The sequence below is a fragment of the Bifidobacterium catenulatum subsp. kashiwanohense JCM 15439 = DSM 21854 genome, assembly GCF_001042615.1.
Lineage (GTDB): Bacteria > Actinomycetota > Actinomycetes > Actinomycetales > Bifidobacteriaceae > Bifidobacterium > Bifidobacterium catenulatum.
This window is the reverse complement of record NZ_AP012327.1, coordinates 2,191,512-2,249,182: the sequence shown is the minus strand read 5'-3', so window position 1 is coordinate 2,249,182 and position 57,671 is coordinate 2,191,512. Positions and strand designations below refer to the sequence as shown.

General features: G+C 56.2%; 35 protein-coding genes, 3 rRNA genes and 5 pseudogenes (2 of these 43 cut by a window edge). 32 read left to right on the top strand and 11 right to left on the bottom strand.

The annotated features are described in order from the left end of the window. The 6 genes from BBKW_RS09485 to BBKW_RS09460 form a co-directional block, all read left to right on the top strand. Window positions 1–450, top strand: partial view of a glycosyltransferase family 2 protein gene (locus BBKW_RS09485; protein ID WP_231858490.1) — the 3' end only. Its footprint begins 1,638 nt before the window's first position; only the last 450 of its 2,088 coding nucleotides appear in the window; its start codon lies off the left edge, out of view; it ends in the stop codon at window positions 448–450. 712 nt (window positions 451–1,162) lie between these two features. After that, window positions 1,163–2,185 carry a LacI family DNA-binding transcriptional regulator gene (locus BBKW_RS09480; protein ID WP_033501788.1) on the top strand — a complete coding sequence of 341 codons (1,023 nt, stop codon included), beginning with the start codon at window positions 1,163–1,165 and terminating at the stop codon, window positions 2,183–2,185. Window positions 2,186–2,433: 248 nt separating this feature from the next. Beyond that, entirely contained in the window at window positions 2,434–3,741 is a 1,308-nt protein-coding gene (locus BBKW_RS09475; protein ID WP_033501789.1) for an ABC transporter substrate-binding protein, read from the top strand. A gap of 165 nt (window positions 3,742–3,906) precedes the next feature. Beyond that, a complete protein-coding gene (locus BBKW_RS09470; RefSeq protein WP_033501790.1) occupies window positions 3,907–4,845 on the top strand; it encodes a carbohydrate ABC transporter permease in 939 nt (312 codons plus the stop codon). A 68-nt stretch (window positions 4,846–4,913) separates the two neighbouring features. Beyond that, on the top strand, window positions 4,914–5,792 hold the full coding sequence (locus tag BBKW_RS09465; RefSeq protein ID WP_033501791.1) for a carbohydrate ABC transporter permease: 879 nt from the start codon (window positions 4,914–4,916) through the stop codon (window positions 5,790–5,792). Window positions 5,793–5,860: 68 nt separating this feature from the next. After that, window positions 5,861–6,991: a glycoside hydrolase family 172 protein gene (locus BBKW_RS09460; RefSeq protein WP_048349590.1), complete on the top strand. Its 1,131-nt coding sequence runs from the start codon at window positions 5,861–5,863 to the stop codon at window positions 6,989–6,991. On the opposite strand, the gene BBKW_RS09455 is transcribed toward BBKW_RS09460, so the two are convergent. Continuing rightward, window positions 6,992–7,813 (bottom strand): alpha/beta hydrolase, encoded by an 822-nt coding sequence (locus BBKW_RS09455; protein WP_033501792.1) that lies wholly within the window; start codon window positions 7,811–7,813, stop codon window positions 6,992–6,994. It lies immediately after the preceding gene. Between the two features lie 804 nt (window positions 7,814–8,617). Then, window positions 8,618–9,715, bottom strand: a complete 1,098-nt coding sequence (locus BBKW_RS09450) for an alpha/beta hydrolase (RefSeq protein WP_081962298.1) — start codon at window positions 9,713–9,715, stop codon at window positions 8,618–8,620. Window positions 9,716–10,115: 400 nt separating this feature from the next. On the opposite strand from BBKW_RS09450, the pseudogene BBKW_RS11305 reads away from it, so the two are divergent. The 3 pseudogenes from BBKW_RS11305 to BBKW_RS09440 all read left to right on the top strand — a co-directional run. Next, window positions 10,116–11,118 (top strand): annotated as a pseudogene (locus tag BBKW_RS11305) (ABC transporter transmembrane domain-containing protein); the annotation flags it as partial. Between the two features lie 149 nt (window positions 11,119–11,267). Then, window positions 11,268–12,047, top strand: a pseudogene (locus BBKW_RS11300) (ABC transporter ATP-binding protein); the annotation flags it as partial. A 30-nt stretch (window positions 12,048–12,077) separates the two neighbouring features. Continuing rightward, window positions 12,078–13,866 (top strand): annotated as a pseudogene (locus BBKW_RS09440) (ABC transporter ATP-binding protein). Window positions 13,867–13,895: 29 nt separating this feature from the next. Here the strand turns inward: BBKW_RS09440 and BBKW_RS09435 are convergent. Continuing rightward, the gene (locus BBKW_RS09435) at window positions 13,896–14,213 is read right to left on the bottom strand and encodes a glycoside hydrolase family 2 TIM barrel-domain containing protein (protein ID WP_033501794.1); all 318 of its coding nucleotides are present in this window, start codon (window positions 14,211–14,213) and stop codon (window positions 13,896–13,898) included. A 272-nt stretch (window positions 14,214–14,485) separates the two neighbouring features. On the opposite strand from BBKW_RS09435, the gene BBKW_RS09430 reads away from it, so the two are divergent. From BBKW_RS09430 to BBKW_RS09385, 9 genes and pseudogenes are all read left to right on the top strand, one after another. Further along, window positions 14,486–14,752: a hypothetical protein gene (locus BBKW_RS09430; protein WP_051920325.1), complete on the top strand. Its 267-nt coding sequence runs from the start codon at window positions 14,486–14,488 to the stop codon at window positions 14,750–14,752. A 5-nt stretch (window positions 14,753–14,757) separates the two neighbouring features. Beyond that, window positions 14,758–16,914: a glycoside hydrolase family 127 protein gene (locus BBKW_RS09425; protein ID WP_414835672.1), complete on the top strand. Its 2,157-nt coding sequence runs from the start codon at window positions 14,758–14,760 to the stop codon at window positions 16,912–16,914. Window positions 16,915–17,021: 107 nt separating this feature from the next. Continuing rightward, window positions 17,022–17,786: a hypothetical protein gene (locus BBKW_RS09420; RefSeq protein WP_033501796.1), complete on the top strand. Its 765-nt coding sequence runs from the start codon at window positions 17,022–17,024 to the stop codon at window positions 17,784–17,786. 231 nt (window positions 17,787–18,017) lie between these two features. After that, window positions 18,018–20,471: pseudogene (locus BBKW_RS09415) on the top strand (glycoside hydrolase family 36 protein). Between the two features lie 509 nt (window positions 20,472–20,980). After that, on the top strand, window positions 20,981–22,024 hold the full coding sequence (locus BBKW_RS09405; RefSeq protein ID WP_033501797.1) for a LacI family DNA-binding transcriptional regulator: 1,044 nt from the start codon (window positions 20,981–20,983) through the stop codon (window positions 22,022–22,024). A gap of 225 nt (window positions 22,025–22,249) precedes the next feature. Continuing rightward, entirely contained in the window at window positions 22,250–23,464 is a 1,215-nt protein-coding gene (locus tag BBKW_RS09400; protein ID WP_033501798.1) for an anhydro-N-acetylmuramic acid kinase, read from the top strand. 80 nt (window positions 23,465–23,544) lie between these two features. After that, window positions 23,545–25,065 (top strand): sugar ABC transporter ATP-binding protein, encoded by a 1,521-nt coding sequence (locus tag BBKW_RS09395; protein ID WP_033501799.1) that lies wholly within the window; start codon window positions 23,545–23,547, stop codon window positions 25,063–25,065. Window positions 25,066–25,079: 14 nt separating this feature from the next. Beyond that, entirely contained in the window at window positions 25,080–26,084 is a 1,005-nt protein-coding gene (locus tag BBKW_RS09390; protein ID WP_033501800.1) for an ABC transporter permease, read from the top strand. A gap of 103 nt (window positions 26,085–26,187) precedes the next feature. Next, a complete protein-coding gene (locus BBKW_RS09385) occupies window positions 26,188–27,171 on the top strand; it encodes an ABC transporter substrate-binding protein (RefSeq protein ID WP_003838378.1) in 984 nt (327 codons plus the stop codon). Between the two features lie 257 nt (window positions 27,172–27,428). Here the strand turns inward: BBKW_RS09385 and BBKW_RS09380 are convergent, their stop codons facing one another. Together BBKW_RS09380 and BBKW_RS09375 are read right to left on the bottom strand one after the other, a co-directional pair. After that, window positions 27,429–28,466 carry an alpha-arabinofuranosidase gene (locus tag BBKW_RS09380; RefSeq protein WP_033501802.1) on the bottom strand — a complete coding sequence of 346 codons (1,038 nt, stop codon included), beginning with the start codon at window positions 28,464–28,466 and terminating at the stop codon, window positions 27,429–27,431. Window positions 28,467–28,531: 65 nt separating this feature from the next. After that, window positions 28,532–29,635 (bottom strand): LacI family DNA-binding transcriptional regulator, encoded by a 1,104-nt coding sequence (locus tag BBKW_RS09375; protein WP_033501803.1) that lies wholly within the window; start codon window positions 29,633–29,635, stop codon window positions 28,532–28,534. A 312-nt stretch (window positions 29,636–29,947) separates the two neighbouring features. Between BBKW_RS09375 and BBKW_RS09370 the strand changes: the two genes are divergently transcribed. The 6 genes and pseudogenes from BBKW_RS09370 (at window position 29,948) to BBKW_RS09345 (ending at window position 39,149) form a co-directional block, all read left to right on the top strand. Continuing rightward, window positions 29,948–31,312, top strand: coding sequence for a glycoside hydrolase family 27 protein (locus tag BBKW_RS09370; protein WP_003838386.1), 1,365 nt, complete (start codon window positions 29,948–29,950; stop codon window positions 31,310–31,312). A 16-nt stretch (window positions 31,313–31,328) separates the two neighbouring features. Then, window positions 31,329–33,686, top strand: coding sequence for an alpha-L-arabinofuranosidase C-terminal domain-containing protein (locus tag BBKW_RS09365; RefSeq protein ID WP_033501804.1), 2,358 nt, complete (start codon window positions 31,329–31,331; stop codon window positions 33,684–33,686). Between the two features lie 121 nt (window positions 33,687–33,807). Beyond that, complete coding sequence (locus BBKW_RS09360) at window positions 33,808–34,764, top strand: TatD family hydrolase (RefSeq protein ID WP_033501805.1); 957 nt, start codon at window positions 33,808–33,810, stop codon at window positions 34,762–34,764. Between the two features lie 224 nt (window positions 34,765–34,988). After that, a pseudogene (locus tag BBKW_RS09355) lies at window positions 34,989–37,162 on the top strand (KUP/HAK/KT family potassium transporter). 200 nt (window positions 37,163–37,362) lie between these two features. Further along, the gene (locus BBKW_RS09350) at window positions 37,363–38,247 is read left to right on the top strand and encodes a class II glutamine amidotransferase (RefSeq protein ID WP_033501806.1); all 885 of its coding nucleotides are present in this window, start codon (window positions 37,363–37,365) and stop codon (window positions 38,245–38,247) included. Between the two features lie 110 nt (window positions 38,248–38,357). After that, on the top strand, window positions 38,358–39,149 hold the full coding sequence (locus tag BBKW_RS09345) for an HD domain-containing protein (protein WP_033501807.1): 792 nt from the start codon (window positions 38,358–38,360) through the stop codon (window positions 39,147–39,149). Window positions 39,150–39,267: 118 nt separating this feature from the next. Here BBKW_RS09345 and BBKW_RS09340 read toward each other — a convergent pair whose 3' ends face one another. Both BBKW_RS09340 and BBKW_RS09335 read right to left on the bottom strand, forming a co-directional pair. Beyond that, complete coding sequence (locus BBKW_RS09340; RefSeq protein ID WP_033501808.1) at window positions 39,268–40,386, bottom strand: ATP-binding cassette domain-containing protein; 1,119 nt, start codon at window positions 40,384–40,386, stop codon at window positions 39,268–39,270. Further along, the gene (locus tag BBKW_RS09335; protein WP_033501809.1) at window positions 40,383–41,708 is read right to left on the bottom strand and encodes an ABC transporter permease; all 1,326 of its coding nucleotides are present in this window, start codon (window positions 41,706–41,708) and stop codon (window positions 40,383–40,385) included. The genes BBKW_RS09340 and BBKW_RS09335 overlap by 4 nt, the downstream gene beginning before the upstream one ends. Window positions 41,709–41,889: 181 nt before the next feature. Here BBKW_RS09335 and BBKW_RS09330 point away from each other — a divergent pair, with 181 nt between their 5' ends. The 6 genes from BBKW_RS09330 (at window position 41,890) to BBKW_RS09300 (ending at window position 53,103) form a co-directional block, all read left to right on the top strand. After that, entirely contained in the window at window positions 41,890–44,283 is a 2,394-nt protein-coding gene (locus BBKW_RS09330; RefSeq protein ID WP_231858489.1) for a DUF6541 family protein, read from the top strand. A 676-nt stretch (window positions 44,284–44,959) separates the two neighbouring features. Beyond that, window positions 44,960–46,486, top strand: a 16S ribosomal RNA gene (locus BBKW_RS09325). A 460-nt stretch (window positions 46,487–46,946) separates the two neighbouring features. Further along, window positions 46,947–50,024 (top strand): 23S ribosomal RNA (locus BBKW_RS09320). A gap of 213 nt (window positions 50,025–50,237) precedes the next feature. Continuing rightward, window positions 50,238–50,355, top strand: a 5S ribosomal RNA gene (rrf, locus tag BBKW_RS09315). Together the 16S, 23S and 5S rRNA genes form the textbook arrangement of a ribosomal RNA operon. A gap of 314 nt (window positions 50,356–50,669) precedes the next feature. Then, complete coding sequence (gene ahpC, locus BBKW_RS09305; RefSeq protein ID WP_033501889.1) at window positions 50,670–51,233, top strand: alkyl hydroperoxide reductase subunit C; 564 nt, start codon at window positions 50,670–50,672, stop codon at window positions 51,231–51,233. A gap of 103 nt (window positions 51,234–51,336) precedes the next feature. Beyond that, window positions 51,337–53,103 carry an FAD-dependent oxidoreductase gene (locus tag BBKW_RS09300; protein WP_033501888.1) on the top strand — a complete coding sequence of 589 codons (1,767 nt, stop codon included), beginning with the start codon at window positions 51,337–51,339 and terminating at the stop codon, window positions 53,101–53,103. A gap of 306 nt (window positions 53,104–53,409) precedes the next feature. Here the strand turns inward: BBKW_RS09300 and BBKW_RS09290 are convergent, their stop codons facing one another. The 4 genes from BBKW_RS09290 to BBKW_RS09280 all read right to left on the bottom strand — a co-directional run bounded on the left by BBKW_RS09290 (window position 53,410) and on the right by BBKW_RS09280 (window position 55,547). After that, window positions 53,410–53,703, bottom strand: a complete 294-nt coding sequence (locus tag BBKW_RS09290; protein ID WP_033501886.1) for an addiction module antidote protein — start codon at window positions 53,701–53,703, stop codon at window positions 53,410–53,412. After that, the gene (locus tag BBKW_RS09285) at window positions 53,697–54,008 is read right to left on the bottom strand and encodes a type II toxin-antitoxin system RelE/ParE family toxin (protein WP_033501891.1); all 312 of its coding nucleotides are present in this window, start codon (window positions 54,006–54,008) and stop codon (window positions 53,697–53,699) included. The genes BBKW_RS09290 and BBKW_RS09285 overlap by 7 nt, the downstream gene beginning before the upstream one ends. Before the next feature lie 143 nt (window positions 54,009–54,151). Next, on the bottom strand, window positions 54,152–54,274 hold the full coding sequence (locus BBKW_RS11170; protein WP_022244567.1) for a hypothetical protein: 123 nt from the start codon (window positions 54,272–54,274) through the stop codon (window positions 54,152–54,154). Between the two features lie 229 nt (window positions 54,275–54,503). Next, a complete protein-coding gene (locus tag BBKW_RS09280) occupies window positions 54,504–55,547 on the bottom strand; it encodes a LacI family DNA-binding transcriptional regulator (protein WP_033501885.1) in 1,044 nt (347 codons plus the stop codon). A 359-nt stretch (window positions 55,548–55,906) separates the two neighbouring features. On the opposite strand from BBKW_RS09280, the gene BBKW_RS09275 reads away from it, so the two are divergent. Together BBKW_RS09275 and BBKW_RS09270 are read left to right on the top strand one after the other, a co-directional pair. After that, window positions 55,907–56,818: a carbohydrate ABC transporter permease gene (locus tag BBKW_RS09275; protein WP_033501884.1), complete on the top strand. Its 912-nt coding sequence runs from the start codon at window positions 55,907–55,909 to the stop codon at window positions 56,816–56,818. Next, window positions 56,818–57,671 carry the 5' portion of a carbohydrate ABC transporter permease gene (locus tag BBKW_RS09270; RefSeq protein WP_033501883.1) on the top strand. It continues 124 nt past the right edge of the window, so the window shows 854 of its 978 coding nt (coding positions 1–854); the start codon lies at window positions 56,818–56,820; the stop codon falls past the right edge of the window. The genes BBKW_RS09275 and BBKW_RS09270 overlap by 1 nt, the downstream gene beginning before the upstream one ends.

The window sequence follows — 57,671 nt, the reverse complement described above, 5'->3', positions numbered from 1 at the left end:
GATATTTTCCGTATTTACGGTTTCAATATCGTGCTGTTGACGGTGAATCTTTCCGGTACGCTCAAGTCGATTCAGCAGGGCATGACGAACACGAAGATTCCGTTCGCGCGTACGCCGAAGGTCAATAATCGTACCGCTTCTCCGGCATTGTATGTGACGATGCCGTGGGTGATCATTATTTATTCGTGCATGGTGTTCTATGCCGATACGTTTTCGCATAATTGGGGTAACGCGGTGTTCGCCGGATTCAATGCGATCGTGACGTTCTGGGCGCTGACCGCATATATCGGCATCTGGCATTCCGTGCAAGACATGGTGGTCGGTCTGATTCGTTGGTTCTTCGTGCCGATTAAGGAGCCACAGCAGGAGGCTGCCCGCAAAAAGTCTTCCTGGCGTGACGTTCTCTATTTCGGCGACCGCCAAATGATCTACGAGTCCCGCCCGCTCTGATCGATATGCGCGTGCCGGGTCGTTTGCGCGTATTCCGAAAGCATAAAAGAGTTGTTATCTTCGTGTGAAGGTATCATTGAGATACAAACTTTTGAAAACCTTGTCCGTATCGGCTTGCCGGTCGGTTGGAACGGGCTAAGAAGGTTTGCAAATCCGCAAAGAAGGTTTCCGCCGTGCTACTTGTCCTACGTTAGAAGTGGCTAGGCTAGGGGCGGGTCGAAGCGACCTTGTGTCGAGCGCCTCCTAGGGTCCGATGGGAATGGGATCGTCCGTGCGGAGGGACAGTAAACAAAGCCTTCGATGGCGCGGTAATTCCGGGAGCAAGACCCATCGTGCTCCCGGTTTTTATACATATGGCAAGGGGTTGCGTTGGCGGATGACGGCAGACTTTGGTGCCTGTCCCATCGCCGGTTGATACAAAACCTGTCTGCTACAGAAAGCGAAAGAAGTAGCGGCAAAATCTGCGGTAGTTTGTTTGGTTCTCTTATTGTCGGGGAATGATGGGCAGGCGGGTCAGAACGTTTGACAAATCGGAATTACTGTTTTACGATTAGTGAAACGTTTCGACGAAACGATTCGATAAATTTGTCGAACGGGGTCTGTGAGAGAGATTCCGGGAGACTTGGCGGATGGTTTCGTTGAATGATAAGTGAGGATTGCGGCATCTGCAATGTGTGGCGCGAGTGACTTGGAGAGCCGAAGGAGGCGGAAGATGGCGGGCATCAAAGACGTGGCCCAGGAGGCTGGAGTGTCGGTTAGCACCGTTTCGTACGCGCTTTCCGGCAAGCGTTCCATTTCCGCCAAAACCACCGACAAGGTGATGGCCGCCGTTGAACGGCTCGGCTATACGCCGGATGCCAGCGCCCGCAAAATGCGTGGCATGCGTAATCATATTTTTGCGCTCAGTGCGCCGATCCGCGGCGATATTAATCAGGCCAAATACAACGCTTACTTTCTGCAGACCGCATGGCAGGCGAAGAACCGCGGCTACGATGTACTGTTGCTTACCGGCGAGGATGCGGTGGCCGACATCCGCCGAGTGACGCAAAGCAATTTGGTTGATGGCGTGGTGTTGCTTGATATTGAGGAGCGTGACGAGCGTACCGCTCAGGCTGGTTCGTATTCCAAACCCTGTGTGGCCATCGGTTACCCTGCGGAGCATGAAGGTTGCGCCTGCGTCGATATCGATTTTGCTGAGGCTGGTCGTATGGCTGCGGATTGCCTGTATTCCAAGGGGCATCGCAACGCCATGTTTTTGCGTGACAATGAGACCGATTACGATCGCGGTTCGGGCTATGTGTTGCTGTTTCGCGAGGCTTTGCTGGAACGCGCCAAAGAGTTGGGCATGACGATTCATGAATCCTCCAAGCATCGGGATGATCGTTTTGATGCGGCGGAATTCGTGCGCGAGCTTCGTTCTTCGGGCGAGCGCCCCACGGCGATTGTCAACCAGGCGAACGCCAACGTGCTGAAGTTGGTATTGCAGCAGTTGCAGGCTTCGGAATTGCGTGTGCCGGATGATATTTCGGTATTGTCGTGCGGTACGTATTTCGAGGGGGAGCTGATGCCCCAGCCGATTACCGAAATGCCGGTCATGCCGCAGGAACTATGTTCCAAGGCTGTGGATCTGTTGGTCGAGGCCATCGACGAGCATCGCGACATCAAGGGATTGGTGGAGCTGTCCACTCCGGTCATGCATAGTCGAGGTTCCGTTACCAAAGTCGGTGACGCATGATAGGAAAACCGTAGGTGCGTGCCCGTGAAAGGCGGGTGGTTTTTACGCTCATAATCGAAACGATTCGAAAGTAAGCGAAGACGCTGAAAACGAAGCGAAGATGGTGATTTCTGAAGTGAAAACCACTGAACTTTACCCATCGTTGAAACGTTTCGAAAAAAGGGAAAAACATATACCAATCTTCATAACTGAAAAACAATTCAAGACATAACTCAACAACACAATCACCGCCAATAAAAGGAGAAACCATGAAGATCACACAAGGTATCGCACTCGCGGCCGCGGCGGCAATGTCGCTGGCCACGCTCGCTGCATGCGGCAGCGACACCGCGCAAGACGCGGAAACGCCAGATAGCCTGTCGTTCTGGTACTACGAGGAAGACGACGCCGGTCAGACCCAGGCATGGCGTCGCGCCGCGGAAGCCTTTGAAAAGGAAACCGGAGTCGAAATCAAGTTCGAACGCAAATCCTTCACGCAGATCGCCCAGAACGGTAGCCAGTTCCTGAACTCCGACGAAGCGCCGGATCTTATGGAATCCAATCGTGGCAATGGCTCCGCAGGTGTACTCTCCACCATGGGACTGCTTACTGATCTCGGCGATTATGTCTCCCAGTACGGTTGGGACAAGAAGGTGACCGGCGCGAACGCGGCCGTCGCCAAGTATGACGAAAACGGCATCATGGACGGCGACACCTGGTATGGCATGACCAGTTACGCGGAATTCCAGCGCGTCTACTACAACAAGGACCTGTTCGCCAAGTACGGGCTGGAGATTCCGACCACCTACGACGAATTCGTGGAAGTTTGCCAGAAGTTCGTGGATGCCGGTGTGACGCCGATCGCCGCCGATGCGCAGGAATACGGCGTGATGTGGCTGTGGTGGCAGCTGGTCTCCAAGAACGCCGATGCTAAGTTCATCGACAACTGGCAACTCTATAAGGGCGATGTTGATTGGAATTCCAAGATTCTCACCAATTCAGTGAATACCATCAACGATTGGCTCGATAAGGGCTTCATCTCCCGTAACGTCACCGGCATGAAGGCAGAAGATACTACGCAGGCGTTCATCAAGGGTGAGTATCCGATTTATCAGACCGGCACTTGGAACCAGGGGCGTTTCGTCAAGCAGATTACCACTTTCGATTGGGACGCTGCGGTAATGCCGGAGTCGAATTTTGCGATTGGCTGCGCCGGTAATCTATTGGTGATTCCGGAACGTTCGCACCACAAGGATCTTGCTGCGAAGTTCATTGATTACGTGCTTTCCGACGATGTGCAGAACTACCTCGGCAACGCCGGCGGTATTCCTGTGGCGGGTGACGTCAGCAAGATCACTGATGAGAAGAGCAAGGACATGATTGAGGAATACACTTCCTATGCCAATGATGGCAAGCTCAGCTACTATCCGGATTATGCGGCTTCCAACCTCACCGACGCGGTTCCGGCGGAGTTCCAGGAACTGGTGAACGGCACCAAGAAGCCGGCCGACGTGCTCAAGGGCATCCACGAGAAGTATGATGTCGGTGTGGAAGACATGGGCGTCAAGACCAACTGATCTCGCTTCCAACATCGTGTTCAACGTCGCACGGGATTATTTCGATTTTTCAAAAACCAATTTGTGAATAATCCCGTGTGGCATTGGAAATTACAACTCGCAAATCGTGCATCTCAATCGTAGATAATTTACCAGCAACGCAGCACAACCAAAGGAAAAGCCAAAATGTCAAAGAAGACCAAAACAGGGGGAGTCTCAATGTCAAGGCTTCCCGGAAACCGTTCCGCAAAATTCGTACCATATCTTATTCCCGGACTGGTGGGACTGCTCGTTATCGTCGTTATTCCATTCGTATGGAACATTTACTTGAGCTTCACTCGCTGGCGTGGAGTCGGACCGGTTAAATTCGTTGGATTGCAGAATTGGAAACGTCTGTTTGCTGATTCCACATTCTGGATTTCATTTGCTAATTCATTCTGGATTATTGTGGCTATCGTAGTTATTCCTACGATTCTCGGACTTTTTATTTCGTCACTGTTGACTGACGTTATTCAGAAAAAATTCGGTGGAAAGACGGCTTCTTTCCTGCGGGCCATGTTCTACCTGCCACAGCTGCTGCCAGTTGCGGTTGCGGCCATCATCATGGGCTGGATTTTCCGTCCGGAAGATGGTGCGGTGAACGCGCTGCTTGTTAAGCTCGGCTTGGGATCGCTACAACATAATTGGCTCGGTAGTCCTGATAGCGCGCTTCCGGTACTGATGTTCATCCTGGTGTGGATTCAGTTGGGCTATCCGATTGTGATTTTCATGTCCGGTCTGCAGCGCGTGGATCCTGAACTTTACGAGGCGGCTGGTCTTGACGGAGCCAACTGGTGGCAGAAATTCCGTGTGGTCACGCTGCCATCCATTATTCCCGAACTGTTGGTGGTCATCCTCACTGCCACCATCGGTGCGCTGAAAACCTTCGCACCGGTCTATCTGCTCACCAAAGGCGGGCCGGGAACGGCAACTACCGTGCCATCGTACTATTCCTATAATCAATTCTTCCAAGTGCAACAAGTCGGCTACGGCGCGGCCATCTCCACAGCGCTCACCGTGGTCATCATCGTGTTCTCCATCGTGTTCACCATGGTGCAGAAGCACGTCGAAAAGGAACTGGTCTGAACGGTCCAAACCGTAACAGACCCGCCAAATGTAAGACTCGCAAGACTTCGAAAGCCGAGGAAACAACCATGACGCAAACCATGACCGCATCGGCAGCGCGGAAAGCATCCAAGAAAACCCAACATGTGCGCTCGACCGGCGATTGGATCACCCTCATTGTGCTCATCGCAGCCGCACTGCTCGTGCTTTTCCCGCTGCTCGTACTCACCATCAACGCATTCAAAACGCCTGTCGATTACAATGCCACCGGTCCGCTTTCTCTGCCGAAACACTTCACCATGGATGGCATTATCTCCTTCTGGACCACCACCAAATTCCCTCTGAAATTCTGGAACAGCCTGATTATTTCACTGGTGGTGGCAGCGGCCGCCGTCGTGCTTTCCGTGCTGAACTCCTTCGCACTCGGCATTGGTAGAGTCAAAGGCAACACATGGATCGTGCTCGCCATCATGCTTGCCAACATGATGCCGCAGGAGGCGCTGCTCTACCCGCTATACACCATGTTCAAGCAACTCGGATTGTATAACACCAAATTGGCGATCATCATCGTCTTCACCATTATTCAAAGCGCATATGGCACATATCTGCTGTCATCCGTATACGGCACATTCCCACAGGCCATTCTCGAAGCGGCAGCCATCGACGGCGCCTCGCGCTGGCAGATCCTACGCAAGGTGGTGCTGCCGATTTCCTGGCCGACCATCAGCGTGCTATTCGTGTTCTTCTTCGTGTGGACATGGAACGAATACATGATTCCAATGGCATTCCTGATGGGCGATGACGTGCAGACCATTCCGCTGGCGCTCGCCACATTGCAGGGTCAGCGCACGATGGATGCGACCACACTTGCTTCGGCTTCGCTGCTGAGCATTGTGCCGACCATTATTTTCTTCATTATTTTCCAGCGTAAGTTGTCGCAGGGCATCACTGCCGGTGCCGTAAAGTAGTAGAAAAGGGGTTTCTTATGACTCGAGACAACGATTGGAGCACCATGCAAAATAGCTCACGTCACGATATGCAGGTCGATTCGTTGGGTGCGTTCTCCGCGCGCAATCCGCTGGACTCGCTTGCGGTTGCGGCGCCGGGGCGCACGCGGTGTGTGAACGCCGAGAATCCCACGGGCGGCAAGGGCACTGCGGCCACTGCGGCCAGTGCGCTTGGACCGTCGCGCAAGGGCAGCCCCTGCATTCAGACCGTGAAAGCGGGGGAGAACGTCACTTTGATGGATGTGGACGGTCCGGGCGTGATCCGTCATATTTGGATGACCGTCACCGACCGAACCTCCCCGACCGGCCCGAACGTGCTTCGCAATCTGATTCTGGAATTCTATTGGGATGGCGAGGAAACCCCGTCCGTGCAATGCCCGATCGGCGACTTCTTCTGCTGCGGTCACGCGCAGGCTTGCCGAGTCAATTCGATGCCGGTGGTGGTCGTGCCTAATCGCGGCTTCAACTGCTATTTCTCCATGCCGTTTGAACATGCGCGCATCGTGCTCCGCAACGATCATAATGAAGACGTTCCCGCGTTCTTCTACCAGATCGATTACACCGAATATGACGCGCTTCCGGCAGACACCATGCGTTTCCATGCGCAGTGGCGTCGCGAGCGCGTCACCGAACTGGCCCGCGACTATGTGGTGCTCGACGGCGTGCACGGTCGTGGCGCATATATCGGCACGTATCTGGCGCTCACCGCGTTGGAAAGCCGTTGGTGGGGCGAGGGTGAAGTCAAAATGTACATCGATGGGGACGACCAGTATCCCACGTGGTGCAGCACCGGTGCCGAGGATTATTTCGGTGGTGCGTGGAGTTTCGCCGATTTCGACGAGCATGGGCGTATGCATGAGCAGACGTTCTGTGCGCCGTACGTCGGTTTCCCATTCTATTCGCAGCGTCTCGCCTCGCATCGCGAGAGCGCGTATTGGGATGTGAATACGCCGGTGACCCGCGGACTATATCGCTGGCACATTCCCGATCCGATTTATTTCGAACATGATTTGCGTGTGGAATGGCAGCAGATCGGCACTGAAGAGGGCGGCAATTTCGAGCGTCAGGACGACGTTGCCTCCGTCGCGTACTGGTATCAGCTCGAGCCGCACACACCGTTCACGCCGATTGGCGATCGCCACTTCCGTCAGCCCCGCTGATTATCGTACGAACGTTCTGCGCATCCACGCGACAGCCAGTTGCGTCCAGATCTGCATGCTCGGTTCAATGCCGTCGACGCCCTGCCATGCGGTTTCCACAGTGCCCAACGACAGTCCGTGACCGCCCTGCGGGAACAGGTGTGCCTCCACACTGACGCCTGCCTTCTTGCAGGCGTCGATCAGCATCAGCGTGTTCTCACATGGCACGATTTCGTCGGGAACGGTGTGCCATACGAATACCGGCGGTGTTTTGGTGTCGATATGGTGTTCGATCGATACGGATTCGAGCGCTTCCGGATCGTTGCGTCGCTCGCCAAGTAGCGAGTCGAAACTGCCGCGATGCGCGAGCGGGCCGGATGTGATCACCGGATAGGCAAGCATCAAACCGTTCGGGCGCACCGCATCTGGATCGTAACCATGGGCGGTGAGCACGTCGTCGCTGGCGGACGTGGCGAGATTCGCAGCCAGATGACCACCTGCGGAAAAACCGATCACGGCAATCGCTTCCGGATCAACATGCCATTCGGCTGCATGCTCGCGAATCATGTTCATCGCATCGGCGGCTTCCAAAAGCGCAACTGGAAAAACGGAAGGCTTCACCGAATATCGCAGCACAAAAGCGTTGAAACCGGCCGCAAGAAACTGCATTGCAATCGGCTCGGCCTCGCGATCCGACGTCATTTCATAACCGCCGCCCGGAATCACGAGCACAGACGGACGCACACGATCAGGAACGATTTCTTCACTGTTATCAAGGCAATATCCGACGAATTTTGCTGCGCTGCCGTCGATGCCGGTAATTTCATATTCGAAATATTTCATGTGTCCATCATAGGTGGAATACGGCGCACGTTATGCAGGAACTATTTGGTCCCGCTATTTTTCGTACCTTGTGATCCGTGGGCGCAAATTGTGCAGTCGGGAGAATGTGTCCTACTCGAGCAGCCAGTCGAGGATGTTGCGGTGTCGAATCTTGGTAGTCGCCGAGCCCGATGGTATCCAAGGTGAGCTGCGTGACGTAGGGGAGTCCTCCATATGTGAGATACCGGTCGAACAGCGCATTGTCATTTGCTGTTGATTGCAATGCATTTCGGTATTCCGAGAAAGACAGTGGCAGCATCTTAAGTTCGACATATCGTCCAGTGAAATGGATGATTTTGCGATTATTACAGAATCATCCATTTCACTGGATGATTCTGCAGAGTGGGTGAGTGATATGGACGTGCGATTGGACAAATCGGAAGTAATGTTGCGATCATTCGACGGAATTCACGAATGTGTATGTTCCGCTTACATGTCCGATACATTTTTCCCAGCGAATTGACAGGAACACGCATCATTCTTCCAAGACTTGGGCGGTTATATAGAACATGTCAGCGGTTACAGCAGCTGGCGAGGTTCCTGAAGAACCCCATAATTGAACCCTTCTTCTCTCTTCTCTCTCAGCCGGCGGCCTTTCTCTCCGCCGGCTTTCTTCTTTTCTGAACAGGATGCATGCGATTGCGATTGGTGTTTTCGGTTGCGTAAAAGGCGCATGAAAAGAAACGGTCGGCCACGTGCCTGTTTGCGTATGGCCGACCATTGGCGGTCTGTGATTATGTGTGGTTGCGTGTTAGCGTTTGTGATTCAGCATCGGTCGTATGAGAAATCACGGATGCGCTCGAGACAATCCACGCTGGCCGTCAGCCATGGCATGCCGATCACGAATACGTGCCCCAATGCTTCGTGACGGCCCGCTTTCGGATCGAACAGTTCAAAATCGGCACCCTTGCGCGATAGGGCCGTGGCAAGCGCCAGATTGTCTGCCTCCAGAAAATCGTCGCTGCAGGTGGTGAGGAACAGCGGCGGCAGATCAACGTTGTTGACGAGCCCCTCCGCGGTGAGGAATCGTGGATCGGCCGCTTCGAGGCCGGCGAAGAATTCCGTGCCAAGAGCTTCGTCGAGCGCGATTCGCGTGTCTGGGGAGAATGCGGTAGAGCCCAAGCCGGCTTCGTCGGCGGCCTGTTTGGAAGCCAAGCTGTACACGCCGCACACCGGAGCCGCGCCGGCGAAACCGATGCCCGAGGGCTCGTCAATGCCAAACGCGGCCGCAGCTTCGGTGCTGTTTTCAATGGCCAATGTCAGCATGGTCAATGCGCCGCCGGCCGAATCGCCGGTGAGGAACACGGCGTTTGGATTGACCGGATAATCGGTCAGATGTGCCTTGATCCAACGCAATGCCGCTTGCACATCCGCCAGCTGACCCCTCAAGTCGGTCTGCGGGGCCGGGCGATAATTCAGTGAGAACACGGCGAATCCCATATCGGCCAGATGCACGTTGAAATTACGGTTCAGTTCCTTATATCCGTAGGTGAAACCGCCGCCATGTATATCGATGTACACCGGTGTCGTGTGCCCGGCGCGCAGTACAGCATCATGTGGCAGATACAGATCAAGCAAGTGTCCGCGGCACTGCCCGGCTTCCGTATCATAACCGCCGTCAGGCAGGTATGGAAGGTCTTCGATCACATCGATCGTGTCCGGAGTATGCCACAGTTCGGAACGTGGGGTGTCAACTGCGATCGCGCTGAAACGCAGGTCAAGAATTCCGCGGACTCGCTTTTCGGAAAGTCCCGCAAGATCGCCGTCGGTTTCCGTCCAACGTTCCGCATGCTTGATCATCTCGTCGGTAAGACCATATTTTTCCGCATATTGTGCGATGAGTGCCTGTTCGTCCGCCATCATTGCCGTCCTTTCGTGTTTTTCCATACGATTGCGGTCGTTGCCGTCATCGGAATGCCGCGCCTCGATATATCGTATCGGTTCGATACGGAAAGCGCTACTGCAATCATCCATATTTTCGTTGCGCTCACAGCGAGTTTTATGTAACGGTGCATGCGTTGCTTTTATTGCGATTGCGACACGCCGGAATCACCTACGTTGCATCGAAAAACGGTTCGCATAGAATAAGTCGCGTTTACGAGTCCGAACAGGGGTTTCGACCGAGAGAGACGGCAACGGGACGCTCGACAAACGACGGACATGAATCGTAACGGCAACGAATAGCCGAAAAGCAACGAATCAACGTAACAACAGCCCACGAAACCCCAAATACCCAAGCAAACAATCTGAAGGAACGCTACGTATGTACGTCGATCCGAATCGAAATACAGAAGCAGGCAATCTCAAATGGATCCTGCCATACTGCAAACCCGACCTGCCACGGGTGGCCGGCGCGATAGTGCTGTTCTGTGTCAACAACACCATGGCTCTCATCATTCCGCTATTGTCGGGCCTCATCGTGGACCGTGTGATCGTGCAAGGGCACGTCAGCGAACTGACGCGACTGTGCATCATGATGATCGTGTTCACCATCGTGCGCGTCACCTCACGCTACGGCTACCAAATGTGGATGGAACGTTTCGGGCAGAATTCCGTATTTCGTCTCGTCAGCGACGAATACGAGAAACTGCACGAACTTGACTTCACGTATTTCAACCACACACGCACCGGCGACATTATGAGCCGCATGACCTCCGACACCGACGCCATCCGTCACGCGTTGAGCTGGGTGAGCTACCAGGTGCTCGACTGCGTGGTCATGTTCATCGGCGCGCTCGTCATGATGTTCACCATCGACTGGCGTCTCGCGCTCGCGCTCGCATGCGTCACGCCGTTCATTTTCATTCTTACGCGCGGACTCTCTACGCACGCGAGGCCGCTGTTCTTCGCCATCCGCAATTCGCTCGCCGAAATGAATTCGATGGTTGAAGAAAACATCGAAGGCAACCGTGTGGTCAAAGCGTTCGTACGCGAACCGTACGAAACCGAAAAATTCGACGAACGCAACGACGATTACATGCAGCGCAACATGGCTCAGGCCTACAACAGCCGCAAATACATGCCGTGGCTTGACGGCCTCGGCTTCTCACTGCAGCTGATCACGCTCGGCCTCGGCGGATTCCTGGTGATCACCGGGCGCATGACGCTCGGCAATCTCGTGGCGTTCAACTCCTACCTGTGGATGATCGACGGACCGGTGCGCCAATCCGGATGGCTGATCAACGACTGGCAGCGATTCAACGCATCCTGCATCAAAATCCGAAAACTGCTCACCTCTCAGTCGCACATCACGGAAAAGCCGGGAGTCGGCGCAAACGCGAATCCCGCAACTCCGAATGCGAACAATGCCAACGGTGTAAACGATGCAACTGGCAACGCTTCGCAATCGCAGGCAACGTTTATAACATCGGCAACGCAAGCTGCACAGGCAACACAGGTAACGACTAACACGACCCGCATCGCCGGCAGTATCGACTTCCAGCATGTCAGCTTTGCCTTCCCCGACGAACCGAACACTCCCGTGCTTGAAGATGTGGATTTCCATGTTCCGGCAGGCGCCAAACTCGGCATTCTCGGCGAAACGGGCGCAGGCAAATCCACCCTCGTCAACCTCATCTCCCGCTTCTACGACCCCACCGAAGGCAGCGTACTCATCGACGGCGTCGACGCGCGAGACTGGCCGCTCGCCACACTGCGCTCGCAAGTCTGCGTTGTCGCGCAAGACACGTTCCTGTTTTCCGACACCATCGGTGGCAACATCAGCTTTGGCGTGGGTGAACAGCGCGAATACGATGAACAGTACATTCGCCGCATGGCCACCATCGCCGGTGCGGACGGCTTCATCCGCAGCATGCCGGAAGGCTACGATACCGTGGTTGGAGAGCGTGGTGTCGGCCTTTCCGGCGGTCAAAAACAGCGCCTGAGCCTCGCCCGCGCGCTTGCCGACGATCCATCGATCCTCATCATGGACGACACGACCAGCGCCGTCGATATGGAAACGGAAGCGGAAATCCAACGTCACCTGCGCGAGCTGGACGAGCAGAAAACCATCGTCACCATCGCACACCGTATTTCATCAGTGAAAGATTCCGATCTGATTCTCGTGCTCGAACACGGCCGCATTGTGGAGCGCGGCACGCATGACGAACTCGTGGCCGCACATGGCCGCTACTGGGAGATTTACTACAAGCAGCTCGGCCTGCAGGCTGGTCGTTCCCATGGTTTCGAAGCGTAACGCAACCAAGGCAAGAAAGGAGGAAAACCCATGGCAAAACGTAATACATTCCGTGAAGACGAGGAACTGGAAGAGCAGATTAATCTGCACGATATTCTGCGTATCGGCGTCTATTTAAAACCATATATGTCGCGTATCGTACGCATTCTTGCCGTCGTCGTAATGATGAGCTGCATCGCGGTGGTCGTGCCATATTTGACGAAAATCATGATCGATAGTGCGATTCCGTCGAAAAACCTCACCTTACTTGGTGAATTAACGGGATTGATGGCAGTGCTTATCGTGATGTACGAGTTCGGATTGCGCTATCGTACCGTTGAAATTACTCGAGTCGGTCAGCTCATATTGAAAGATATGCGTCGCGATATTTTCACGCATATTCAGACGCTGCCGTTCAGCTATTTCGATTCGCGGCCGCACGGCAAAATTCCTGATTCGCGTGGTCAATTATGTGAACACCCTTTCCGACACGTTGAGCTCCGGTCTGATCAATGTGATTTCCGACGTGTTCACGTTCCTGATCACTCTGGTGGTCATGTTTGTGGTCGATTGGCGGCTCGCGCTGTTCAGCCTTGCGCTTTTCCCGTTCCTGATCGCATGGGTGCTGATATTGCAACATTTCCAGCGTCGTGCATACCAGGTGCTGTCGAACAAGCAGAGCAATCTCAACGCATTCATCCACGAGTCGATCGCCGGCGTGAAAACCACGCAGACCTTCGCTCAGGAGACTGCGCAGTTCAAAACCTTCCAGGAGCAGCAGAACGACGTGCGCACTTCGTGGATGAAGGCCGTGCACATCCAGTTCCTCATGTGGCCGGGCATCCAGACCATTTCCGTCATGACGATTGCGTTCATCTACTATGTGGGCGTTACGGGCTTCGGCGCGGTAAACGTTTCCACCGGCGTGCTGATCGCGTTCGTCGGGTATGCGAATAATTTCTGGAATCCGGTGATCAGCATCGGTAATTTCTACAATCAGCTGATTACCTGTTCCGCGTATCTTGAGCGTATTTTCGAAACGCTTGATGTGCAGCCGGAGATCCGCAATGCGTCTGACGCGACCGAACTGCCGCCAATCGAAGGTCGCGTCGATTTCAACGATGTCATCTTCCGTTACGAGCCTGACGGTCGCAATATTCTCAATCTGGTTGATCTGCATGTTAAGCCAGGCAGTACTGTCGCGTTGGTCGGTCCGACTGGCGCCGGCAAAACCACGATCATCAACCTGCTGTCGCGTTTTTACGACGTTGCAGAAGGGTCGGTGACGATTGACGGGCATGATGTGCGTTCGGTCACGTTGGAATCGTTGCGTCGGCAGATGGGCGTCATGCTGCAAGATACGTTCATTTTCTCCGGCAATGTGCGCGAGAACATTCGCTACGGCAAGTTGGATGCGACCGATGCCGAGATCGAAGCGGCCGCGAAGGCGGTGCATGCGCACGAGTTCATCATGGATTTGCCGAACGGATACGACACGGTGGTGGAGGAGCGTGGTTCCACGCTTTCCGCAGGTCAGCGCCAGTTGATCGCGTTTGCCCGCGTGCTTCTGGCCGATCCGCGTATTCTGATTCTCGATGAAGCCACGTCGAACATCGATACGCGTACCGAAGAGGCGCTTCAGGCCGGATTGAACCACCTGCTGAAGGGACGTACGAGCTTCATCATCGCGCACCGACTGTCCACCATCGAGAACGCTGACATGATTTGCTACATCGACCATGGGCAGATCGTAGAGCAAGGCAACCATGCCGAGCTGCTTGCCAAGCGCGGCGCCTACTACCGCCTCTACGACTCCCAATACGCCATGATCAAGGTCTGAGCGGGGAAATCCGCCAGGGATTGGAGGAATCACCCCGCTGAAGGCCTCTCTGGCGGGGTGATTCCTCCGGCTACTGGGTGAATTCGACCGCTCAGGTTGTACCAGCCGTAGTAGCGGTTGATGCACACCACATCCATGGTTCGTTCGGTGATGTCGGTCGTGTAGTCGTTTTGGCAGCATACCAGTGTGACCGGCCTGTTCTGCGGGTCGCTGGCGTGCGCCAGCTCATACAGCGGACGAAAGTAGTCATACGCCTGCTGTGGACGTTCCCCGTCACCATCCAATCCTGGCTCATTGGCGATCGACCACATCACTACGCACGGGTAGTTCTTGTCGCGCGCAATCATGCCTCGAATCGCCTCGTATGGAGTCTACTACTGGTTCGGCTCGCAACTGACCGGCTGGGACTGCAACGCAACATGGTCGTCACAGCCACCAACCTGCACGGCCCCTGGAGCGATTTCAGGCCATTCACGCCGGAGGGATCGCATACCTTATCAGTCCCAGTGCCGGAATGAATTCTCCATCTTTATGCACGTCGTGCAGTTGGGATGGTATATGATTATGACGATAGAAATATTGGGATTTCAACGAAACTGCGATACAACGAGGTAGTGCCATGAAACGATTCGTCGTTGGCTACGAATCCCTCTGCCGCATCATCATGATGATCGTCGTCGTCAACGTCGCCTTCGTGGCGCATACGCTGCTCGGCCTGATGATGGTATTCGGTGTGGCCGTGCCCATCTTCGCCACCATGACGGCCGTCTACTTGTGGGGCCGACTGCCCGGCATGGACGTACATGTGCTCGAACCCATCGGACAAGACCAGAACGCCGGCCCTGCCGGTACGACAACCCCCGCACGGAAGGACAATCTCTCGTGACCGACATCCATAACCGCTACAGCCATCCAATCGCGCTGCGCGACGCCACCGTCACCGACCCGTTCTGGGCCGCCGAGCAGGAGCTCGTACGCACCGCGGTGATTCCATATCAGTGGAATGCGTTGAACGACAACGTTCCCGGTGCCACCCCCAGCTACTGCATGCACAACTTCAAGGCCGCGGCCGCGCAGAATGCCGAGCGTCACGAGCAGGGCAAGGCCTTCGTGCCGCCGAAATACACCTTCCGCGGCTTCGAGGCGCTGCCGGAAGACCCGGTCAATCCCGACCCGGACAAATTCTATGGATTCGTGTTCCAAGACACCGACTTCTCCAAGTGGATCGAAGCGGTCGGCTACTCGCTGACCCATCATCCCGACGCCGAACTCGAGGCCACAGCCGACGCGGCCATCGACATCGTGTGCGCGGCGCAGCTGGACAACGGCTACCTTGACACCTACTACATTCTCAACGGCATGGACCGCCACTTCACCAATCTGAAGGACCATCACGAACTGTACTGCTTCGGGCATCTGGTCGAAGGCGCGGTCGCCTACTACGAGGCCACGGGCAAACGCAAGCTACTTGATGCGGCCTGCCGTTTCGCCGATTACATCGATTCCCGATTCGGTACGGAAGAAGGCAGGCTGCACGGCTATCCGGGCCATGAGATCGCCGAGATGGCGCTGGTGAAGCTGGCTGCGGTAACCGGCGAGACCCGTTACGCCGGCCTGGCCGAATACTTCGTACGGCAGCGTGGCCAGCAACCACTGTACTTTGCACTCGAAGATCGCCGCCGTGCCGAAGAGGACGGTCGCAACTACGAGCCACGTGAACAGAACTACGCCTACTATCAAGCCGACAAGCCGGTCACGGAACAAACGGAGGCGTTCGGTCATGCCGTGCGCGCCGCCTACTTCTACTCAGGCGTGGCCGACGTGGCGAGAATCACCGAGGAAGCAACACTGCTGGAATCCTGCGAGACGCTCTGGCGCAACATCGTCGACAGGAAACTGTATATCACCGGCGGCATCGGTGCCACGCATATGGGCGAGGCGTTCTCCTTCGACTATGATCTGCCGAACGACACCGCCTACTCGGAAAGCTGCGCGGCCATCGCACTCGCGTTCTTTGCGCGCCGTATGCTTGAGATTCAGCCGAAATCCGAATATGCGGACGTCATGGAATCGGCCTTGTACAACACCACGCTGGCCGGCATGGCGCTCGATGGCAAAAGCTTCTTCTATGTGAATCCGTTGGAGGTCGTGCCCGAAGCCTGCCATCGCGACGAACGCAAGTTCCACGTTAAGCCGGTACGTCAGAAGTGGTTCGGCTGCGCGTGCTGCCCACCGAACATCGCCCGCATGGTCGAAAGCGTGCAACAGTACGCCTACACGGTGGCCGACGATGCCTCCACGCTGTATGTGCACCTGTATATGGGTGGCGTGGTGTCCGCGAAACTCGGCGGTTCCGATGTCTCCCTTGAAGTGCGGGCCGATATGCCGTGGAATGGCGCCGGTGCCATCACCGTGACCCTTCCTTCCTCCGATGAGGGGCAGGTTCCGGAGTCCTTTGCCTTGGCCCTTCGCCTGCCTGCCTGGGCCGGTGGCGAGTCGGCCGCCGACTCCATCCATGCCGCGGGTGAGAAGGATTCTCGCATCACACGCACCATCCGTGACGGCTACCTCTACCTCACCGGTACTTGGCGTGACGGTGACGTCATCGATTTCGACTTCCCCATGCCGGTCAGGATGATTGCGGCCAATCCTCTCGTACGCGAAGACGCAGGCAAGGTCGCCTTCATCCGCGGCCCGCTGGCCTACTGCGCGGAAGGCACCGACAATGGTGACAATCTGCATCTGCTACATGCTGATGCCGAGACGATCGCCGCCGATCCGGACGCCGTCAAAGTCAACGAAATCACCTTCCATGCGCAGGCCGCCGCACAGGACGAACGAGGCTTGGGCGAAGTGGAACCGGTCGATCTGCCGATGGTCACGCTGACCATTCCCGCTTGGCGGGAGTCCTCGCAGGGCGCCGCCGACAAGTCGCTGTACGCACTGTGGCAGCCGGCACAACGTCAACCGACGGAAGTCACGCTGATCCCGTATTTCGCATGGGCCAATCGTGGCGAAACCGAGATGACGGTGTTCCTGCGCAGCTGACGTTTGACGGCCAACATCCCGTTGGACGGCATACGGAATTCTGCGGGCAGTCCATACCCCCAGCGAAAACGAAAGGCGATGGTGTAGACTGCCCGTAGAATGCGTAAATGGCAGTGATGAAAACGAGGATCAATATGGCCGATGGACGGCATGATGATGACTATGCACTTTCCGACGAGCAGAAGGCGGCCGTAGCCGAGCTTTCCCGATCCAACGTGTACGCGAAGCAGTCGAAATGGAAGACGCTACATGAGTTGCCGATAGCTGAAAAATGGCCGTATTTCAAGGAAAACTTTCTTTCCTATGCCGTCATCATCGCCGTTGTGGTCGTCATCGTCGCCGCGTTCGGCGTTTCCTACCTCACCAAGGGGCCGCGCGCCGAACTGAGCGTCGAAGGCATCAATATGGGCGGGTACGCCGACCAGCTCGACCGGCTCGGCTCCGACTTCGTCAAGGCGGAGAAGATCTCCGACAGCCGGCTGGTGCAAATGGACACGTCCATCTCCCTCGGTGATTCCGAAAATGCGCAGGACGGTTCCGCGCGTCTGCTCGCCATGGTCTCCGCCGGGCAGATCAACATGATTGTCACCGATGCCGATACGTTCGCGGAAGTCAATAATCGAGGTGACATTACCAAGCCGGCGGAGATAATGGGCGAGGCGCAACTGGAACGGATCAGGGATTCGCTGGTCGATGCCAAGGGCAATCCGGTTACGGATGTGAAGAAGGCCGTAGGGTTTGACCTGTCCAAGTCGAAGGTGTGGAAGTCCGTCAAAGGATTGCCGCAGCAGCAGATGATCCTCGGATTCAGCAACGTCACCAAGAGCAAGGAGATGCCGGTCAGATTCGTCGAATATCTGCGATTCGAGTAGCGTTCGGCTTGGTTGGCCGTGCCGCGGCAGCCTTTTCCGCTCTGATCGTCATGCTGTCGGGCTGAAGAGAGGCTGACGTTTGGACATACGGCCCTCATATCGGGGGATTGCATGCTCGGTTGAGCGGACACACGCGCACCGCCCCCCTCGCATGCACTGCGTAAGCTAGTGTTTATTGCGTAAAACGATGCGTATTGTCCAACGAATGTTGGAGAGCGAAGGAGCTGCACTATGGCCGATGGCAACATGATTCCACTGCTTCCTCAATCGGACGGCCGTCTTGCATGGGGCAATGGCGTGATTTCCATGCTGTTTGATGTTACGGGGGATTCCCCGGTCCGGCTTGCCAATGTCGCCGGTCGAGGCATGGCCGCCGCAGAAGGGGGTTTATCGGGGGCTGTTGCGGTGGTGGAACGCGATGCGCGGCCAATCGTCGAGGTACGCGCCGCCAACACCGGATCGCAAGACAACCGTCTATCGCTGATAGCCACCGTCGCCGGCGGCAAGTTGCGTTTCGTTTCGGCCCATGCCAGCGAGCCGGCAGAGGATTCCGGCGATCCGTACCGTTTGGAAATCACCCAATTCGCCTCCTACGATGCGCTTCAGCCGATGGGCCGCGAATTCGAACCCGTTGCCACGGAACGGGACCGCCCTTCCGAAGACGCTGCCCCTTCCCCGCATTGCGAACGGGCGCAAGGCATCGAAGCATCGCCAACGATTCCCGGCAACGCTACGGATGCCCCTCAACCCGGTCTGACCGTAACCAGCGTCTTTGAAGCCTATCCGGGTCTGTCGGCCGTACGCACCCACACCAGGTTGCGCTCGCCGGAACCGTTCTCCGTCGAGGCGGTCTCCTCCATGAACCTCACCGTGCCCTTGACCGTTAACGGCGGAACGGTGGAAAGTTCCCACCTGCTCTGGGGCGACGCGGCTTGGGCCGTGGAGAACGACTGGCATATGCGGCCGCTTCGTGAAACCAGCGTGCGCGATCGTAATCAGCGCATCAACCCCGGTCAATCCAGTTCCCGTTTCGCACTGAGCTCCACCTCCATATGGAGCACTGGCATGCATGAACCGGCGGGCATCGTGTAGGTTGAGGAATCGAAGCGTCACCGTTCCCGTAAGGTCCGCGACTTTTCCGTGATGTGGCAGATCGAGCACAACGGTCCGTGGGAATGGGAGGTCGGCGAGGATGATCCGGGTCTGCATATCGCCGCGTTCGGTCCGGAATATCAGGATCATCAGTGGTTTACGAATCTAGGCGAAGGCAACGATTTCGAATCCGTGCCGGTATCGTTCGCCATCGTTGCCGGTGACTGGCAGGATGCCGTCGCGGAAATGACGCTGCAACGTCGCGCCCTGCGGGCGGCCAAGGCCCGCGAGCTGGGTCGTACCGCGGAATTCGAGCGAACGCAAGGCTTGGTGATTTACAACGATTATATGAATACGTTGTTCGGTGACCCTCGCATCGACAAGGAGCTGCCACTGGTCGAAGGTGCAGCGGGCGTCGGCGCCGACATCTTCTGCATCGACGCGGGCTGGTATGACAGCACCGACGGCGGCTGGTGGGATATGGTCGGCGAATGGCGGGCCTCCACGAATCGTTTCGGCGAAGTCGGATTGCAGGGATTGGCCGACATCATTCGCGAGCATGGCATGGGTTTGGGATTGTGGCTCGAACCCGAGGTGATCGGTGTGCAATCACCGCTCGCCAAAACGCTTCCGGACAGCGCCTTCTTCCAGCGTCATGGTGTGCGCGTGTGCGATTCCGGGCGCTATCTGCTTGATTTCCGTTCGCCTGAGGCCCGTGCGCATGTCACGCGTACCGTCGATCGGCTGATCGACGATTTCGGTGCGGTCTTCTTCAAATTCGATTACAACACCATTCCCGGGGTCGGCACCGATGTCGATGCCGGGTCGGCCGGTGAAGGTCTGCTCGCGCATTGCCGCGCCTACTTGGATTGGCTTGATGACTTGCGCCGCCGCCATCCGGATGTGATGATCGAGAATTGCGGCTCCGGAGCCATGCGCGCCGATTACGCGCAGCTGTCGCGGCTGGACCTGCAGTCGACTTCCGATCAGTGCGATCCGCTGGTGTACGCCGCCATTGCGGCCGGGGCAGGGCTGACGATTCCACCGGAACAGCAAGGCAATTGGGGCTACGCCCAAGAAGAAATGAACGATGAGACGGCCGTGTTCACGCTGGCGACTGGCGTGATGGGCCGCCTGTATCTGTCTGGATTCATCGATCGCATGACCGAACCGCGACTGAGCTTGGTGCGCGATGCCATCGCCCTGCATCGGCGGATTCTCGCCGAACAGTCCGCCCTTGTGCCGTTTTGGCCCGCCGGTCTGCCTGGTTTCAACGCGGAGTGGCTTACCTCCGGCCTGCGCCATACGGAAGCCGCCTCCCGTTGGCGGAGCGAGACGGAAGGCGGTTCATCGGATACGGGCCCTCAGACTGATTACATCATCATCTGGCGTCGAGGCGGCACCCCATCCCTCTGCATGCCTTTGGCCCAAGGTGATGAGATCGAACAGATTTTCCCCGATCCGGGCAATCCCGATCATGCACCCGAAACCAAGCCGTGGACCATTGAACGGCTCGATCCGGAAACCGTTCGTCTGACCGCGGCTGCCACCGAGTGTCCTTCGGCCCGAATCTTCGCCATTCGGCATACATAGGAGACAGGATGCATGCATGATTTCCCAGAATCGACATTTTGGGGAATCATGTTTTTCATATGTGAGATGGAGGGCTTAATGATAGGGAAATCGGCCATGCAAGATGGCAAAAGACCTGAATATACGCTCCCTAACATATGGCCTCCGTGCACGATTCGCCTGAGGACCTTTCAGGGCGAATCGTGCGCTCTCCATAACCCATGTGTCTGCCATTGGTTCGATCGGCAGTGCGTCCCGGTGCCATTCCTACCGGAAGAAAGCCTGTTCGGATCACTCCTTGCCATGGTGAACGAGTGTTGTTGCATCGGAGAAGTGTTTTTGTGATTCAACAAAGAGGGAATCAGCGGTGGGCAGAAGAGCCGTTCGCCGGAAATTCGTCATCGCAAAGTTGCTGAACGACGGAATATGTGCAATGAATCACGAGAAATCCGAAACGACACGCTGATAGTGCATGCTAAACGTTTGTGATATCTTGGAATCATCACAAACGTTTAGCAAAGGAGCGAGCGATGAATACGAGGCCGACACTCAAAGATGTGGGTGCTGCCGCCGGCGTTTCCGTGTATGTTGCGTCGCGTGCCCTTCGCGGCGAAAGCGGAGTGGCCGCATCCACACGGGCACGTGTGGAGCGCGCGGCTTCCGAGCTGGGTTACGTGCGTAATGAAATGGCTGCCGGTCTGCGTAAGAAGAACAGCCACACCGTTGGCATTCTTACTGCAAGCGGCCGAAACCAGTACTACTCCATGCTTGCTCAGGTGATTGATAGCACCCTACGTGAATATGGATACTATGCCGTGGTCAGCGACATGTTGAAGGACCGTGCGGGAATGGGTGAGCCTGAAGAACAGTCCTTGCGCCTACTGTTCGAGCAGCGCCCTGCGGCAATTGTGGCAACGTATGCCTTGAGTAAATCCGCTTTGAAGATCATAGAATCGTTCCATGTGCCGGTTGTTTTTGTGGATTCCCCTTCGGCAGTGGCTGGAGAATGGCCTTTTGTCGGAAGCGACAATCGGCAGGCGGGAAAAATCGCCGGCGATTACTTGGGGGGTTTGGGGCACAAGAATATTGCGGCGGTCTCTTATCCGTCTTCCTGGCCTACCTGCAAGGCTCGTATCACAGGTCTTCGTGAAGCCGCCGAACGTTGCGGAGCTGATGTGACGGTGGTGGAGTGCGACAACAACCCTGAGTCCGCTTACGAAAACATGTCTCGCAAACTTCAGGAGAGCGACGGTTCATCCCGTTGCGATGCGGTATTCGCTCTGAACACGATGATGGCGATGGGGTCTTTCCGCGCTTTGCAGGAGAACGGCTTCCATATCGGTCGCGATATCTCGTTGATTGCCATGGATGATTTCGACTGGGCTCCTATGCTCACTCCTCCGCTGACGGTCATTTCACAGAATATGGATGAGATTGGCCGACAGGCAGGCCGTTTCGTGGTGGATGCCATTCGTGGCAATGCATTGGCCGGGCAAAACCTCATCATTCCGGTAAGGCTGATTGAGCGCCGTTCGTGTGTGAATTGGAATGAAAACACAGAGAGGAGCAGTTGATAACAACCAAGGTTTTTCGATAGTGTCGAAGGATTTCGACTGCGAAGTTGCAATTCGGTAATCCAGTTGATTCGACGAATTCTTCGTGTGGGATGAACTGTGGGCTGACGCCATCGATTGGCGGAGGCGGGTTCTCCTCTTCTCATCGGCATTGGGCAGTACAACGTTTGCCATGCTGAGAAAATAAACGTTTAGCATATCAATTATCAACAAAGGAGTACAACCATGGCATATGCAATCGGTCTGAACAGCGGATCCTCATTTGACGGTGTCGACGCCGTACTTATTGAGATCAATCAGGCTGAAGACGGCAGTGTTCTGCCGCCGAAGTATATCGATGCCTTGTCCATCGACTGGCCGGAAGACATTCAACAGCAGGTGCTTGCGGCATTTGACGATACCCTGGGTATTTTCAAACTGACCCGTCTGAACTATGTATGTGGCGCAGTGTTCGCGCAAGCTGCTTCTGAATTGATGAAGAAGCACAACCTCACCGGCAAGGATATCGACGTCATCGGGTACGACGGCCAGACCATTTACCAGGAACCGCCGGAACATGACCAGATGAAGCAGTACGATGCATCCTCTCCATTCTACGAGATGTGGACCAAGTACGGATATCCCTGTGGTCTGCAAATCGGTGAACCGGGTGTGGTGTCCGTGCTGACCGATGCCCCAGTCGTAACGCAGTTCCGTAGCGTAGACCATACGTTGCAGGGTACGGGCGCTCCGTTGATGCAATACTTTGACTATGTGCTGTTCCGCAACGACAAGCCAACCGCGACTCTGAACATCGGAGGCATCTCTAACTGCCATGTCGCCTGCGCTGATCGTTCCAAGATGCGCGCATTCGATTGCGGTCCGGGCAATGTCATGATCGATCAGGCCATGCGCGTACTGTATGGCAAGGAATATGACGCCAACGGCGAAGTCGCCGCACAGGGCACCGTCAATGAGGAGATGCTTGCCGAGATGCTCGAGCATCCGTTCTTCAAACGCGAGATTCCAAGATGCGCATGGCGTCTCGATTTCGGTGCCGAGTACACCCAGTCGATGCTCGATAAGTACGCCAACCTGTCCAGTGAGGATAAGCTGGCCACCATCACCGCGTTCAGCGCCGAGGCCATCGCCCGTGCGTTCAGTGAATTCATTCTCCCGACGGGCTTGGGCGTTGATCGCTTGATCGCTTCCGGCGGTGGCGTGCGTAACGCTACATTGATGAAGATGATTGCCGAACGCCTGCCAGAAGGCGTCAAGTTGGAAACTTCCGACGTCATCGGCATTCCGCCGCAGTATAAGGAGGCTATCAAGTTTGCTACGATCGCCTTCTCTACGAAGCGTAGCATCGCCGACAACATTCCGGCGGCATGCGGTGCGACGAAGTTCGGCGTGCTTGGCAAGCTGGTGCTTCCGCCGAGCCAGGCCAAGCTGACCGACTGATGCATTCTATATCCAATCGGTAATTGGTCGGTGCGGAAGCGCAGGGCTCCTGCGCCGACCATATCAAATCTGGAGCAAATATGATCGATTCCACTACTGACCGGACTTCTTTGCTGTTGGAAGTGTCCAACGTCACCAAGAAGTTTCCTGGAGTCCTTGCACTTGATGGAGTGTCATTGAAGATCCGCCCCGGCGAAGTCCATGCTCTGATGGGTGAGAACGGTGCTGGAAAATCGACGCTGATGAAAATCATCGGAGGAATCCACAAGGCAAACGGGGGTACGATTACCTTCAAAGGCCAACCCTACCAGCCGGATGGGCCTGCCGATGCACAATCCAAAGGCGTCAGTCTGATACATCAGGAGCTCAATCTGGTGCCGGACCTCACAGTGGCCCAGAACATTTTCCTCGGGCGTGAACCGATGGGCAAGACAGGCGTATTCCTCTCCGAGGAACAGGCTGCTGCCAAAGCGGACGAGCTGCTTAAATCCATCGGCGTGACTTTCAGTTCCAAAGTGTTGGTGCGCGATCTGCCGGTAGCCAGCCAGCAGATGGTGGAAATCGCCAAGGCGATTTCTTTTGATTCCCAGCTTTTGGTGATGGACGAGCCGACGGCGGCCCTAACCGATCGCGAGGTAGATGCACTGTTCAAGCTCATTCACGATTTCGTCTCCCCAACGACTGCGGTAATCTATATCTCGCATCGTATGGAGGAGCTGATGCGCATATCGAACCGCATCACCGTATTCCGCGATGGGCGCTTTGTCAAAGAAGTCAAGACGGAGGAGACCAGCAGAGATGAAATTGTCAAGCTCATGGTCGGCCGAGACATCACTGCCTACTCCCGTCCGTCGGCTCGAGTCGAAGGCGCACCTGCCGCGATGAGCGTGCGAAACATCACGAATGCGATGGTCAAGGATGCATCATTTGATGTCTATCCTGGAGAAATCCTAGGATTTGGTGGTTTGGCTGGCGCCGGGCGAACCGAACTGGCTCGTGCCATTATCGGGGCTGACTCCCGTAGCGCAGGACAGGTGATGGTTGGCGGCAAGACCGTTGACATACGCAGACCATCCGATGCAGTGGAAGCCGGAATAGCGTATCTGTCTGAAGATCGCAAACAGTATGGTCTGGTTCTCGACAAAACGATTGATGACAATGTTGCGCTCGCCTCGCTGAAGAACTATGTCAATGCGATTGGCTGGATCCGAGATACGGCAATCGCAAGGACATCGAAGCAATATATCGATGCGTTGAGTATCAAAACCCCGAGCTCAAAACAGTTGGTGAAAAACCTGTCCGGCGGCAATCAGCAGAAAGTGGTCATTGCAAAATGGCTTGCGCGCGATTGCGACGTACTGATCTTCGACGAGCCGACCCGAGGCATCGACGTGGGAGCTAAACAGGAAATCTATGAACTTCTGGATGAACTCGCGCACGATGGTCATGCCATCATCGTGATTTCGTCCGAGCTCGAGGAATTGCTTCGAGTCTCCGACCGCATCCTGGTGATGTGCAACGGATCCATCACCGGCGAACTTGACCATAGCGAGGCGACTCAGGAAAACATCATGGAGCTCGCCACCACATTCCGTAAATAGACAAAGGAGTCAAAATGACGTCGACCAATGAAACCCTCGATATGGCGAAGAACTCTTTGCGCAAGCGGTTCAACTCCAATTCGTTGCAGCAGTTGCTGATTTTCGCTACATGGATTGTGCTCCTCATCGGATTTTCCATCGCCGATCCGCACTTCATGCGCATGGGCAATATCGTAGCGCTGCTACTGGCTTCCGCGGTGACGGGCATTCAGGCGCTTGGTGTGACATTCACCATCGCCACGGGTGGCATCGATATCACTCCTGGCCTGGGCATGGCCATGACGGGCGTCATCACTGCCATGTGCATGACGGCATTCCATCTGCCCATTTGGCTGGCGGTATTGGCCGGCATCCTTTCCGGTGCGGTGCTTGGTTGGATCAACGGTCTGCTCATTGCGGGTTTTGGCGTTCAGCCCATGATTGCGACATTGGCGATGATGCTGGTTGCGCAAGGCGTCGCACTGATTTTGTCCGGTTCCAAGCCCGTATATACCACTGATGAAGTTGGCTTCGACCGAATCGCACGCGGCACGCAGATTTTGGGAATTCCCAATGCAGTGTGGATCTTCCTCGCCGTAGCTGTGATTTCGTGGATTGTGCTGAACAAGACCCGACTGGGCCGGTATGCACTATCCATGGGTTCCAACGAAGAAGCCACCCGTATGTCCGGCGTGAACGTACGTCGTTGGAAGTGGGCCGTCTACGTTCTGGCGGGTTGCTTTACCGGCCTGTCCGGCGTGGTGATGACTTCGCGTCTGTCTGCGGCTCAGCCAGCTACTGGCTCCGGATATGAGATGTACGCCATCGCGGCAGCTGTCATCGGCGGTGCCTCTCTTGCCGGTGGACGGGCCTCCATTACGGGTACCGTAATCGGTGCGTTGATTATCACCACGATCAACAATGGTCTGCAAATCATGTCCGTGCCTGACCCATGGCAGAAGGTGTTCCTCGGCATTGTGGTCATCGCCGCAGTCCTGGTCGACATCTATCGGCAGCACAATGCCAAAAAGGCCAAATGATCGGTCAAGTTCACGGCACTCATGACAGTGCTGTCTACACGGTATTCATAACTGAACAACGATTATCAAACAGATTCATCCTGACAACTACAAGGAGACTTCAATGAAGAAGAGTAAGTATATCGCTTTGGCTGCGGTCGCCGCTTTCACCGTTGCTCCTCTCAGTGCCTGCGGCGCTGGGCAGTCCAATGGCAGCGAATCCAAGAATTATGAGATTGCAATGGTGGCCAAGGGCTTTTCGCAAAGCTTCTGGGTTTCGGTGCACCAGGGCGCAGACGATGCGGCGGCGAAGTATGGTGCGACGGTCACCTTCAATGGTCCAGACAATGACAGTCAGGTGGATAAGCAGGCCGATATGGTGCAGAATGCGATCAATAAGTCACCGGATGCCGTGGCCATCGCTCCACTCGATGAAGCCGCCCTTACGCCGGCCGTGCAAAGCGCGAAGAGTGCCAGCATTCCTTTGTTCGCCTTCGACACCGCGTTTGAAACGAATGCTGATGCCATCACCTCCACGGTGAAAACCAGCAATAGGGAAGTCGGCAAGGTCGCTGCTGAGAATCTGATTGCACTGTTGAATGGCAAAGGCAAGTATGCTGTGATTGCGCACAGCCAGACCGACGCTACATCCACGGAACGCCGTGACGGCTTTTTGGATTATATGAAGAAGAATGCTCCAGATATGGAGATGGTCGGTGAGGTGCAGTACAGCAATGCCGATCAGGCGAAAGCTCAAGACATTGCCAGTGCCATTCTGCAAGCGAATCCGGATCTCGACGCTATTTTCGCGACGAATGAAGCCACCGTTGTGGGAGCCGCCACTCCTGTCGAATCTGCCTTGAAGTCAGGGCATAAGGTGCTGCTCGTAGGTGTGGATTCCGGCAAGGCGCAGCAACAGTACATTCGTGATGGGGTGATTAGCGGTTCCGTGTCGCAGAATCCGTATCAGATCGGGTACAAGACCATCGAGAACGCGGTCAAGAGCCTCAACGGTGAAAAGATCGACAAGGTCATCGATTCGGGGTGCTTCTGGTACAACGCAGATAACATTGACGATGATGATGTACAGCAGGCTATGTATGAGTAAGGCACGCAGATAAGGCATCACTCAGATTTGTTGTCGTGCACAATTGTCCGGAATGACCGTTCCGGGCAATCGTGCATTTGTTTTTCCTTGAAATCACGTGAATCGATATCTTCCAAATGGGAATATTCCACTTAGGGGGTTATGGATCGAGGTTCTCATCCCATGGCCTCCGTGCACGATTCGCCTGAGGACCTTTCAGGGCGAATCGTGCACGGCCCAGCCGTCCGGTCCATGCCCGGACGAGCGTCTTCCAATCCTTATAGGCTGAAGGCGGCCTGTACGGCGTCATATTCGGCGGATGTAATCGGCAGAATCGCACCGTGACGCTTCTTCAAAGTGCCGAAATCGATATCGTCGGCACGCTGCCAATCGGCGGGATCGTGCGAGGCGAGCGAAGCGGTGCGGAACGACAGATAACCCTTGGCTTCCGCGTACTGATCGCACATCAGGCCGAACGGCATGTTCCTTCCGGCCGCTTCATGTATGTCCGCATCGTTGTAGCGGAACAGTTCCGGACCTTCCAGATAGTGCATGGAGTAACGCCCATTGCCGAAGATGTCGGTGAGCGTGCCCACATATGACCATTCATTCGGATCGTCGGTGCGCAACACCTCGTAGGTTACCGCGTACGGGTTGCGCGTGCGTTCGATGGTGATTTCCGAATCCTTGGATGCGCGATACCACCAGCCATCATCGTCGAGCAGCATGGTCGAGTCGATGATGACGTTCTTGCGGTCGATCCATTTGACCGGATCGGAAAACGTGACGAAATCGCGCGTGGTCGCGTAATACACGTTCGTCGGGTCACCCAACTCGTTAGCCAGCGGATTGTCTGGTTCCTCGATGTTGCATTGGGTGGACCAGAACACGATCCACTGTTCGCGGACCGGATCCCAATTGGCTTCCGGTGCCCAAGCCATGCCGGCTCCCGGAATCTTGGAGGCGACATCCACTAGGCGCGGTTCGCTCCAGTGCACAAGATCGGGGGAGTCCCAGATCACCAGACCGGTCGAGCCGTTCGTGGTCGCGCCGTCGTTCGGCCCCCAGCCGCCGCGATAATAGATGCTCAGATCGGTGGCCACGATATGGAACCCACCGCGCGGGTCGCGTGTGATGTGCGGGTCGCGCACACCCTGTTCGCCGTTCAGCCATTGCAATGCCGGTTTGCCGGCGGGGCGAAGATCCTGCCAGTGCACGCCGTCGCGACTCAGCGCGAAATACAGCTGTTCGTCGGTCGGCGTTTTCTCGTCGCCGATGAAATGCACGAAAATGTAGGCTTCTGTGGTGGTGTTCATGGGTGTTCCTTTGTCTGTGGCCTTCCCCGTCAGGGGAAGATGGCTCGAGGATCAGGGGAAGGTGTTTAGAGGAGGTGAGGCGCGGTGGATTCGCGTTCCACCAGTTGGTATCCGATTGTGGCTCGGCTTGGCGGTAACGGCTCGGCGTCCTCTTCTCCTCGGCGTTCGACGCGTTCGGCGATCATGTCAAGCACGAACTTGGCAAGCTGATTGAGATCCACCTCGATGGTGCTCAGCGAAGGTGTGGCGTACGATCCGCTGGTCACGCCGTCGAATCCGATCACCTGCACGTCTTGCGGTACGCGGATGCCATGATCGGCAAGACCCCGGATTACGCCGAACGCGGCGAAATCATTTGCGCAGCATACGCCGTCGAATGGCGGGTCGGCCCCTTCTCCGACGTCGGCGTTTCCGCGCGTCGCCAGAATCTGCTGCGCAATCGCATGCCCTGCGGCGATGCCGTCTTCGGCGCTGCCCGCTTCGAAAACGGTGGTTTCGTCATATGGCAATCCTGCGTCCAGCAGTGCGTTGCACGCGCCGCGGAGACGCAGCAGAAACGCATTCTGCGCGTGGGCCAGGTCGGCGCGTTTGGTAAAGGCATGGCCCACGATTGCGATTTTGCGGCATCCATGGTCGATCAGATGCTGGGCCGCCGCGCGTTCGGCCTCCTCGTTGGGAAAGTTCACGGCATCGACGGTCGGTGTCTCCTCGCAGGCGTCCACCAGTACGAACGGCCTGCCGCCGTTCAGCTTGGCGAGTGGCAGATTCGTACCTAGGCCGGTGGCATGCAGGATCTCACCGTCGAATAATTGTCCGGAGAACGGATTGCTGGTCAGCGCGTGCGCGGCGGCGTCGGCGGAATAGCGCGTCTGTTCGATGAACGGCGTGAGCCCGCGTGCCACGATTTCGTTACTCAGTGCCTGCGTGAGTTTCGAATAGAACGGTGAGTCGAATTCGTTGACGATGACGTGGATGATGTTGCTGCGGCCGGATTTCAGCATGCTGGCGGTCAGATTGATGCGGTAATCCAGCTTTTTTGCCGCAGCGAGCACTCTAGCCCGTGTCGATTCCTTGACGCCCGTTTTGCCGCGCAGCGCATTCGAGGCGGTCATGGGGGAGACCCCGGCCGCGGCAGCTACGTCGCGCAGCGTCGGCTTGCTGGTTGCCATAGATGGCCTCCTCGATGAATGAACTACTGATTATATGTAACGATATTATATATTTTCGTTGCTGTAAAATCGGAGTTTCTTATCTGAAAAATGCTGAAAAATCAGCAGACTCACCGAATGGTTGCGCAATTTGTGCGATGCTGAAACCTTATTAGAATATGTACCGTTACATATAGTGATTGTCGGGAAGGACCGACGATTGCGACCATGGAATACGGAACGTATGCCGAGCGATCGCACAGATCGGACAAACAAAGGAGCGGCTCGATGACGACACTGCCTGACACATCGCTGAAGGCCTGGCGACCACCAATGGGCTGGAACAGCTGGGATTCCTATGGCACCACGATCACCGAAGACGAGGTGCTCGCCAACGCGCGATTCATGGCGGAACATCTGAAGGCCGCCGGCTGGGACACGCTGGTAATCGACGCCGGTTGGTTCGATCCCAACGCCCACGCCCACGGATATTCCGACGGTACGCCACTATGCATCGATGAATACGGCCGGCAGTTGCCCGACGAACGTCGTTTCCCGAGCTCCGCCGAAGGCAAAGGGTTCGGCCCGCTCGCCGATGCGGTGCATGAGCTTGGTCTGAAACTCGGCGTGCATGTGATGCGAGGCATTCCGCGTCAGGCCGTACACGAAAATCTGCCGGTGAAAGACACCGATCTCACCGCGCGGGATGTCGCCGACACCGAGCACAACTGCGTGTGGAACCACGACAACTACGGTCTGAAGCGTGGTGATGCCGGCGCTCAGGCCTGGTATGACGCGCAAGTCGACCTGTTCGCCTCATGGGGCTTGGATTTTCTGAAGGTCGATGACATGCAGACGCCATTCTTCCCGGAAGAGATCGAGGCCTACCATAATGCCATCGCGAAGGCGGAAAAGCGGTATGGCCGCCGGATCACGCTCTCGCTGTCGCCGGGCGGCTGGGTGGCCAGCACGCATGTCGATTTTCTGCGAGACGTTGCGCAGATGTGGCGCATTTCCGACGATCTGTGGGATCGGTGGGAAGACATTTTCCAGCAATTCCCTCGCCTGGCACGTTGGGCACCGCTGCAACGGACCGGCCATTGGGCCGATGCCGACATGCTGCCGCTCGGTCATATCGGATTGCGTGCCGAACGCGGCGACGACCGGCAGTCACGGCTGACGCTCGATGAGCAGAAGACGCTGCTGACATTGTGGTGCATGGGCCGTTCGCCATTGATGGTCGGCGGCGATCTGCCTACCAGCGATGATGACACGATTGCACTGCTCACCAATCCCGCATTGCGTGAAGTGACGGCCGGCTCCGCCAACAACCGTGAGATTGTGCGCGAACGGCTGTTTTCCGAATGGAACGTCGAAGACAGCTATATCGGCGACCTCATCGTATGGACCGCCGACGCGGTCAAATGGGCCGACGGCACGCCTTGCGCACATCCGGGCAGCCATTATGGAGCGATCTTCTGGACCGGCGACGAACCCTATGAGCTCAAAGGCAACATCCAACTGCAAAGCTTCGTCGGCATCGCCGACCGGAATCGCGACTGGACACTTGCCGACCTGTGGGCAGACGCTCCCGGAACCCCATCCGACATACGCATCGAAGGCGAGGGGGAAGACCGCGTGATCCGCGGGACCATCCCTGCCCACGGCGCACTCTGGTTCGCCATCCGTCCCCTCTGAGAAAAGGAACAAGAACATGGACAAGCTCACCGCAATCCTGAACAAGGCAGGCGTACGCAACATCAGCACCGACCTGTGGGGCATTTTCTTCGAAGACATCAGCTACTCCGGCGACGGCGGCCTGAACGCCGACCTCGTACAGAATGGCGCCTTCGAATACAATCGCGCCGATGCCGCCGACTGGAGCAACTACAGTTTCTGGCGCAAAATCGTGCCCGCCGGCTCCTTCGCAGCCTTCGACGTGCTCACCGACAATCCGGTAGCCGAAGAAAACCCGCACTATGCGTCCGTTGAAGTCGAACAGGCGCCGGCTTCGCTTGAAAATATCGGCTGGGACGGCATGGTCTTCCGTGCCGGCGAAACCTACGATTTCTCCGCATGGATGCGTATTTCCAACAATTGCGAAGCTTCCGCACTTCCCGTCACCGTCGCTCTGATTGACGACGATGGAAATGCGATTGCAGAACAAGATATCACCGTCGATTCCAACGATTGGCGTAAGCAAGAGGTTTCGCTGACGGTTTCCGGTGAGAGCAATGCCATCGTTGTACATGAAGGCGCTTTGCGACTCACCTTCACCACGGAAGGTACCGTTGATCTTGATTTCGTTACCCTCGAACCACGCACCACCTACAACGGGCTCAAGCATTTCCGTCCCGATTTGGTCAAGGCGCTCGCCGACCTGCAGCCGCGCTTCATGCGCTTCCCGGGCGGCTGCATCACCCACGGTCTTGGCATGGATAACATGTACCACTGGGATCGCACCATCGGTGATGTTGAGCATCGGCCGCACAATTTCAACCTGTGGGGATATCACCAGTCGTTCCGTATCGGCTACTACGAGTATTTGTGCCTGTGCGAAACCATTGGCGCGAAGCCGCTACCGGTGCTGCCCGCTGCCGTGAGCTGCCAGAATACCAGCCAAGGTCCGGTGCCGATCGCGCAGAAAGACATGCCGGCATACATCGATGAAGTGCTGCATTTGGTCGAATTCTGCAATGGCGACGCCGCAACCACCGAATGGGGTGCCAAGCGTGCCGCCATGGGTCATCCGGAACCGTTCAACCTTGAATATTTGGGCATTGGCAACGAAGATCTTATCGATGACGTGTTCAAGAACCGCTTCCAGCAGATCTTCGACGAGGTCAAGGCCGCCTACCCGGATATTGTTGTGGTTGGCACGGTCGGTCCGGCTCCGAGTGGCCCCGACTATGAGGCTGGTTGGCAGTATGCACGTGAAGCCGGTATTCCCATTGTTGACGAGCATTCCTACCAGTCTTCCAGCTGGTGGTTCCACAATCTCGACCACTACGACACCACGGATCGTGAAGGCCCGAAGGTGTACTTGGGCGAGTATGGTTCGTGGAACACACAGCTGATCAACGGTCTTTCTGAAGCGGCGTTCATGGGTCGCATGGAATTGAACGGCGATGCAGTGGTTATGTCTTCGTATGCGCCGCTGTTTGCCAAGAACGGGCATCACAGCTGGAATCCTGATCTGATCTACTTCGACAACGAACGTACCTACCTGCCGTACAGCTACTGGGTGCAGCAGATGTATGCCACCACCACGTCCGATACCGCATGGCCGGTTGCAGTGGAAGGCAAGACCACGCTGCGTCGCGAACTGCCGTCGACGGTCGGCTTGCGTTTGGAAGGCTCTGCTCACGCCGACATCACCGACTTCAGCGTCGACACTGCTGATGGTCGCCATATTGAGCTTGAAGACTGCCATTACGCGGGCAACGGTCCGAAAGCCACGAATCTGAACATCGACGCCGACGCCTACACCATCAACGCCACCATCACCTATTATCAGGGTCGTTGGGGTCTGCAGCTGGTGCACGGCGACATCAACGGCAAGAACTACAACATCACGTCGCTCGGCCGTGCCTTCGAGATCAAGGTGGTGCGCGACGGCACCGCCTACAATCTCGACGGCACCGAATGGTCCATGGACGAAGTGTTCCCCGGAACCGTGTGGCAGGTGCGCATCGAAGTGACCGATCGTGGCGAAAGCATGAAGCTGTATATCGATGGAGAGCTTGTTGCGCAAGGTGTTGAAGAGCCGGAAGAGCCTCGTCGTACCGTCACTGTGGCTCGTAACGATGCCGAGGGAGTCACTTACGTGCGTATCGTCAACGCGCTCGATGCCGAAGCTGAAGTGGATGTGACTCAGGTGCTTGACGAGCTTGGTGTTTCCGCGGAATCCCGCGCTTCGGCAACTGCCACTGTGCTTGCCGGAGCCGATCCGTACGCTGGTGAAATCGGCAAGTCCTCACCAACCGTTCCAGTCGGAATCTCGCTTGACCTAACCAGCGGCATCTACACCGCCCCCTCCTGGTCCTTCACCACCCTCACCCTCCATGACTAATCGCGGAAAGCGTTTCAGCGCTACATCGCAAAACATATAGAGGTGCGTTGGTTAATCCCACTGCCATCGATGAATAACGCGGCTTCCGAAGCAAGACTGCCATCGAGCGTAGGCTGGAGGTATGAGCAAACACCATCGTGACCGCAGCTGGGCGCCAGCACCGCAACCACTTCCCGAGAATGCGCACGTCATCGACAACCACACGCATGTGGCGTCCGTCGTGCCGTTCTCGCAGGCCATGAGCCATGAAGCGCAAGAAAAAGGACAGCCGGAAGTTCCCATATACAGCGTCGACGAGCTGCTGAACCAGGCGCAACAAGTCGGCGTCGAAGGCGTCATCGACTGTGGATGCGAACTGCCGAACCTCATGACAGCCATCGATATGGCACGCGAACACCCCGAAACCGTGCACGCGGCCATCGCCATACACCCCAACGAATCCGTGCTCCACGGCCATCGTGGAGTGCCCGGACCAGACGGACTTCCGCTCAAATACAAACCCTGGCACGACACCAGCTTCGAAGACGCCATGGCCGAAGTACACCGTCTTGCTATCACCTACCCCAATCAGGTTGTGGCCATAGGCGAAACCGGCATGGATCTCTTCCGTACCGGCGAAGCCGCCAAAGAACTTCAGCGGGAAGCTTTCCGTGCGCACATCGCGCTCGCCAAGGAATTGAACCTGCCCATGCAGATCCATGATCGCGATTCACACAAGGAAGTCATCGAAACGCTGCTGGCGGACGGCGCTCCCGAACGGACCGTGTTCCACAGCTATTCCGGTGATGCCGAAATGGGTGAGATCGCGCGCGAAAACGGTTGGTATCTCAGCCTTTCGGGCACATCCAGCTATAAGGGTAACGATGGTATACGCGAGTCGGCGCGCATTGTCGGATTGAGCCATGTCATGGTCGAAACCGATGCCCCCTACCTAAGTCCGATGCCATATCGTGGTCGCACCAACGCGCCGTACATGATTCCCTACACCCTGCAGTCGTTGGCGAATTATCTCGATAAACCGCTGACGGAAGTCGCGCAGGCAGCACGAAAGACTACGCGCGAAGTGTACGGAATCTGAACAAATTCCGAAAATCGACAGGATGGAAACGATTTATCCGAAAATAAGAGAAAAACAAGAGGAAAAATAAGAAAAAGAAACCCACAGGAAGTCTACTTCGTGCGAGATCAGGAATCGCAAGAAACAATGTGAAGATTTGACAAGACTTCGTAAGGCTCCTAACGTGCCTTTTTGCGTTTATTTTGGGGAGTGGGTTGGAAGGCCCGCCACTTGGAGGTAGCGTTATGGCTAACGAGCCGAACGAGGATGAGCCGCTGTTTCACGCAGCCACATACACGCAGGCTCCGAAGGTTTCGCACAAGGTGCTGACCAAGGAAGAGCGACAAGTGCTGATCAAGCAGCACGAGGAGAAGCAGCAGGAGGCTGCTCACCTTGACCAGGTGGCCAGCAAGGGTCCCATCGGCCGTTGGTGGAGCCGTCTGCAATCCGGGCCGAACAGAATCACGCCCGCCATGGCGATTGTGGCGTTAGGCGTGGTATATGGCGATATCGGTACCTCGCCGCTGTACACCAGACGTTCCTCAACGGGCAGGGCGGACTTGCGCATGCCGACCGCGAAGCCGTACTTGGCGTGCTTTCGTTGGTGTTCTGGTCAATCACGCTTATCACCACCGTCAAATACGTATTGATCGCCATGCGCATCGACAACAAGGGCGAAGGTGGCATTTTCGCGCTGTACTCGTTGGTTCGGAAGTACGGTGCATGGCTTGCGATTCCTGCCATGCTTGGCGGAGCCGCGTTCCTCGCCGATTCCGTGCTTACCCCGGCCGTGTCCATCAGCTCGGCAGTGGAAGGCTTGGAAACGCTACCGGCTTTTGAAAAACTTTTTACTGAAAACAAGCAGCTGACTCTGATGATCACCGCGGCCATCATTCTGATGCTGTTCTCTGTGCAGTCGCGTGGCACTGAGCGTATCGGCAAAGCGTTCGGTTCGGTCGTGCTTGTCTGGTTCTCGTTCTTGGCGGTTGTCGGCTTGGCGAATCTCAGTCAGTATTGGAGCGTGTTCGCGGCGCTTAACCCCGTGTATGGTGTTAGATTCCTGTTCAGCAGTCATAATGCCGCTGGCCTTGCCATCATGGGTACGGTGTTCCTGTCAACCACCGGTGCCGAAGCGCTTTATTCCGACATGGGTCACGTTGGCCGTGGCAACATCTATTTCACGTGGCCGTTCATCAAAGTCGCGCTTGTGCTCTGTTATTTCGGCCAAGGCGCATGGATGCTCAATCATTGGGATGATTCGGCGTATATCCGCACGCACGGTTTGAACCCGTTCTTCGAAATGATGACGCCCAGCGTGCGTTACGTGGCCGTCGTGCTTTCCGTGGTCGCGGGCGTCATCGCCTCGCAGGCGTTGATTACCGGCGCATTCACGATGGTGTCTGAAGCCACCCATCTGAACTGGATGCCGCATCTTCAAGTCCGTTATCCGGCCCGTACCCGCGGTCAGCTGTACATTCCTGTGGTCAATGTGGTGCTATGCGTTTCCACGCTGTTGGTTTTGGCGCTATTCCGCGATTCCGAGCATATTTCCGCGGCGTATGGTCTGGCGTTGACCATCACCATGATCACCACCACCATTCTGCTCGCCGTCTACATATGGCATTCGGGGCGTCGTATCGGAGCGGTCGTATTCACCGTGTTGTTCCTTGCGATCCAATTCATGTTCTTCTTCGCTTCCATGGCGAAGTTCCTGCATGGTGGTTGGTTCACGATGTTGCTTACCTTCGCGATTCTGCTGGTTATGTACACGTGGAACGAAGGCACGAAGCTGGAACGTGCGCAGCGTCGTCATATGCAGCCCGCCGAATGTCTACCGGTGTTGAAGCGGCTGCATGATGACGATACGATTCCATATTTTGCAGACAATATCGTCTACCTCACGTCGGATCCGGAAACGAAGCGTATCGATACCGATATCTTCTTCTCGATTTTCGCCGACCATCCAAAACGTGCCCGCGCTTGGTGGGCGGTTTCCGTCGAGACCGCCGATGAGCCGTTCACCCGCGAGTATTCGGTTGAGAATTTCGGCACGGATTACATGTTCCGTGTTCGCATTCGGCTTGGTTTCAAGGTTTCTCAGTCGATTCCAGCTTACATTCATCAGATCATGAACGATTTGTCGAAGTCTGGGGATCTGCCGAGGCAGGAAAGCCGCTATCCGAAGCTCGATGCTGACCCGAATATCGGTCCGATTCGATATGTGCTGATTCACAAGGCGCTTATGCCTGAGTCGAAGGTGTCGCAGCGTGGCGCGATTTCTTTGGAAGTCAAGTATGCGATTCGTCGTCTTGCGGGATCTCCGGTCAAATGGTTCGGCCTTGCGCCTTACAATCCGCTGATTGAGATACAGCCGCTGTTCCTCGCGACTCAGCGTCCTCCGCGGCTAAAGCGCGTGTGAAACAAGCCGTGAAACGGGCTGTGCGATGATGGTGATCGTATCCGCCATCGTCGTGCAGCCCGTTTTCGTAGGGCATTTTGTAGGTTTTGCATGGTCTTATCGCGAAGAATCGTTGGAATCCCGCTGTTTTTCGCACGCTATAAGCAATGTCGATAGCCATATGCGCGCGTTGCATCACAAGCCCTGTAGAGTAATCAACCATGTGCAGATTACTTGGATTCGCGGCAGCCGGAAGCAACACCAGTCTCAATGGCGTGCTCGGCATGCAGACCGTACGCGATTTCCGGAATCTGAGCGAAATCCACAACGATGGCTGGGGTTCCGCACTGGTCACCGTGCCGAGCGAGTCGCCGTACCTGCGTGACGGTGGCGCTCCCACTCCGGAAACCGGCACCGCCATCTATAAGAACACGATCGCGGCCCGACATGATCCGATTTTCGACGAGCTTGCGAACACTCCGGCTCGTGGAGGCCTGTGGCACTTGCGTTTGGCCAGCTCGAACCTGCCGCTGATTCTCGAGAACCAGCAGCCGTTCTACGCCAACGGATTGAGCTTCATCCACAATGGCGATATCTCCGACGATCAGGGCCGCAATATCATCACCAACCGTGCGTTCCCGGTCGATCCGAACATCGTGCAGTCCACCGGCGGCCGTTCCGATTCCGCCATTTTCTTCGCAGTGATTCTGCAGTACATCGGTTTTGGTTTCGCACTCGACGAGGCGGTCGCGCAGGCTGTGCGCGAACTGCGCAAAAGCTATCCGAAGTCCAGCTACAACTGCATGATCCAGAGCCAAGACCAGTTCATCGCTCTGTGCGCGGCCGGTCGTGAGGTCACGTCCAAGCGCATCGTGGAAATCTACGACCAGTACGGCCGTGGCAACCAGGCGCATGACTATCGTGTGATGCGCTATCGTACGCTCGGTGAATCCGAAGCGGATCATGCTGCAGGCCAGCCGAAGGGCGTGGTTGTGGCCAGCTCCGGTTTCGATCAGTGTGCCGAAGATGGATGGACTCGTTTGGAAAACGATCAGATGATCATCGCTTCCAACCGTACCGGCGCATTTCGCGTGCGTTCCATCTGAAATCCGTATTTCGGAATTTCCGACTGGAATTTTCATCTGGGATTCCCAGACATTTTTTTCGACCGGATTCAGCATGTGGCAATCGTCATACAGCGCCTAAGATAGGCGGTATGACAACCGGATATATTCCTACACTCGCCCAAGTTGACGAACTGCATCGAAAAATCGCGCAATCGCAAGCGGCATACGATTTGATTCACGGACATTGCGTAGTCGTTGCTGACATCGCACGTCGCATGGCACGCAGACAGAACGCACTGTTCACCCGCCGCTGCACGCTACCGGACGATGCCCCTGAAAAAGCGGGCAATTTCGGCCTTAGGCTTACGCAAGACGGTAATGGCAGCGAATCGTTCGGCATGCTTCGCATTCCTTCCGTTCCATCATCGGACGGGCTTACGGGCGGAACCGTTCCGCCGAGGCTGATCGACGAGCATTTGGTGGTGATCGGTGGTCTGCTGCATGATATCGGCACGTATTTTCTGCTCAAACAAGACGGTTCCGACGGTGGGCCGCTGAAATTCGACGGTCCGAATTACGTACGGCATGGGCTTAAAGGCTACGAATATTTGTTGAACGAGGGTGTTGACGAGTCGATCGCGCAGTTCGCGCGCAACCACACCGGTGTGGGACTCACCAAAGAAGCGGTGGAATCGCAAGGGTTGCCGCTGCCTCCGGCCGACTATGTGCCCATGAATCTTGAGCAGGAAGTGGTGATGGTGGCCGACAAGTACAACAGCAAGTCGATTCCGCCGAAGTTCCTGACGGCCGAAGCCTATGCGCGCAAGGCGGCCCGTTTCGGCGAAAGCAACAGGCGCGAATGGCTGCGGCTGCTCGAACGATACGGCGTGCTTGACGTTACGCCGCTCGCCGAGCAGTACCACATGCGTATCGCGGAGTAAGGCAGACCGTTTTCAGAACACGTAAGCCCTTTGGAATTTGGCTAAAACCAGAATTCCAAAGGGCTTACCTGTGGGCGCGCGAAAGAGTCTATGTTCGTGCGCCCGTTGCACTAGGCGGCTAGTCGAGTTCCACGCTGTGATCCATCGCATCGGCGACTTCCGGATTGGTGGTCACCACGATGATGGCGCGTTTGCGATCGGCATCGCGCTTGAACTTCTTCAACAGATCCAACACCACGGCCGCATCGTCGGCATCCAATCCAGCGGTCGGCTCGTCGGCGATGATCACTTCAGCCTCGCAGCTCAGCGCACGAGCGATGGCCACGCGACGCTGGTTCAGTTCGCTTACTTCGCCGACTGCCAGTCCGGACGTCACTTCATTGAAGCCCACGCGCTTGAGCAGTTCGCGGGCGATCGCAGGCTTCGGCTTGAGGAAGTTGCGGTTCGACGCATCCATGGCGTACAGCACATTGCTTTCCGCGTCGAGATCGGGGCGGAAAGCAAAACGTTGCGGAATGAATCCGATGCGGTGCCCCAACATTTCGACCGGTTCGACGTCGCTCAGGTTGGCGCTTTTGTGCATCACATTGCCGCGGTCCGTGCGCGCCATACCGACCATGGTGGCCAGCAATGCCTGATGCTGTTCGCGATCCTCCGCATCCACGAGCACCGCATGCGTGGCGCCCGCATGGAACGACAACGACAGGTCGTCAAGGATATTGCGGCCGGTCTTGCGATTGGTCACGGTCACATGGTCGAGCGCGAACGTCGGATTCGCCTTGAAGAAGAACTCATCCTTTTTGCGATTGCGCTTGATTTCGTTGTCAAGCTGTGACGAAACGCTGGTTGCGGAATCGGCTTTCACCGCTTCATGCGTTTCCAGTGCGGTCGGTGTGTCGGAAGAACGCAAAGCGAGCGTTTCCTTTACTTGATTCGCGTTATTCGCAGCCACGTCCGAATCGTCATTCGTGGTATCCGCAGCGTTATTTGCAGCATCGGCGGTTTCGGCGGCATCTGCAGTATCCTTGCCTGCAACCGCCGCGTTGTCATCGTCGTACACCACCGTAAAATCGATGGATTCAATGGAATCTGCGGAAGATTCGTCAGCTGCAATATCTCCGATCGCAGCATCATCGACGGTTTCGCTTGCTTCGGCCTCAGCGGTCTGGTCAACCACAGCCTCGTCAACCACGGTCTCGTCGATATTCTCGTTCTTATCGTTCATATTGTCGCTCATGCCGTCACCTCCGAGCGTTCCTCAAACAGTTGGTTCAGGTTGAAGCAGGCCACGCGCGCGAACGCCACGATGCCAAGCACCAGGCATGTGCCCAAGCCGTACCAGATCACATTCCACACCGAAGCGGACGTGATCGTCACAGCTTGCCCGCCAGCCCACGCGGTACCGATCGGTTTCGCCAACAGTGCGCCGGCAACCAAGCCGATAATCCAACCCGGAACCGTCATCATGAACGTTTCCAGCATGAATTGCCATCCCAAACGGCCCTTGGTCACGCCGGTGATCATCGCCATACCGATCTCATCGCGACGGCCGCCGACCGCCGCCCACACAATCAATGCCAGCAACGCGATTCCGTCGACGATCGTCATGGCCAACAGCACGATGCGCGCGGACGAAGCGGCGGAATCAAGCGGCTCGATAGACTTCTTATAAGCGGTAAGCGACGGCGAGGTGATCTCGTACGTCTTCGTGTCTAACTTGGCCTTCTTCACCGAGCGCACGAACTTGTTATACGTGGAAGGATTCGCCAGAGAGAACACAATATTGAGATTCGGAACGCCCCATCCCGTGGCCTCCGTCGTGTCAAGACCGTTCTTGGCGAAGTTGATATACGTCGTGTAGATCACGTTCTCACGATTGTCCTTCGCGTATTTCGCGTCGGAACCGTTGCCCTCAGGCACGTCGCTGTCGTATTTGTAAATGCCGCGCACGGTGAACGTGTACGTTTCGGAAGCCTTCGACGGATTGCCGACCGTTACCTTGTCGCCGACCTTGAGATTGTTCTTATCGGCCAGAGCCTGCGAAATGAGTACGCCGTCGCTCTGCGTCTTATAGCTCAAATGCTTACCCTTGACCACTTTGTAGTAGCCGTAATCGTTGATTTTCGCGGCGTCCAACGTGTAGAACGCCTGCAGGGTCAGATTGCCGCCGGTCTTGTCTTCGCTAGTATCGCTTTTCGCAGCGATCGCCTGCAATGACTTGCTTTCACGCACCGGCACTGACGTTGCCAACGTATAATCGAAGGTCACGCTGTTGCTCTGTGCGGCCGTTGCGTACGTGCTGTACTTTTCCCACGTCAAGTACTTGTCGGTATAGCTGGAATCGGCGCCGTCGCGCTTGGCTTTGATCTGCGCGGTCGGCCGAATCACCGCAGTGGCTTTCTGCGACTGGTATGTCCCATTATTGGCGGTGTCGTCTGCTCGTATGACTGCCAGATCCACGGCAGCCGAGAAAGACACCAGTAGTGCGAGTAGGGCGATCAGCGCGGTGCGCCATTTGACGCGGCCGAGCGCCGCCCATGCGTTCTTGAGAACGAACATGCGGTACTTCTCCAGTTCTCTGTTATTGCGCGCCGGCGCATGCCGACGTCAGCGTTGGCCGGGACGCGCGCTCCACAGCAAGGCAGGCCCGTAGCGCATGGTGCGTCCCGTGAAATCATCTTGGGCTTCCAACGTGATTGTTTTCTTGCGCAACACTGTTATACCCCTGCATGGAGTCTGAATGATTCCTGAAAATCGACCGTTGAGCATGGTTGCGGCACTCGCTACGATGGAATCGATGACTTCCGAACATATTACGAATACCGGTTCCGTAATGGCCAATCATGGCTCGATTCAGACGCCTGCGCAGACTCAGCTTCGGCAGGACGGCTCGTCCAATGGCGGTCCGTCCGAACGGAAACGTGACCTGCGATGGCGTCCCGCGATGCTGCATCCGGCGTCGCTCCGCGTGTTATTGCCGTGGATTACGTCGATTATCGGCATCGCATCCGCACTATGCTTGGTGATTGCGTGGTTTCCTTCCACGGTGTGGAATACGCCGATTGTCAGCAGTGATGCCCCTGCGCATTACTATTTCATTCGCCGCCTGCTTGACGAAGGTTTGGGGGCGGCACTGCATTTGTGGCCGCATAATTCGTTCTATCCGCCGTTATTCCATGTTTGCGCTTATTCCGTAATCAAAATCGCGGCGCTGTTCGGCGTGCAATGCTCTATTTACGCGGCATTCAATATCACATGGATCATCGCTTCGGGCGTGATTTTCCCTTCTGGAATGCTGGTATTGTGCAGGTATTTCCTGCAACGCTGGAATCGCGGCAATCCAATTTCACGTATTTCGCAAGCATTGTCTACGCCTGAATCGTCGTCCGTATCTGAATCGTCGAATGTTTCAAATCAGCAGGTATCGTCAGCTGTGAATCGGCAATATAACGCCACTTTCGACGTTACTTTCGTTCTGCAGAATCTGATTGGACTGTTCGTGCCCGTGCTTGCTGTCAGCTCGGTGTGCCACCCGTACGGACTACTGAATGCCGGTCCGCTGATCGCATTCGGTTTTGCCACGTCGCTGCTGCCGTTTCTTATCGCTGCCACGTTGCGCTTGTTCGATGCGATCGCCGCACGCGAGCATATAGTGAAATGGCTTGCGATCACTGCTGCCGCAGGCGTGGTTTGCCTCGTTGCACACCCGCGTCTCGCATTCACGTATGCTCTGATTCTGGTGCCGTTCATTGTGTTGCGTTTGCCGTGGAAGCTGATTCTGGGTGCGTTTATCGCCATGTGTATCGGCGCGGTTGCGTTTGTGGCCCTGATGCTTACGTCGTTCAAATCGGATCGTTGGGCGAATCCCGCTTCCTGGTTCCATAGCCATCAGCCGTCCAAGAATTTGTGGGAGTCGATTTTGTTCTGCTTCACGGATGGCCTTGACGGTTTTCCTGCGATTTTGTTCGCATTATTGCTGATTGCGGGAACCGTTGCCGCTTTCGTTTGCGCCTTCCGCCGCGCTGCTGTGCGCTCTTCGGATTCGCTTTCGGCTGCTGTTTCCACTGTGGCTCCCGCTTTTTCCGCTGACGCTGATGCTTTGGTTTCCGATGCTGCGGTTTCCTTGGTTTCCGCTTCCGACCTGCCGGCTGCTTCGTGTTCCGATGCTGCTGACGTCTCCTCATTCGCACCGCCTGAACCATCTCGACCTCGCCGCAACGATCGCCTGCGTGACGTGATCGCGTTGACGGCCGCGTTTCTATTGGTCACGCTGGTATACGTGTGCACGGTCACGTTGGTTGGCGCGCTGCCGAATATCATCAGCGCTCCTTGGTATCGCGATGAAAACCGCATTATGACCATGCTTCCGCTGGTTGCGTTGCCGTTGCTTGTCATTGGCGTCAACGCGCTTTCCGAATGCGTTTCCGTGTGTGCCGCATCCGCTTCTTTCGTTCCTTCTGCATCTTCCTTCTCCGCGAAGAATAGTGCTTCTTCCGTTCCCTCCCTTTCTTCTGCGTCTGCTGTTTCCGCCGTGAAGAACGTTTCTCTCGCTTCCAATTGGATCGGCCCAATCGCCGCATTCCTTGTGATTGCGATACTTGCGGTTTCCGCTCAGATCGTATGCCCGTCTCGTACTGCGGCTCGCGACACGATCATCGCGCATTCCAGCCTGAACCAAAGCGACCCCAACGAGCAGCTCACCGAGCAGAAAATCACTGTGCTGCGCAAGGTCACGGAACGTACTGGCACTCAGGCCACCATCATTTCCGACCCGTTGAACGGCTCGATGTATGCGGAGACGCTGTTCAATGCGAGCATGCTGTATCCGATCATCAATGCGCGCACCGATGTGCCATCCGCTCCGTTCGGCAAAGTGGAGACCGCGTTTGCTTCCGGCGATGGGCAGCAGGTGCTTGGCACGGTATGTCCGCTGACCGACGCTCCGGAGTACTTCCTTACGATGGGCGACCAGGCGCAAAGCTTGCAGTCGTTCCCGTATCGCGCCCAATACGATTCCTTCCATAATGAGGAATTGATTGATGCGTATGTGGATGGCGGCACGCTGGTGAAGGTTGCCGATTATTCGCAATACGGCCAGGGTTGGGCCCTCTACCGTTTCGGTTGCGTCGATTAATCGATTTTTGGCTGCGCTGCCTTGTTCTGCCGTCGCTTGCGCGCGCATATGCAAAACCACACTTTCGATCAGTTGAGATCTGAATTTGTTCAGGACGACGATCGGCGGTGCGGTTTCGTTGATCTGCTTTCTTCTGTTTCTCCTATTTTTGCTTTCAGTTGGGAGGTTTTCTCGGATGGGTTGGCTTAGGGGGATTGGCCGTAAATGAGGTAGTTCGGTGTGTGACACGCCCGGGTGTTGGTTTGCGGTGGGGTTTTTCCGGCGGTCTTGTGCCGTGCGGTGGCGTTCGCCGCCCGTTTTCCCGTGTTTTCGACACGCCGGTGGATGCGTTGTTTTGCAAGGGTTCGCGGGGTGTCCGTGAGGGTTCGGGTTGCGTGGATCGGCGGGTTCGTGTAAGTTTACTTCTCGCTGCTCGGCACGGCGGCCTCGCTTCTGGAGATTGGGGCGGCTTGCTGGTGCGGTGGTGGTTTGAGAACTCAAGAGCGTATTTGTACTACTTCTTTATAGTCAATGATTGCCAGTCCGTCTTACGGCCCGCGCGTGTTGTTCGCGTGTGGGTGCCGGGAGGCCGGTCAAACGGGACGGGGTTTTTGCGGACAGTCCGTTTTCCTTATAAACGGATGTCGATTTTCTTGTTTTTGAGAGTCACATGTTGGTTCTCTTCATGAAAGGTTTTTTTGTGGAGGGTTCGATTCTGGCTCAGGATGAACGCTGGCGGCGTGCTTAACACATGCAAGTCGAACGGGATCCCAGGAGCTTGCTCCTGGGTGAGAGTGGCGAACGGGTGAGTAATGCGTGACCGACCTGCCCCATGCACCGGAATAGCTCCTGGAAACGGGTGGTAATGCCGGATGCTCCATCACACTGCATGGTGTGTTGGGAAAGCCTTTGCGGCATGGGATGGGGTCGCGTCCTATCAGCTTGATGGCGGGGTAACGGCCCACCATGGCTTCGACGGGTAGCCGGCCTGAGAGGGCGACCGGCCACATTGGGACTGAGATACGGCCCAGACTCCTACGGGAGGCAGCAGTGGGGAATATTGCACAATGGGCGCAAGCCTGATGCAGCGACGCCGCGTGCGGGATGACGGCCTTCGGGTTGTAAACCGCTTTTGATCGGGAGCAAGCCTTCGGGTGAGTGTACCTTTCGAATAAGCACCGGCTAACTACGTGCCAGCAGCCGCGGTAATACGTAGGGTGCAAGCGTTATCCGGAATTATTGGGCGTAAAGGGCTCGTAGGCGGTTCGTCGCGTCCGGTGTGAAAGTCCATCGCTTAACGGTGGATCTGCGCCGGGTACGGGCGGGCTGGAGTGCGGTAGGGGAGACTGGAATTCCCGGTGTAACGGTGGAATGTGTAGATATCGGGAAGAACACCAATGGCGAAGGCAGGTCTCTGGGCCGTTACTGACGCTGAGGAGCGAAAGCGTGGGGAGCGAACAGGATTAGATACCCTGGTAGTCCACGCCGTAAACGGTGGATGCTGGATGTGGGGCCCGTTCCACGGGTTCCGTGTCGGAGCTAACGCGTTAAGCATCCCGCCTGGGGAGTACGGCCGCAAGGCTAAAACTCAAAGAAATTGACGGGGGCCCGCACAAGCGGCGGAGCATGCGGATTAATTCGATGCAACGCGAAGAACCTTACCTGGGCTTGACATGTTCCCGACCGTTCCAGAGATGGGGCTTCCCTTCGGGGCGGGTTCACAGGTGGTGCATGGTCGTCGTCAGCTCGTGTCGTGAGATGTTGGGTTAAGTCCCGCAACGAGCGCAACCCTCGCCCTGTGTTGCCAGCACGTCATGGTGGGAACTCACGGGGGACCGCCGGGGTCAACTCGGAGGAAGGTGGGGATGACGTCAGATCATCATGCCCCTTACGTCCAGGGCTTCACGCATGCTACAATGGCCGGTACAACGGGATGCGACACGGCGACGTGGAGCGGATCCCTGAAAACCGGTCTCAGTTCGGATTGGAGTCTGCAACCCGACTCCATGAAGGCGGAGTCGCTAGTAATCGCGGATCAGCAACGCCGCGGTGAATGCGTTCCCGGGCCTTGTACACACCGCCCGTCAAGTCATGAAAGTGGGTAGCACCCGAAGCCGGTGGCCTAACCCTTCGTGGGATGGAGCCGTCTAAGGTGAGACTCGTGATTGGGACTAAGTCGTAACAAGGTAGCCGTACCGGAAGGTGCGGCTGGATCACCTCCTTTCTACGGAGTTTTTTTTCAGGACGCCGGCTTGGCGTCCGTCGTGCGGCCCATGCGTCGGGAACGGTTCCCGGTTTCGCGTGGGCGTGCTGGTGTGGAAGAGATCGTTGGCTTCGCGGGTTCCTTTTGTGGGTCCGGGGAGTGGTGCGGATATGCTTTTGGGTTCCCGGACCGCCACCCGCGACTTGGTCGCGCGCGGTTTTCCGGGTGTCCCCTTGGGGCGGTCGGCCGGCCGGTGTGCCGTGTCCGGATCGTTTCTTGGGTGCGTGGTGGTTTGAGAACTGGATAGTGGACGCGAGCAATGCGATGGCATGTTTCTTGCCGTCGTTTGCTTTATCGCGATTTCGCCAGGCTCTTCTTTTTGGAGTCTGGTTTCGAGATCGATCGTTTTGTGATCATTGTTTACAGTGTGATGATCTGTCGTCTGGCGTGGAGAAGCTTATCATCAGGTTTTTTCGGGGCGTGTGCCGCCCTGAAGGGCGTATGGTGGATGCCTTGGCAGACAGTACCGATGAAGGACGTTTGAGGATGCGATAAGCCTCGGGGAGCCTCCAACATGGCTTCGATCCGAGGATTTCCGAATGGGGCAACCCGCCGGCCGTCATGGGCCGGCACGGAACCGTGTTGTTCCGGGGGTACGCAGGGAAGTGAAACATCTCAGTACCTGCAGGAAGGGATACTCCGTGAGTAGTGGCGAGCGAAAGCGGATCAGACCAAACCATGGGCGCGTGATACCCGTCGGGGGTTGCGTTCGTGGTGTTGTGGGAGCGTGTGTCCCGGTTCCGACGGACCGGGCGGGAGTCATAAAACGGCTTGCCAGGGGAACAGGCTTGAAGGCCTGGCCGCAGAGGGTGCCAGCCCCGTACCTGGAAGCTTGCCGTCTTCCGATCATGCGTCCCAAGTAGCGCGGGCCTCGTGGAATCCCGTGTGAATCGGCCCCGACCGTGGGGTAAGTCTAAGCATACCTGTCTGACCGATAGCGTACCAGTACCGTGAGGGAAAGGTGAAAAGCACCCCGGGAGGGGAGTGAAAGAGTTCCTGAAACCGTGCGCCTACAATCCGTCGGAGCCTCCTTGTGGGGTGACGGCGTGCCTATCGAAAAATGAGTCTGCGAGTCAGTGGTGCGTGGCGAGGCTAACCCGTCGTGGGGGAGCCGTAGCGAAGGCGAGTCTCAAAAGGCGTTTTGAGTCGCGTGCCCTGGACCCGAAGCGGGATGATCTAGCCCTGGGCAGGTTGAAGCGCGGGTAAGACCGCGTGGAGGACCGAACCCACCTGGGTTGAAAACCGGGGGGATGACTTGGGGCTAGGGGTGAAAGGCCAATCAAATTCCGTGATAGCTGGTTCTCTCCGAAATGCATTTAGGTGCAGCGTCGGTTGATTGCATCGCGGGGGTAGAGCTACTGGATGCTTGCGGGCCCGTGTGGGGTACCAATAGCAGCCAAACTCCGAATACCGTGGATGTGTATTCCGGCAGTGAGTCGGCGGGGGATAAGCTCCGTCGTCGAGAGGGAGACAGCCCAGATCGTCGTCTAAGGTCCCGAAGCGTGTGCTAAGTGGGAAAGGATGTGGAGTCGCATAGACAGCCAGGAGGTTGGCTCAGAAGCAGCCATCCTTGAAAGAGTGCGTAACAGCTCACTGGTCTAGTGGTTCCGCGCCGACAATGTAGCGGGGCTCAAGCACACCACCGAAGACGCGGCAACGGCCTTTGTGGCTGTTGGGTAGGAGAGCGTCCCCCGAGGGGCGAAGCGGCGGCGCAAGCCGGCCGTGGACTTCGGGGGAGTGAGAATGCAGACATGAGTAGCGAGAGACGGGTGAGGATCCCGTCCGCTGGATGACCAAGGGTTCCGGGGCCACGTTCGTCGTCCCCGGGTGAGTCGGGTCCTAAGGCGAGGCCGACAGGCGTAGTCGAATGGATGAACGGGTGGATATTCCCGTACCGGCAGCGAACCGCAAGAGCCGAACGGATGAGTACTAACCTCCGGTCGCGTGGCGTCGTTCCCTTCGGGGTTCGGGGCGCGCGGTCGTTGGGAATGTAGTCCTGGTAGGTTAGCGCACAGGGGTGACACGGAATGGGAGCCGGCCGCGGAGGTGGTTTTCCGTGGTCAAGCACGCAGCCCGTCCCATAGGCAAATCCGTGGGACATGTAGGGTGAGGTGCGATGATGGGCGCCTTTTTGGCGCGATATCCGGTGGTCCAGGCCGTCGAGAAAAGCCTCGGCGCGAGGGGCGTTGCCGCCCGTACCCCAAACCGACACTGGTGGTCAGGTAGAGAATACCAAGGCGATCGAGCGAATCCTGGTCAAGGAACTCGGCAAATCACTCCCGTGCCTTCGGTATAAGGGAGACCCCTGATGGTGATGGAACTCGCTTCCGGAGCTTTCGGGGGTGGCACAGACCAGGGGGTAGCGACTGTTTACCAAAAACACAGGTGCATGCGAAGGCGCAAGCCGCTGTATATGCACTGACGCCTGCCCGGTGCCGGAAGGTTAAGAGGATCCGTCAGCCCTCGGGCGAAGCGGTGAATTCAAGCCCCGGTAAACGGCGGTGGTAACTATAACCATCCTAAGGTAGCGAAATTCCTTGTCGGGTAAGTTCCGACCTGCACGAATGGCGTAACGACTTCCCCACTGTCTCGACCAGGAGCTCGGCGAAATTGCAGTACGAGTAAAGATGCTCGTTAAGCGCAGAAGGACGAAAAGACCCCGGGACCTTTACTATACCTTGGTATTGGCGTTAGGCGCGGATTGTGTAGCATAGGCGGGAGGCTTCGAAGCGGTGGCGCCAGCCATCGTGGAGCCGCAAGGTGAAATACCGCTCTGTTCTCGTTTGACGTCTCACCTCGAACAGTGATCCTGTTCAGGGACAGTGCCTGGCGGGTAGTTTAACTGGGGCGGTTGCCTCCCAAAGAGTAACGGAGGCGCTCAAAGGTCCGCTCAGCCCGGTTGGCAATCGGGTTTCGAGTGTAATCGCACAAGCGGGCTTGACTGCGAGGACGACGGTCCGGGCAGGGACGAAAGTCGGAGATAGTGATCCGGTGCCGGCGCACGGGCGCGGCATCGCTCAACGGATAAAAGGTACCCCGGGGATAACAGGCTGATCATTCCCAAGAGTCCATATCGACGGGATGGTTTGGCACCTCGATGTCGGCTCGTCGCATCCTGGGGCTGGAGCAGGTCCCAAGGGTTCGGCTGTTCGCCGATTAAAGCGGCACGCGAGCTGGGTTCAGAACGTCGTGAGACAGTTTGGTCTCTATCCTCTGCGCTCGTTGGAATCCTGAGGAGGCCTGCCCATAGTACGAGAGGACCTGGGTGGACGGACCTCTGGTATGCCGGTTGTCGCGCCAGCGGCATGGCCGGTTGGCTACGTTCGGGAGGGATAACCGCTGAAAGCATCTAAGCGGGAAGCCTGCTCCAAGATTAGGATTCCTTGACGCTCCTCGGAGCGTCCGAAGCCCGCATGTTGAACACGTGTTCGATAGGCCGGGGGTGGAAGTCCCGCGAGGGATGGAGCCGACCGGTACTAACGGGCGAACGCGGCACACTTTCCGATCCATGTCTGGTGGGTTGGGTCTCGTCCTGTGGTGGTTCTTCTCGTTGGATGGCGGGGAATGCTGTTTCCTGTGGTCACAATGACGATGATCGGTAAGGCGTTTGATTTGCTTCGCGTCCGTTGTCCGGTTCCCGGACCGCCACGATCGGAATCGTGGTCGGTTCCGTTCCCGGCCGATCCGTGTGGTCGGCCGTTCAGAGTGGTTTTGCGGTGGTCATGGCCCAGGTGAGACGCCCGGTCCCTTTCCGAACCCGGAAGCTAAGGCCTGGCTGCGGCGATGGTACTGCACTCGAGAGGGTGTGGGAGAGTAGCGCGCCGCCGCATTCGACTGTTTGGAGGACCTTCCGGTCGAGTCCCTGATGGGATTCCCGGAAGGTCCTTTTCGTATTTCCCTGGGGTTCCCGTCGAGCTTCGGCTCCGGGAACCCCTTTTTTTTTGTTTTTCTTCCGGTGTTCGTTTCCCGCGGCGTGCGGGAGGCTCCCATTCCACAACACCCCCGCATCACATGGTCTGTCAGCGTGACTGTTATTAATGATGTGATGAGGCTCACGCGTTACGTCCGCGCGGGTTCCAGAGAATCACGTTACGATGGAAAACGGCAGAAGCCCGATGATTGACAATCAGCGAAAGGACCGATGATGACTCTTCTGCAGCATGAACTGACCGATTTTAAGGTGAACGCGTTCCAGAACAACGAGTTCCATGAGGTGACCAAGGCTGATGTACTCGGCCACTGGTCCCTGTTCTTCTTCTACCCGGCTGATTTCACCTTCGTGTGCCCTACTGAGCTTGAGGATCTGGCCCGCAACTACGCCAAGTTCAAGGAAATTGGATGCGAGGTCTACTCCGTCTCCTGCGACACCCATTTCGTGCATAAGGCATGGCATGATGCCAATGAAAAGATTGCTAAGATTCAATATCCGATGCTTGCCGACCCGACCGCTCTATTGGCCAAAGATCTCGACACCTACAACGAAGTTGATGGCATGGCCGAACGCGGTGACTTCATCGTGAGCCCCGAAGGCAAGGTCGTGGCCTATGAGGTCATCTCCTCTAACGTAGGACGCAATGCCGAAGAACTACTACGCCGTGTGCAAGCCTCTCAGTTCGTCCACGAACATGGCGATCAGGTCTGCCCAGCTAACTGGACTCCGGGCGAGGACACTATCGAACCTAGCCTCGATCTTGTTGGCCAACTGTGATCGTCGCTTGATGGACGAATTATCAATCTAATCCGACAAGGTTGCCCGGAGAATCTCCGGGCAACCCCTCGAACAGCCAGATCAAGGCACAAAGGGAGTCGTTATGTCTCGAGATGATTTGTACGATGTCGTAGTTGTCGGCGGCGGTCCCGCTGGTCTGACGGCGGGATTGTATCTGGCCCGCGCCCGATATCGAGTGTTGATTCTCGAGAAAGACGATTTCGGCGGACAGATCACTATCACCAATGAGGTGGTCAACTATCCGGGCGTCGGTCGCACCACTGGCCGTGCGCTTACCCAGACCATGCGTCAACAGGCGCAGGACTTTGGCGCTGAATTCCTTTCCGCCGAAGCCATCGGCCTCGATGTGCATGGCGACGTCAAAACCGTGCATACCTCGCGCGGCGACTTGAAGGCTTTTGGCATTCTCCTTGCCACCGGTGCCAGCCCACGCAAACTAGGGTTCGAAGGGGAGTCCGAATACGCTGGTCGCGGTGTGGCCTACTGCGCCACCTGCGATGGCGAATTCTTCACCGGCAAGGAAGTGCTGGTGGTCGGCGGAGGGTTCGCCGCAGCTGAGGAATCCGTGTTCCTGACCACATACGCCTCCAAAGTCACTGTTCTCGTGCGGGAACAGGACTTCACCTGCGACGCCACGGTAGCCGCCGCAGCCAAAAACAATCCGAAAATCGAGGTGCGTTACCAAGTCGAGCTGCAAGGCGTCACTGCTGGGCAAGGCGGTTTACGTGAAGCCGCGATCCTGAACCGGGCCACTGGCCAGACCGAAACGTGGAGGCCTGCTGACGGTGGTACGTTCGGCGTGTTCGTGTTCGCAGGATATGTGCCCGCCACGGATTTGGTGCGCGGCGTGGTGGAGCTGGACGATTATGGTTACGTGGTCACGCACGGCTATCTTGAAACCTCGGTGCCGGGCGTGTACGCGGCCGGTGATCTGCGGACCAAAAACCTGCGGCAAGTGGTTACTGCCACCGCTGATGGCGCTATTGCCGCGGTGGAGTTGGAACGGTACGCCAAGCGGATGAGCGAGAAGACCGGCTTGATGCCACAGCGTCCGGCCTCTTACGTCTATGAGCAGTCCACAGCGAAGACAAATGCCGCCTCGGTGGTCGGCACCACGCCCGCGCCGGCACCCGCCAAACGCAGCGCCGATGCCGCTGCCGCGGCGAACACCGTCAGGAAGTCCGGCGAATTGTTCTCCGACGCCACCAGACAGCAGCTCAACGTGGTCTTTGGCCGCATGTCTCGGCCGGTCACGCTTGCTCTGGAACTGGACGATACGCCGCTGTCCACGGAACTGCGGGGATTCATTGATGCGTTGGTCGCGTTGTCCGGCGGCAAGCTGAAATCGACGGTGGTTGATGGCGAGTACAAGAAGGACGGTACGGGCCGTGCGGTGTTCGACGTCGACAGTGTGCTGCCCGCCGCGCGCCCATGTGTGCGCATGGTGGTGGACGGCGAGCCGACCGGCCTCGCCTTCCATGGTGTGCCTTCCGGCCATGAATTCAATTCGTTTGTGCTGGGCCTGTACAACGTGGCCGGTCCCGGTCAGCCGTTGGACGATGATCTGATCGAACGGGCGCGGTCCATCACGGACCCGTTGGACATCATGATTCTCGTCTCGCTCACCTGCACGATGTGCCCGGAGACCGTGCTCGCTTCCCAGCGTATCGCCTCGCTGAACCCGGCCGTGCGCGTCGAGGCTTACGATGTTGCGCACTTCCCCGAGCTCAAGGACCATTATGGTGCGATGAGCGTGCCCTGCATCGTCATCACACGGGCTGACGGCACGCAGCAGGTTGAGTTCGGTAAGAAAAGCATCCCGCAGATGCTCGAATTGGTCGGCGCGTAGGCACTCGATATCATTTAATGCCGGACATCATAAAGCTGCTGATGAACTGGCGCTGGAAAATGAAGAACGCGATGAGCAACGGTGCAATGACGAGCATGGTCGCGGCGGACAGGATGAGATTAATGATTTACAGGATCATGCTGTTTGCAGAATCGTTTTTCCGGTGTGGGCTGCAAAGGTTGATCCCATGTGGGACGAGCAAGAGCATCAGTATCAGAATAATATTTACATAGATGAGTAACAAAGACTCTGGTAGTCAGCATGACTGCCAGAGTTGACAGGCAGCATAAAAATGATGGAATCCTTTCATGCCGTGGCGGGCACGGGTTCGATGACAAGTCGGCCTCCAAGGGCATCGACGACCTTGACGATGGTGCGGAAACTTGGGTTGCCTTCTTTGTTGAGGCTTTTGTAGAGGCTTTCGCGGCCGACTCCGGCTTCCTTGGCGATTTGGCCCATGCCACGCGCCTTGGCTATGTCGCCGATGGCGGCCTGCAGAAGCGCCGGGTCACCGGTTTCCGCGGCGGCGTTGAGGTATGCGATGGCGTCTTCTTCGTTTTCGATGTATTCGCTGGCATCAAAATTGCTGATGCTTACCATTGTCCCTCCTTGATAAGTGATTCGAGCATTTTCTGTGCCTCTTTTATGGTCTTGTCCTGTCCGGTCTTGTCCCCGCCGGCGAGCAGCAACATGATTTGATTGCCTTTCTGGGCGAAGTAGACGCGGTAGCCTGGGCCGAAGAAGAAACGCAATTCGTTCACGCCTTTACCGACCGGGTGCATATCGCCGACCGGTTGTCCCGCCAGTGCACACTGTCTGATCCGGGCAGTGATCCGCGCTTTGGCGGCATGGTCGCGCAGCCTATGCAACCACTTGCGGAACTGGTCGGTTTGTTGGATTTCCATATGCATTATTGTATCCTGCAAGATACAATAATGCAAGCGTGGCGGTCTCTGCCCGTGACAGGAGCATATATATGGGAACGCCTCGGCTGCTGGACCGGTTCATCACAGCAGCCGAGGCGTTTGATAAAGACTTTTATGGAATCTTACTTGCTGAAAACCTTCTTAAACAAGGTGGAGGAGGCCTTGGCGAAGGCGAACTGGCTGAGGCCGGCATCCATGGAAACGGTGTTGGCGTTGGCGATCTGGTCGAAGGTGTTGTTCTGCATTTTTTCTTCCTTTCACGCGGCTCGTCGTTTCGTTTGTTGGTTCATGCTTCGTGTGGAGCCGTTTGTTCTGTTGTGGCTTCATTGTAAGCATCCCTCTGGTGCGGGGTCTCGCCGGTTTCGTCGCTTCTTTTGTATTTTCATCTGGTAAACAGAAGTAAATGCTTGTGACAGAGGTGGATTGCATATGCATGGGTGCTTCGCGGAAGCTGATTCTGAGTGCCGTTGCATGTTACAGCAGTGATAGCGATGTGCAGCTTTCACGTTCGACGAGCTGTGTGGGAAGAATGAAGTAATTCTGGTCTACCTTTCCTTCCCGCGCTTCGAGAATCCGATCGATGCATTGTCTGGCGATGAGATCGAATGGCTGCCTGATGGTCGTCAGGGATGGACACATGCTTGCCGCAGGATAGACATCGTCGAAACCGATGATCGATAACTGTTCGGGCAGACTGATGCTGTGCTGTCGGGCAGCGCGATAGACGTTGATCGCGCCGAGATCATTGAACGCGAAGATGGCGGTCGGTCTGTCCTGCTCCCTCATTTCCAGGAGATCGCATGCCGCCTTGTATGCCTTGTCGGATACGTAGTCGCCAACCTTGATGAGATGCGGATCCGCGCTGATGCCGTTTTTCTGCAGCGCCGCCATGTATCCGCTAAGTCGCGCTTGCGAGGATTGTGAATTGGTGGGGCCGGTGATGACGGCGATTCGTCGGTGCCCTAATGATATGAGATATTGCGTGGCGAGCATTCCTCCGGTCCAGTTATCAATGCCCACCCCCAATGCGTCAGCGGAGACCTGGCCGACCGGATCGACAATTACATATGGGATGTTCCGCGTCTGTAGTAGCGATTCCTCGGCCGATGAGATATTTGATAAGAGAAGTATGACGCCTAGAGGGTTGCGTTCGATGGCGTTACGGAGACAGCTGCTGGCCTCGTTTCTTGTTGAGTATTCTTCGGAATCCGGTCCGGCGCAGCTTACGGTGATGCCGATGCCAAACTCTCTGGCGTATGAAGTTGTCTCCTTGACCATCTCCATGGATCCGTTGTTGGTCATTTCGCTGACGACCAGTTCGATTGACCGCATGGTTTTGGTTGTGGGAAGTTTTTTGCGGAACCCGGCTTCTTCGAGGAGCAGTTCCACCCTATCGCGGGTCTCGTCGGAGACTCCATCACGGCCGTTGATGACCTTGGACACGGTGGCAGGGGATACTCCCGCCACTTGGGCGATATCGGAGACCTTCGGTCTGTTTGTTGTTTTGATCGTGGTCATGACTCTTCTCTTTTTCGTACGCGACGCTGCAAAAACGTTACCTATAGGATAGCGAAATTTTCGTTACTTTAAAACAGCTTTTTTATCGGCGTGTTGCTATCTATATCGCAGAAATGGGTGTCGTGGACATTGGTTGCCCGCTGTTCTCTGGATGAACGCGATATGCATATATCGTTGCAATAAAGCCCTTTTAAGACGGAAAAACAAGATAGAGAAAATTTCGCCACGCGCAGCGAAGTTTTATTTGCTCTTTTTTGCAGAACCTTGTATATTGAAGAACGTACCGATGGATGAAACGGCAATGGCAACGATGTTGTTGGCAGGCTCATTCAGACGGGTTAAGAAGAAAGAGAAAAACTATGACAAATGCAACGGCGAAACCGGATACTTCCGGGATGCGCAAGCCGAAGCGCGAGTACATAGGCATTTTATATTGTCTTCCATACGTGGTGGTCTTCCTATTCGGCATGATCATCCCGATGTTCTACGCGCTTTATCTCAGCTTCTTCAAGCAGTCCCTTCTCGGTGGCACCACATTCGCGGGCTTCGATAACTTTCTAGCTGCATTTAAGGATGAAGCACTGTGGAGCGGTTTCAGAAGAGTGCTGATTTATGCAGCGATTCAGATTCCTCTCAATTTGATCCTTTCCCTTGCGGCGGCGCTCATTCTGGACTCCCAGAGAATCCGCCATATCGCAGTGCCGCGAATTTTGCTGTTCCTGCCATACGCGGTTCCGGGTGTGATTGCAGCACTAATGTGGGGATATATCTATGGCGACAAGTATGGACTTGTCGGTCAGATTGCGTCTATGATCGGGGCCACTGCGCCGAATATGCTTTCTGAAAAGCTCATGCTGTTCGCCATTGCAAACATCTGCACTTGGTGTTCTCTTGGCTACAACATGCTGATTTATTATTCTGCACTGATCGGTATTCCGAACGAGCTATACGAATCCGCTCGTATCGATGGCGCATCCGAGCTGCGTATCGCATGGTCGGTAAAGATTCCGCAGATTAAGGGATCCATTATGATGACCGTGCTCTTCTCGGTGATTGGCACGCTTCAGTTGTTCAACGAACCGAGCATCTTGATGAATTCCGCGCCGAATGTGATCACCAGTAACTACACGCCGAATCTCTACGCATATAACCTTGCGTTCAACGGCCAGAACCTCAACTACGCTGCAGCTGTCTCCTTGGTGATTGGTGTCATCGTTATGGGTCTTGTCGCAGTTGTGAAGGTCATTGGCAATAAGTGGGAGAACAAGTGATGAGTGAAGCAAGTGCAAAACCACGTTCCAAGTCGCTGCAGCGCAGAGACGCCAAGCTGGCGCTCAAGGCAAGCCAACGCTATAAGCGTATGCAGCAGCGTGAGGCAGCTCCAAAGCTGACCGGCAAGCAGCGTGTGCTCAACTGGCTGCTGCACATCATTATGGCTATGATGGTCATCTACTGCCTCGTGCCGTTGCTTTGGGTGTTCTTCTCTGCAACAAAGACCAACGAGGGCATGTTTAGCTCCTTTGGTCTATGGTTCGATGACAAGAATGTGTTCTGGCAGAATGTTCAGGAAACTCTTGCATATCAGCATGGTACATATGCGCGGTGGTTGCTTAACACGGTGATGTATGCAGTTGTCGCCGGATTTGGTGCCACTATCATCGCCACTCTCGCAGGTTACGCCATTGCTACAATGCGGTTCCCCGGCCGTAATAGTCTGTTGGCGATAACTTTGGCATTCATGTCCATTCCGGCCACGGTCATCTCTGTCCCGCTGTTCCTCATGTACTCGAAGATTGGTCTGGTTGGTACCCCATGGGCAGTGATTATTCCGCAGCTGGCCACGCCGTTCGGCCTGTACCTGATGATTATTTATGCGCAGACATCGGTGCCTACTTCTCTCCTTGAAGCGGCTAAGCTCGATGGCGCAAATTCTTGGACCATCTTCTGGAAGGTTGCCTTCCCGCTATTGTCTCCAGGATTCGTCACTGTACTGCTGTTCACGCTGGTTGGTGTCTGGAACAACTACTTCCTGCCGCTGATCATGCTCTCCGATACCAACGATTACCCGATGACGGTCGGTTTGAACATGTGGTTGAAGATGGGTGCCGAAGGTACTGCGGACGG

Excerpts from the sequence above, each read along its gene's own strand:
- BBKW_RS09480 (WP_033501788.1), top strand. The coding sequence starts at position 1,163 with ATGGCGGGCATCAAAGACGTGGCCCAGGAGGCTGGAGTGTCGGTTAGC.
- BBKW_RS09475 (WP_033501789.1), top strand. The coding sequence starts at position 2,434 with ATGAAGATCACACAAGGTATCGCACTCGCGGCCGCGGCGGCAATGTCG.
- BBKW_RS09470 (WP_033501790.1), top strand. The coding sequence starts at position 3,907 with ATGTCAAAGAAGACCAAAACAGGGGGAGTCTCAATGTCAAGGCTTCCC.
- BBKW_RS09465 (WP_033501791.1), top strand. The coding sequence starts at position 4,914 with ATGACGCAAACCATGACCGCATCGGCAGCGCGGAAAGCATCCAAGAAA.
- BBKW_RS09460 (WP_048349590.1), top strand. The coding sequence starts at position 5,861 with ATGCAGGTCGATTCGTTGGGTGCGTTCTCCGCGCGCAATCCGCTGGAC.
- BBKW_RS09455 (WP_033501792.1), bottom strand. The coding sequence starts at position 7,813 with ATGAAATATTTCGAATATGAAATTACCGGCATCGACGGCAGCGCAGCA.
- BBKW_RS09450 (WP_081962298.1), bottom strand. The coding sequence starts at position 9,715 with ATGATGGCGGACGAACAGGCACTCATCGCACAATATGCGGAAAAATAT.
- BBKW_RS09435 (WP_033501794.1), bottom strand. The coding sequence starts at position 14,213 with ATGATTGCGCGCGACAAGAACTACCCGTGCGTAGTGATGTGGTCGATC.
- BBKW_RS09430 (WP_051920325.1), top strand. The coding sequence starts at position 14,486 with ATGAAACGATTCGTCGTTGGCTACGAATCCCTCTGCCGCATCATCATG.
- BBKW_RS09420 (WP_033501796.1), top strand. The coding sequence starts at position 17,022 with ATGGCAGTGATGAAAACGAGGATCAATATGGCCGATGGACGGCATGAT.
- BBKW_RS09405 (WP_033501797.1), top strand. The coding sequence starts at position 20,981 with ATGAATACGAGGCCGACACTCAAAGATGTGGGTGCTGCCGCCGGCGTT.
- BBKW_RS09400 (WP_033501798.1), top strand. The coding sequence starts at position 22,250 with ATGGCATATGCAATCGGTCTGAACAGCGGATCCTCATTTGACGGTGTC.
- BBKW_RS09395 (WP_033501799.1), top strand. The coding sequence starts at position 23,545 with ATGATCGATTCCACTACTGACCGGACTTCTTTGCTGTTGGAAGTGTCC.
- BBKW_RS09390 (WP_033501800.1), top strand. The coding sequence starts at position 25,080 with ATGACGTCGACCAATGAAACCCTCGATATGGCGAAGAACTCTTTGCGC.
- BBKW_RS09385 (WP_003838378.1), top strand. The coding sequence starts at position 26,188 with ATGAAGAAGAGTAAGTATATCGCTTTGGCTGCGGTCGCCGCTTTCACC.
- BBKW_RS09380 (WP_033501802.1), bottom strand. The coding sequence starts at position 28,466 with ATGAACACCACCACAGAAGCCTACATTTTCGTGCATTTCATCGGCGAC.
- BBKW_RS09375 (WP_033501803.1), bottom strand. The coding sequence starts at position 29,635 with ATGGCAACCAGCAAGCCGACGCTGCGCGACGTAGCTGCCGCGGCCGGG.
- BBKW_RS09370 (WP_003838386.1), top strand. The coding sequence starts at position 29,948 with ATGGGCTGGAACAGCTGGGATTCCTATGGCACCACGATCACCGAAGAC.
- BBKW_RS09365 (WP_033501804.1), top strand. The coding sequence starts at position 31,329 with ATGGACAAGCTCACCGCAATCCTGAACAAGGCAGGCGTACGCAACATC.
- BBKW_RS09360 (WP_033501805.1), top strand. The coding sequence starts at position 33,808 with ATGAGCAAACACCATCGTGACCGCAGCTGGGCGCCAGCACCGCAACCA.
- BBKW_RS09350 (WP_033501806.1), top strand. The coding sequence starts at position 37,363 with ATGTGCAGATTACTTGGATTCGCGGCAGCCGGAAGCAACACCAGTCTC.
- BBKW_RS09345 (WP_033501807.1), top strand. The coding sequence starts at position 38,358 with ATGACAACCGGATATATTCCTACACTCGCCCAAGTTGACGAACTGCAT.
- BBKW_RS09340 (WP_033501808.1), bottom strand. The coding sequence starts at position 40,386 with ATGAGCGACAATATGAACGATAAGAACGAGAATATCGACGAGACCGTG.
- BBKW_RS09335 (WP_033501809.1), bottom strand. The coding sequence starts at position 41,708 with ATGTTCGTTCTCAAGAACGCATGGGCGGCGCTCGGCCGCGTCAAATGG.
- BBKW_RS09330 (WP_231858489.1), top strand. The coding sequence starts at position 41,890 with ATGATTCCTGAAAATCGACCGTTGAGCATGGTTGCGGCACTCGCTACG.
- ahpC (WP_033501889.1), top strand. The coding sequence starts at position 50,670 with ATGACTCTTCTGCAGCATGAACTGACCGATTTTAAGGTGAACGCGTTC.
- BBKW_RS09300 (WP_033501888.1), top strand. The coding sequence starts at position 51,337 with ATGTCTCGAGATGATTTGTACGATGTCGTAGTTGTCGGCGGCGGTCCC.
- BBKW_RS09290 (WP_033501886.1), bottom strand. The coding sequence starts at position 53,703 with ATGGTAAGCATCAGCAATTTTGATGCCAGCGAATACATCGAAAACGAA.
- BBKW_RS09285 (WP_033501891.1), bottom strand. The coding sequence starts at position 54,008 with ATGGAAATCCAACAAACCGACCAGTTCCGCAAGTGGTTGCATAGGCTG.
- BBKW_RS11170 (WP_022244567.1), bottom strand. The coding sequence starts at position 54,274 with ATGCAGAACAACACCTTCGACCAGATCGCCAACGCCAACACCGTTTCC.
- BBKW_RS09280 (WP_033501885.1), bottom strand. The coding sequence starts at position 55,547 with ATGACCACGATCAAAACAACAAACAGACCGAAGGTCTCCGATATCGCC.
- BBKW_RS09275 (WP_033501884.1), top strand. The coding sequence starts at position 55,907 with ATGACAAATGCAACGGCGAAACCGGATACTTCCGGGATGCGCAAGCCG.